The following is a 40554-nucleotide window of genomic DNA, read 5'->3' as shown; positions in this document are numbered from 1 at the left end:
GGGCCGCGGGCGGGCCGGGGGCCGGGGCGCGGGCCGGGTCAGGGACGGACGGCGGTGGTCGCGCGGTCGCGCATCGTCAGGTCGGGGTGCGTCGCCGCCGCGCGCCAGCCGTCCGCCGCGAGGATCGCCCGCACCGCCGCGCCCTGCCACTCCCCGTGCTCGACGATCAGCGCGCCGCCGGGATGGAGCAGCCGCAGGCCGACGCGCGAGAGCGTGCGTACGACATCCAGCCCGTCGACGCCCCCGTAGAGCGCGGCGGGCGGGTCCCAGTCGCGCACCTCCGGGTCGCGCGGGATCGCGTCGTCGGGCACGTACGGGGGGTTCGACACGACGACCGAGACCGTGCCGTCCAGCTCCGCGAAGGCGTCGGCGAGGTCGGCGAGGACGAGCCGGACGTCGCCGGGCGCGATCGCGGCGACGTTGCGCTGCGCCCACGCGAACGCGTCAGAGGACCGCTCGGCCGCGTGCACCCGCGCATGCGGCACCTCGGTGGCGAGAGCCAGCGCGATGGCCCCCGAGCCGGTGCCGAGGTCGACGGCGACGGGCGCGGGCGAAGCCGTCGCGCGCAGTGCGTCGATCGCGAGCTGGGCGACGAGCTCCGTCTCGGGGCGCGGCACGAACACCCCGGGGCCGACGCGCAGCTCGAGGTGGCGGAACGCGGCGGTGCCGGTGAGATGCTGCAGCGGCTCGCGCGCGGCGCGGCGGGCAACGAGACCGGCGACCTCGTCGCGCTGGGGGACGGATGCCGCGTCCCCGCGCAGGGCGGCGGCCATGAGCTCCCCGCGGCCGAGCCCCAGGACGTGTCCGACGATGAGCTCGGCGTCGACGTCGGGCGAGGGGACACCGGCATCCGCCAGCGTCGCCGTCGCGGCGCGCACGACGTCGGCGACGGCAGCGGGCGGACTCGTGGTCATGGGCGGCGTCCAGCCTAATCGTGATGGTTCGTCATATAGGCGACGACGAGGTCGCCGTCCCCGTACTGTGGGCGGAGACGATCCACCGAAAGGCGAAGCATGCCCGGCATCCACTCCGACATCACCACGGCGTTCGGCAACACGCCGCTCGTCCGACTCAACCACGTGACCGCCGGCGCCGGCGCCGAGGTGGTCGCCAAGCTGGAGTTCTTCAACCCCGGCTCCAGCGTCAAGGACCGGCTCGGGATCGCGCTGGTCAACGCGGCCGAGGCCGCGGGGCAGCTGTCGCCGGGAGGCACGATCGTCGAGGCGACCAGCGGCAACACCGGCATCGCGCTCTCGCTCGTCGGCGCCTCGCGCGGGTACGACGTCGTCCTCACGATGCCCTCGTCGATGTCGATCGAGCGTCGCATGCTCCTGAAGGCGTTCGGCGCGAAGCTGGTGCTCACCGACCCGGCGCTGGGCATGAAGGGCGCCGTGGCCGAGGCGGAGCGCATCGCGAGCGAGACGCCTGGCGCCATCCTCGCCAAGCAGTTCGAGAACGAGGCCAACCGGCAGATCCACCGCACGACCACCGCCGAGGAGATCTGGCGCGACACCGAGGGCGACATCGACGTGTTCGTCGCCGGTGTCGGCACCGGCGGCACGATCACCGGCGTCGGACAGGTGCTCAAGGAGCGCAAGCCCGGCGTGCGCGTCGTCGCCGTCGAGCCCGCCGCCTCTCCGCTCCTGTCGACCGGCACCCCGGGGCCGGCGAAGATCCAGGGCATCGGCCCGAACTTCGTGCCCCCGATCCTCGACACCACGGTCTACGACGAGGTCGTCACCGTGGAGTTCGAGGACGCACTGTCCACCGCGCGCGACCTCGCCGCCAAGGAGGGGCTGCTCGTGGGCATCTCCAGCGGCGCCGCGGTGTGGGCCGCCCTGCAATTGGCCGCCCGGCCCGAGAACGAGGGCAAGCGCATCGTCGTGGTCACCCCCGACACCGGAGAGCGCTACCTCTCGACCGCGCTGTTCGACGACCTGCGCGAAGACTGACGTGCCGCGCCCCGCGCGACGGTGCGAGGTCCTCGAGCGGATGCGCGAGGACCTCGCCGCGGCGAGGCTGCGCGACCCCGCGGCGCGGTCGAGCCTGGAGATCGCGCTGCTGTACCCGGGACTGCATGCGGTCTGGGCGCACCGGCTGTGGCACCGGTTGTGGGTGCGCGGCTTCCGCTTCGTCGCCCGCGCGGGGTCGCAGCTGACGCGCTGGCTCACCGGCATCGAGATCCATCCGGGCGCCACGATCGGCCGGCGCTTCTTCATCGACCACGGCATGGGCGTCGTGATCGGAGAGACCGCGGAGGTCGGCGACGACGTGATGCTCTACCACGCGGTCACCCTCGGCGGTCGTACGCGCGACGGCGGCAAACGGCATCCGACCCTCCAGGACGGCGTGGCGGTGGGCGCGGGTGCGAAGATCCTCGGGCCGATCACGATCGGTGCGGGCACGGTCGTCGGTGCGAACGCCGTCGTGACCAGGGATGCCGGGCCCGACTCCGTGCTCGTGGGCATTCCGGCGACCTCGCGCAAGCGCGTCGCCGGCGAGGACACGCGCGCGATCCTCACCGCCCCCGAGTACTACATCTGACCCGCTGCGGCGCCGGCTGTCACGATCTGCCGCGGCGCAGGCGCTCGGCCTCGCGCACCTCGCGACGGAGGAAGAGCACCGGCAGCAGCACCGTCGCCAGCGCGGTCACGACCCACACGACGACCGGTCCGAGGATCCACGACATCGCGTCGGTGATGCGGATGCCGTCGATCGGCAGCAGCACGACGATCAGGAGCGCGGCGAAGGTCGACACGATGCCGATGCCGCCCAGCAGCGCCGGAGCGGAGCGCTGGGCCACGGTCGTGATCCAGGGAGTGAGCACGCCCTGCAGCACCGCGAAGATCACCGCGCACAGGAGGAAGCCCCACCAGTGCGCCCACTCGATGTGGAAGCCGGAGAGCAGGAGGTCTGCCGCGACCAGCCCCAGGGCCGCGGACAGCAGGAAGACGAGGGTGCGGAAGAAGAAGAGGATCACGTCCCGACCCTATCGCCGCGGGGGCCGGTGTCTTCCCTCCTCGCCCGCTCTCTTCCCGGTGCCCGTGCCCTCTCCCCTCCCGTTCACTTGCCCTGGATGTACGCCGGATCCCCCAGGCGGCGTACATCCAGGGCAAGTGAACCAGGGGCAGGATGCCGGCGAACCGGGATCCGGCGCGGGCCGACGAGACCGGGCAAGACCCGGCGCGGGCCGACGAGCGGTCAGAGCGGTCGGAGCGGCCGGGAGCGGAGGGCGCTGCGCACTCGGGCGGTCAGCTCTCCGGGTGCGGTGAACAGCATCGCCCGGGTGACGCGGATGACGCGCCAGCCCAGTTCTGCCAACCGGTCGTACTTAGCGATGTCGCGGTTCCACTGCGCCGGATCCGTGCGGTGGTGGTCGCCCTCGTACTCGATGGCGATCCACCGCTCCGGATAGGCGAGATCCACGCACCCGACGAAGCGGCCGGTCTCGTCGTACACATCGTGGTCGAGCTCGGGCTCGGGCAGACCGGCATCCACGATCGTGAGCCGCGTCCACGTCTCAGGCGACGACGATGCTCCCTGCCTGCAGCGTGCGAGCGCCCCACGGAGCGCGTTGATTCCGATGCGGCGCCCGCGCTCCAGCTCGACCGCCAGATCCGCACGGGTCGCGAGCGCGTCACCGGGCGGGACACCCCACGGTCCCGGCATCCGCGGGATCCGGATGATCGCGTCCGCGATCGCCGTGAGGTCGTACGGATGCCGGACGAGCCCGCCCAACTGCGCCCACGTGCTCGCGGGCGTCGTGATCCGCAGTCCGCCGTCGGGCGTGACAGTGGTACCGACCTGCTTCGGAGAGAGCTGATGCCCGCGCACCCCGCGTCCGCGCGGCGCCCTCGCCGGCGCGAGCACCGAGACGTCCAGGTCATCGGGTGCCAGCCCGGGCAGGCCCCACAAGACCGCCGCCGTCTGATGCGAGAAGAACTCACCGGTGTGCATATGGGCCGCGAAGTGTCGCGCTGCCCGTCGCAGCCTGCGGCGGGCGAGGTCACGCGGATGCTCGTCATGGTCGACGCGATCTGCGACCGCACGCAACCCGGCGAATGGACGCTCCCACCCGGGATCGTCGATGCGACGGCGACTGAGCCCGTCGCGGCGCAGCTCCCCGACGCGGAAGGCCGTCGGCGGCGCCTGAGTCGTATGTACGTCCACACGCCGATCATGCCGACCAGCGTCCGGTCGCGGCAGGAGTTGTCCACAGCCCCTCCTGTTCACTTGCCCTGGATGTACGCCGTAGCGCCGTTCAGACGTACATCCAGGGCAAGTGAACGGGGAGGGGGGTCGCCAGCGAGGCTGGCGCGGCAGATCAGGCGTCGGCGCCGAGCGCGGCCAGACGCGCCTCCTCGTCGGCGGCGATGCACGACTCGATCACCGGGTCGAGCGCGCCGCCCAGCACCTGGTCGAGGTTGTACGCCTTGTACCCGGTGCGATGGTCGGCGATGCGGTTCTCCGGGAAGTTGTACGTGCGGATGCGCTCGGAGCGGTCCATGCCGCGGATCTGCGAACGGCGGGCGTCGGAGGCGGCGGCATCCCGCTCCTCCTGCTGCTTCGCGAGCAGCCGAGCACGCAGCACCCGCATGCCGGCCTCGCGGTTCTGCAGCTGCGACTTCTCGTTCTGCATCGAGACGACGATGCCGGTCGGCAGGTGCGTGATGCGCACCGCCGAATCGGTCGTGTTCACCGACTGCCCGCCCGGGCCCGACGACCGGAAGACGTCGACCTTCAGGTCGCCCGGGTCGATCTGGATCTCCTCGGGCTCATCGACCTCGGGGAAGACCAGCACGCCCGTCGTCGACGTGTGGATACGCCCCTGCGACTCGGTCGCGGGCACACGCTGCACGCGGTGCACGCCGCCCTCGTACTTCAGGTGCGCCCACACACCCTGCGACGAATCGGAGCCGGAGCCCTTGATGGCGACCTGCACCTCCTTGTAGCCGCCGAGGTCGGACTCGCTGCGCTCCAGCAGCTCGGTCCGCCACCCCTTCGACGCCGCGTACTGCAGGTACATGCGCAGAAGGTCCGCGGCGAACAGCGCGCTCTCCGCTCCGCCTTCGCCCTGCTTGATCTCCAGGATCACATCGCGCGCGTCGTCGGGATCTCGCGGGATCAGCAGGCGCCGCAGCCGCTCATACGCCCCGGCGAGCCGCGCTTCGAGCTCCGGCACCTCGGCGGCGAACGCCTCGTCCTCGCGGGCGAGCTCGCGCGCGGCATCCAGATCGGCGGATGCCGCCGCCCACGCATCGTGCGCCGCCACGACCTTCGACAACTCCGCGTACCGGCGATTCACCCGCCGGGCGCGCGCCGCGTCGGCGTGCACAGCCGCATCGGCGAGCTCGTCCTGGACGGCCTTGTGCTCCTCGATCAGCGCGCGGACCGAGTCGAACATCGCAGGCTCGCTCATGACGGAGGGCGCGCCGGCTCAGCGGATGCCGTTGTCGTGCCCGTGACCGTTGCCGTGCCCGGCCGCCGGAGCCGGGACCGACTTCTGCATCTGCACGAGGAACTCGACGTTCGACTGGGTCTCCTTGAGCTTGCCGAGCACGACCTCCAGCGCCTGCTGCGGGTCGAGGCCGGCGAGGGCGCGCCGCAGCTTCCACGTGATCTTGACCTCGTCGGGGCTCATCAGCATCTCCTCGCGGCGCGTGGACGACGCGTTCACGTCGACGGCGGGGAAGATGCGCTTGTCGGCGAGCTGGCGCGACAGGCGCAGCTCGCTGTTGCCGGTGCCCTTGAACTCCTCGAAGATGACGTCGTCCATCTTCGAGCCGGTCTCCACGAGCGCGGTGGCCAGGATCGTGAGCGATCCGCCGTTCTCGATGTTGCGCGCGGCGCCGAAGAAGCGCTTCGGCGGGTACAGCGCCGAGGCGTCCACACCACCGGTGAGCACCCGGCCCGACGTGGGCGCCGAGATGTTGTACGCGCGACCGAGGCGCGTGATCGAGTCGAGCAGCACGACCACGTCACGGCCCAGCTCCACCAGGCGCTTGGCGCGCTCGATGGCGAGCTCGGCGACCGTGGTGTGATCCTCGGCCGGGCGGTCGAAGGTGGAGGCCACGACCTCGCCCTTGACGGTGCGCTGCATGTCGGTGACCTCCTCGGGGCGCTCGTCGACGAGCACGACCATGAGGTGGACCTCGGGGTTGTTGATCGCGATCGCGTTCGCGATCTGCTGCAGCACGATCGTCTTGCCCGCCTTGGGCGGGGCGACGATGAGGCCGCGCTGCCCCTTGCCGATCGGGGCGACGAGGTCGATGATGCGCTGGGTGAGCTTCTCCGGCGCGGTCTCCAGGCGCAGACGCTCCTGCGGGTAGAGCGGGGTGAGCGCGCCGAACTCGACGCGGCCTGCGGCGTCGTCGACCGACAGCCCGTTGATCGCGTCGACCTTCACGAGCGCGTTGTACTTCTGGCGCCCGGACTGCTCGCCCTCGCGGGGCTGCTTGATCGCTCCGACGACGGCGTCGCCCTTGCGCAGGTGGTACTTCTTGACCTGACCGAGCGACACGTAGACGTCGCTGGGACCGGCGAGGTAGCCGGTCGTGCGGACGAACGCGTAGTTGTCGAGCACGTCCAGAATGCCGGCGATCGGGATGAGCACGTCGTCCTCGCCGATCTCGGTCTCGAACTCGTCGCCTTGACCCGCCTGACCACGGCGCTTGCCGCGCTGACGGCCGCGTGCGTTGCCGCCGGCCGCCTCCTCCTCGGGCTCCGCCTTCGCCGGCTCGCCACCGTTCTGGGTGGCCTCGGGCTTCTGGTTGTTGCGGTTGCGGTTGCGCGAACGGCTGCGGCTGCGGCTGCGCGCGGGCGTCTCGCCCTCGGCGGACGCCGGGCTCTCGACCGGCTCGCCGGCCGAGGCTTCGGGGGCGGGCTCCGGTGTGGTGGCGGGCTCGGAGTCGGCGGCGGCATCCGGCTGCGCGGCGGCCACGGGCTGCCCTTCAGTCTCTGCGGGCTGCTCGGGCTGCTCTGCGGCTGCCTCGCCGGCGAGGGGAGCATCGGATGCCGGGGCCTCCGGCTCGGCGACGGGAGCCTCGTCCTCGACCGTCTCGCCGATGGCGGTCGGCTCGACCGGCGCGTCGGCGATCTCGGCGGGCGGGCTCACGACCTCGGGCGCCTGCTCCGGGCCGGCCGCTCCCGAGCTCTTCGCGCGGCGCGGGGCGCGCTTGCGCGGCGTCGTGGCGGCGGGGGCGGAAGTGGCACCCTCGGCGGCGGGAGTAGCACCCTCGGCGGCGGGAGTAGCACCCTCGGCGGGGGAAGTGGCACCCTCGGCGGGGGAAGTGGCACCCTCGGCGGGGGCGGCGATGGTCTGGGTGTCGGAGATGGACTCCACGAGTCTCCCTTGCAACGTGTGGACATGACAGAACCGCAGCTGGCGCCGTCCACGACGGGCGCCGATCTCCCGCGCTCTGGCCGCGTCCAAGAAGGACGACGGGCCGAGCGAGGGGGTTATGCGGTGGTTCGCAGAATTGCGACGGAGGCCAGATTCACGTGATCACGTGGAACCCTCCGCGTACTCCCTCACTGTAGCACCCTTGAAATCAACGGCCAGCATGAGGGCGTCCCACGGTGTGTCCGTAGCCGATGCCGCGACCTCCGCCGCGCCCAGGCGCCGCCCCGGTCCATCGGCGAGCACGAGCACGCTGGGCCCCGCCCCGGAGACGACCGCCGCGTAGCCGTGCTCGCGCAGGGCCCGCACGAGCCGGTCGGTCTCGGGCATCGCCTGCGCGCGGTAGGACTGGTGGAGCTTGTCCTCGGTGGCCGCCAGCAGCAGCTCAGGGCTCTGGGTCAGCGCCGCGATCAGCAGCGCCGAGCGCGACACGTTGAAGACGGCATCCTCCCGCGGCACCTGCAGCGGCGCGAGCTCGCGCGCCGCGCTCGTGGACATCGTGAACGCCGGGACGAACACCAGCGGCGAGACGCCGCGGTGCACCAGCAGCTTCTTGTGCCGCGGGCCGTCCTCGTCCATCCAGGCGATCGTGAGCCCGCCGAACAGCGCCGGCGCGACGTTGTCGGGGTGCCCCTCCAGCTCGGTGGCCAGACGCAGCAGCGCCTCCGGGCCGAGCTCCACGTCTCCGGCGAGCAGCCCCTTGGCCGCCAGCAGCCCCGCCACCACCGCAGCGCCCGAGGATCCGAGTCCCCGCCCGTGCGGGATGACGTTGCGGGCGGCCAGGTGCACGCCCGGCATCGGACGACTGCATGCCTCGAACGCGTACGCCATCGCCCGCACGACCAGGTGCGAGTCGTCGTGGGGCACGTCGTCGGCGCCCTCCCCGGTCACCGAGATCTCCACGCGCCGCCCCGGCAGCGTCGTGACGGTGAGCTCGTCGTACACGCTCAGCGCGAGGCCGAGCGTGTCGAAGCCCGGCCCCAGGTTGGCGCTGGTGGCCGGCACCCGCACCGCGACGGTGCGACCGCCCTCGCCCCCCACTAGCCCTCCTGGACCGGCACGAGGCCCAGCAGCGACGCGACCTCGCTCGTCGAGGCGTCCACGACCGTGGGCTCCACCGTCGTGCCGTCGGCGTCGCGCAGCGCCCACTGCGGGTCCTTCAGCCCGTGGCCGGTGACCGTCAGCACCACGCGCGACCCGGCCGGCACCGCGCCGGCCTCGGCGCGCTCGAGCAGGCCCGCGACGCTGATGGCCGATGCCGGCTCGACGAACACGCCGGCGGTGGCGGCGAGCAGCTTCTGCGCGGCGAGGATGCGGGTGTCGTCGATCGCGCCGAACCAGCCGTTGGTGGCATCCCGCGCCTGAAGGGCCAGGTCCCACGAGGCCGGGTTTCCGATGCGGATCGCGGTGGCGATGGTCTCGGGAGTGCGCACGATCTCGCCGCGCACGATCGGCGCCGAGCCCTCGGCCTGGAAGCCGAACATGCGCGGCACGCGGGTGGCGGCGCCGCGCGCGGCCTCCTCGCCGTACCCGCGCGAGTACGCGGTGTAGTTGCCCGCGTTGCCCACCGGGATGAAGTGGAAGTCGGGCGCGTCGCCCAGCTGGCTGACGATCTCGTACGCCGCGGTCTTCTGCCCCTCGATGCGGTCGGGATTGACCGAGTTGACCAGGTGCACCGGATAGTGCTCGGCCAGCTCGCGGGCGATCTCGAGGCAGTCGTCGAAGTTGCCGCGCACCTGGATCAGGCGCCCGTCGTGGATGACCGCCTGACTGAGCTTGCCCATCGCGATCTTGCCCTCGGGCACCAGTACCGCCGCGGTGATGCCGGCGTTCGCAGCGTACGCGGCGGCCGAGGCCGACGTGTTCCCCGTCGAGGCGCAGATCACCGCCTTCGCACCGTGCTCGACCGCGCGCGAGAGCGCCACGGTCATGCCGCGGTCCTTGAACGACCCGGTCGGGTTCATGCCCTCGAACTTGATCCACGCGTCGGTGCCGGTCAGCTGCGAGATCGCCCGCGCCGGGATCAACGGCGTGCCGCCCTCGCCGAGAGTCACCACCGTCGAGGCGTCGGTCACGCCGAGCCGGTCGGCGAACTCCCGCATCACTCCGCGCCATACCTGTGCCATGTCAGTCTCCTTCCACCCGCAGGACCGAGACGACGCGTCGTACGACGCCGCTCGCTCCGAGCCGGTCAACCGTGTCGCTCAGATCCTGTTCCCGAGCGGTGTGCGTTCCGATGATGATGCGCGCGCGGCCCACTCGATCGTCTGCCGCCTGCGGGCGCGCGGCGTCGGCCACGAGCACCGTCTGCTCGACGGTGGCGATCGACACGCGGCCCTCGCTGAGGATGCCGGCCACCGTGGCCAGCACGCCCGGCCGGTCGTCGACGTCGAGCGAGATCTGATAGCGCGTCGTGACGTGCCCGATGGGCGCCGCCGGCAGGTTCGCCCGCGTGGACTCCCCCACACCCACGCCGCCTGCGATGTGGCGCCGAGCGGCCGATACGACGTCGCCGAGCACGGCCGAGGCGGTCTGCACGCCGCCCGCGCCCGCGCCGTAGAACATGAGGTCGCCGGCGGCCTCGGCCTGCACGAACACCGCGTTGTTGGCCCCGTGGACGCTCGCCAGCGGATGGTCGCGCGGCACGAGCGCCGGGTAGACGCGCGCCGAGATGGCCTCGCCGGTGGGCGAGACGTCGAACTCGCCGGTGAGGCGTTCGCACACCGCGAGCAGCTTGATGACGTAGCCGGCGTGGCGCGCGGCATCCATCATCACCTGGTCCACGTCGGTGATGCCCTCCCGGTGCACCGCCTCCAGCGGCACCGACGTGTGGAAGGCGAGGCTCGCGAGGATGGCCGCCTTCTGCGCAGCGTCGTAGCCCTCGACGTCGCCGCTGGGGTCGGCCTCGGCGTAGCCGAGCGCCTGCGCGTCGGCGAGCACGTCGGCGAACTCCGCGCCCTCGCGGTCCATGCGGTCGAGGATGTAGTTGGTCGTCCCGTTGACGATGCCCATGATGCGCTGCACCCGGTCGCCGGCGAGCGAGTCGCGCAGCGGCCGGATGATCGGGATCGCCCCGGCCGCGGCGGCCTCGTAGTAGACGGATGCCCCGACCTGGTCGGCCGCGTCGAACAGCTCGGCGCCGTGCGTGGCCAGCAGCGCCTTGTTGCCGGTGACCACGTCGGCGCCCGAGTTCAGCGCCTGCAGGATGAGCGTGCGGGCCGGCTCGATGCCGCCCATGAGCTCGATCACGATGTCGGCGCCGACGATGAGCGATTCGGCATCCGTCGTCAGCAGCTCCCGCGGCAGGTCGGTGTCGCGCGGCGCGTCGAGGTCGCGCACGACGATGCCGACGAGATCCAGCGCCGCGCCGGCACGGTCGGCCAGCTCGTCGCCGTGCTTGAGCAGCAGGGCGGCCACCTGGGAGCCGACGGAGCCGGCGCCCAGCAGTGCCACGCGGAGGCGGCGGTAGTCGATCATTCGGAGTCCTCGTCGGTGAGTTCGGCAGGGATGCCGGCATCGCGTGCCAGCAGGTCTGCGACGGTCTCGCCGCGCACGATCACGCGGGCGGCGCCGTCGCCGACGGCCACGACCGGCGGCCGCGGCACGTAGTTGTAGTTGCTCGCGAGCGAGAAGCAGTACGCGCCGGTCGCCGGCACGGCCACGAGATCGCCCGGGGTGACGTCGCCGGGAAGGTAGTCGGCATCCACCACGATGTCACCCGACTCGCAGTGCAGGCCCACCACACGGGTGAGCTCCGGGGCTGCGGTGCTCGTGCGCGAGACGATGCGGGCGGAGTAGTCGGCGCCGTACAGCGCGCGGCGGGCGTTGTCGCTCATGCCGCCGTCGACGCTCACGTACAGCCGCTGCAGGTCGTCGGAAACGCGCACGGGCTTGACCGTGCCGACCTCGTAGAGGGTCACTCCTGCCCGCCCGACGATCGTGCGCCCCGGTTCGAAGGCGAGGTCGGGCACCGGGATGCCGCGCACCTCGCACTCGCGCGCCACGGCGCCGACGATGCCGGCGGCGAGCCGGTCGATGGGCGTCGGGGCGTCGACCGAGGTGTAGGCGATGCCGAAACCGCCGCCGAGGTTCAGCAGTGGCACCTCTCCCCCTTCGAGGAGCTCGGCGTGCAGCTCGACGACGCGGGCCGCGGACTGCTCGAACCCGGCGGCGCCGAAGATCTGCGACCCGATGTGACAGTGCAGGCCGACGAACCGCAGCGACGGGAGCTCCCGGATGCGGGCGACCGCGGCGGGGGCGTCGGCGAGCGCGAACCCGAACTTCTGGTCCTCGTGGGCGGTGGCGAGGAAGTCGTGCGTCTCGGCGTGCACGCCGCTGGTGACCCGCACCAGCACGTCCTGCACCCGGCCGCGGCGCGCCGCGACGACCGCGAGGCGCTCCAGCTCGATCGAGCTGTCCACGACGATCGACCCGACGCCGATGTCGACGGCTCTGGCGAGCAGGGCGACGGACTTGTTGTTTCCGTGCAGGCCCAGCCGGGCGGGATCCGCGCCGGCGGCCAGCGCCACGGCGAGCTCCCCGCCGGTGGCGACGTCGACGGCGAGGCCCGCCTCGGTCACCCAGCGCACGACCTCGGTGCACAGGAACGCCTTGCCGGCGTAGTAGACGCGCGCCTGCACACCGTGCTCGGCGGCGGCGGAGCGGAACGCGTCGAGCACCTCGCGCGCGCGGGCGCGCACCGCCTGCTCGTCGAGCACGTACAACGGCGTGCCGAACCTCTCGCGCAGCGCCGTCACGGCCACCCCGCCCACCGAGACGACGCCGTGCGCGTCGCGCTGCGCCGACGGCGGCCACACCTGCTCGTCGAGCGCATTGGCGTCAGCGGGGGTCACGAGCCAATCGGGGACGAGCGGGCGGGCGGATGACACGAGCGGGACCAATCGGGGAACGTCGGGGCGTGCGGGGCGTGCGACGGCCCGGGCAGTCCTCAAAGTCTAGGACACCCGCCGCGCCGAGCCCGACGGCACGACGCCGTCAGGAACAGCTGCCCTTCTGCTGCAGCGCCGGATCGTTCACGATGCGCCCGTCGACGGCGACGGCCACCGAGAGCGCGTCGTCCGCGACGGTCACGCCGGTGAGCGTGACCCCGGCGGGGAGGGAGTCCGCGACGCACACGTGCCAGTCGCGCAGCACCGACCCGGCGACGGGACCGAACCGCTGCGTGAGCTCTTCGGCGGAGACCTTCGTCCCGCCGATCTGCAGCTCGGTGGGAGTGAGGACGAGCCGGCCGTCCTGGGCGCCCGGCGTGAGCGACACCCCGACCGGCACATCGACCCCGAGGAAGGTCAGGGGAAAGGTCAGGGCCACCTGCGACGGAGCGAGCGTGACGGTGGCCGACGGCATCCCGTCCACCGTCGCCAGGAGGGCGCGCAGCTGCTGCTGGTCGAGGGTCAGTCGGGCGTCGGCGGATGCCAGGTCGCCGCCGCCGCGGGTGGGCACCCCTTTCGCGTGCACGACCATGTCGCCGGTGATGCCGCCCAGCGACACGTCGTCGGAGGAGACGGTGAGCTCGTCCAGGCGCCCGGCGATCAGCTGCGTAAGCACGGAACCGGCGATCTCGACGTCGATCCGCTGGTCGGCGGGCAGCTCCAGCTGTTTCACGATCTGCTCGCGGACCACGCCCGCGACGATCCCCCGGGCCACCTGCTCCCCCAGGAGCCACGCGCCGACGGCGAGCAGCGCCACGACGACGGCCGCGATCGCCCACCGCACGCCGCGGCGGCCCCGCCGGGCGCGCGAACCGGGGTTCGCGGCGATCCACTGCGCCGCCGGATCGGCCGGCCGGGTCTCAGCGCCCATCTGTCACATCCGCTCCGGCGCACTCACGCCCAGCAGGCCCAGTCCGTTGCGCAGCACCTGACCGGTGGCGTCGTTGAGCCACAGCCGCGTGCGGTGCAGGTCGGTGACCTCCGCGTCGCCCAGCGGCGTGACGCGGCAGCTGTCGTACCAGCGGTGGTAGAGGCCGGCGAGCTCCTCCAGGTAGCGGGCCACGCGGTGAGGCTCGCGCACCTCGGCGGCGTGGGAGAGCACGCGCGGGAACTCCTGCAGGGCGCCCAGGAGCGCCGACTCGGTCTCGTGGTCCAGCAGCTCGGGGGCGAACGCGTCGCGCGCCACGCCGACGGCCGCGGCGTTCCGGGCCACGTTGTGCGTGCGCGCGTGCGCGTACTGCACGTAGAACACCGGGTTGTCGTTCGTGCGCCGCTGCAGGACGTCGAGGTCGATGTCGAGGTTCGAGTCGGTCGAGCTGCGCGTGAGGGCGTAGCGGGCGGCATCCGTCCCCACGATCTCGACGAGATCCTCGAGCGTGACGACGGTGCCGGCACGCTTGGACATGCGCATCGGCTGGCCGTCCTTGACCAGGTTCACCATCTGGCCGATGAGGATCTGCAGGTTCACCCCGGGCTCGTCGCCGAACGCGGCGCACATCGCCATCATCCGTTTGACGTAGCCGTGGTGGTCGGCGCCGAGCATGACGATGCAGCGGTTGAAGCCGCGCTCGCGCTTGTCGAGGTAGTAGGCGAGGTCGCCGGAGATATAGGCGGGCTGCCCGTCGCTCTTGATGACGACGCGGTCCTTGTCGTCGCCGAAGGCGGTGGTGCGCAGCCACGTGGCGCCGTCCTGCTCGAAGATGTGGCCGAGCTCGCGCAGGCGCGCGACGGCGCGCTGGACCGCGCCGGAGTCGTGCAGGTCGTTCTCGTGGAAGTACACGTCGAAGTCGACGCCGAACTCGTGCAGGCTCTGCCTGATCTCGTCGAACATGAACCCGACGCCGAGCGCGCGGAACGCCTCCTGCTTGGCTTCCGGGTCGAGAGCGTCGAGGTCGCCGTCGTAGGCGAGGGCGACGCGGCGCGCGATGTCGGCGATGTAGCCGCCGCCGTAGCCGTCCTCGGGCGTGGGCCGGCCCTCGTGCGCGGCGACGAGACTGCGCGCGAAGCGGTCGATCTGCGCGCCGTGGTCGTTGAAGTAATACTCGCGGGTCACGTGCGCGCCCTGGCTGGCGAGAATCCGCGCCAGGGCGTCGCCCACGGCCGCCCACCGCGTGCCGCCGAGGTGGATCGGCCCGGTCGGGTTGGCGCTCACGAACTCCAGGTCGATGACCTCGTCGGCGCGGCTGTCGTTGGCGCCGAAGGCGGCGCCCGCCTCGACGATGGTCTTGGCGAGCGCGCCGGCGGCCGCGGCATCCAGGCGGATGTTGATGAAGCCGGGGCCGGCGACCTCGACGGATGCCACGCCCGGCGTCTCGGCCAGGGCTGTGGCGATCTCCGTGGCGAACTCGCGGGGATTCGCGCCCACGGTCTTGGCCAGCTTGAGCGCGGCGTTGGAGGCCCAGTCGCCGTGGTCGCGGTTGCGCGGACGCTCCAGCACGAGGTCGGCGGCGGTCAGTCCGGCGCTCGATCCGGGGCGGCGCGCCTCGGCGAGCGGGGCGATGACGGCGAGCAGGGCTTCGGCGAGGGCGTCAGGTGTCATAGCCGCACCAGTCTACGTTTCGCCGCCGCGCGGTCCCCGCGTCGCGGGCTCTCGCCCGCGGCCAGCACCCGCGAGACTCCATCGGTGCACCGAGACTGCATGCCCAGCGCGCAGTCTCGGTGCACGGTTGAAGTCTCGCGGGGAGGGCGGGGGCGCGGCGCGGGGGGCGCGGCGCGGGGGCGGGGGCGGGGGCGCGGCGCGGGGATCAGGCCAGCTGGACGAGCTGGGAGTAGTCGTCGGCATCGGATGCCGTCGGGTCGGGCGAGGCGGAGGCGTGGGCCCCGGCATCCATCGCGTCGACCTCGTCGATCACCGCCGCATCTACGCGCATTGCGGCAAGGCCCACGCGGCCGCCGTGGTAGCTGACGAAGGCGCAGTCGGCGGCATCCCGGCCCGTCGCGATGCGCACGAGCGAGCGGCGGTCGGCCAGCCGCGTCGCGTCGATGACGTGCCACGTGCCGTCGAGATACGCCTCGGCCACCGCGTGGAAGTCCATCGGCTCCAGGCCCGGGGCGTAGCAGGCCGCGTACCGGGCGGGCACATCCATCGCGCGCAGCAGCGCGATCACGACATGCGCGTAGTCGCGGCACACGCCCTGCCCGGTCATGAGCGTCGTCACCGCGGAGTCGGTGCCCTGACTGAGCCCGGGCGTGTAGGTGGTGCTGGTGGCGACGAACTCGTCGACCGAGGCGATGAGTTCGGCGCCCTGCAGCCCACCGAACTGCCGTCGCGCCTGGGCGAACACCTCGTCGGACTGGCAGTAGCGGCTCGGGCGCAGGTAGGTGACGGCCTCCAGGTCGCTCGTGGGGCGGGCGGGCACCTGCGCGCCGACGACCGCCTCGTAGCGCACCTGCAGCAGGCCGCACTCGCCGGCGACGCGGTGCAGGCGCGTGCCGGACTGATCGACGATCTCGGTCGGGGTGTAGACCCGCTCGCCCTGCGCGAAGGTCAATTCCTCCCGCACGACGGGGACGCGCTGGGCCACCGCGATCTGGAAGATGAGGTCCACCGACGACCCCAGGTCCAGGTCGAGCTCGGCGGTCACGGAGCGCAGCACGCAGCTATGATCGCACGCACGCTGAGGGCTCGGACGCGGGGTGCGGGATGCCGGTGGCATCCGCTCTCCGCGCCGGGCGGACCGCATCGTGTGCGGTGGTAGTCTCGATCGGTACGCCTCCGTAGCTCAGGGGATAGAGCGCTGGTTTCCGGTACCAAAGGTCGCAGGTTCGATTCCTGTCGGGGGCACTCTCACGAAGCGCCGATCGCGCCGCCCCGGCCTCGCCCGCCCCGCCCCGGCCTCGCGCCCCCGGCTCGCGCCCCCGGCTCGCCCGCCCCGGCGTCGAGTCACTGCTCTCGCGTCGAGTCACTGCCCTGCAGCGCAGTGACTCGAAGGTAAGACAGTGACTCGCGTGGGGAGACAGTGACTCGCGCGGGGAGGCTCGCGGCAGAGACCACCACGCCGCACGCACGAAGATCGCCCCCGGGAAACGGGCCCGAAGGCCACGCCCGGGGGCGATCATCATGCGGTTTCGGTTTCCTGTGTCCGGGTCCCTCGCGGGTCCCTTCCGTCTCCTGTTTTCCTTCGCGTAACCAAAAATACTCCTCTCCGAAACACTGTCAAGAGCCCGATACGAACTCACATCAAGCTCAGCTTGAGGGTTAATGCGAACCGCTCCTCAGGGCGCGGGGACGAGGAACAGCCAGCCGAGCAGGCCAGGGTTGTGCGCGTGCACGAGCACCGCGAACACGACCGCGTCGAACAGCAGATGCACCGTGACGACGTAGCCGAGCGACCTCGTCCGCACGAAGATGAGCGCCTGCAGCAGCGCGAACGGGATCGTGAGCACCGGCCCCCAGGCCTGATAGCCCAGCTCCCACAGGAACGAGACGAACACGATCGCCTGCAGCACGCCAGCCGCGGCATCCGCGAAATGGCGCCGCAGCAGCACGAACACGGTGCAGATGAAGAACAGCTCGTCCCAGATGCCGACCGCGCCCACCCCGACGAACAGCCGCGCGATCAGATCCGGGGTGTCCACGACCGGCCAGTTCTGGTAGACGCCCGAGGTGATGAAGTAGAACGGCAGGATCAGCCAGCCGAGCACGAGCACACCGCCCAGCCACGCCCACTGCCACGGCCGCCAACGATGACCACCGCGCCACGGGAAGCCGATCGCGCGATCGCGGTACGCCCAGCGCGACACCGTGTACGGCACGACCACCGCGCCGCCGAGCGCGAGGGTGAATCGCAGCATGGCGAGGTCATCGAGCTCGGCCTTGAGGTCGATGGCGCTCACGATCACGAGGCCCACGGCGATGAGCGACAGGTCGCGTACGAGCGAGGGGCCGGATGCCGCGACCCCGGCTCCACGCCGGGCCGACCGCTCCACGAGAGCCGCGGCGACCAGCCCGGCCGCCAGCAGCGCGACACCCGCCCACGGCATCCGTGCGACGAAGAACGCCGGCGCGGCCAGGCACACCAGCACCGCGGGCACGGTCGCGGCCGAGCCGAGCGGGCGCCCGCCGCGCCGACCAGCCGCGTGGCCGGCCACGTCAGCCCTCCGCCGTCAGACGCCGCGCGCTCACGCCCGTGCCCGCCGCCGGTAGGCGAGGTCGCAGATCTCGCGTCCCGCCCGCAGTCCCTTGCGCTCGAACGCGGTCATGACCCGACCGTCGAAGCGCGGCGCCCCGTCACCGTCGAACGCGGGGGCGAAGTCCGCGGCATCCGCCATGACCGCGCGCATCTGACGGGCGTAGTCGTCCCAGTCGGTCGCGAGGCGCAGCACTCCCCCGTCGCGCAGGGCCCGCGCGGCGACCGGAGGGAACGCGGGCGCGACGAGCCGACGCTTGGTGTGCTTGGTCTTGTGCCACGGGTCGGGGAAGAAGATCCAGAGCTCGCTGGCGGATGCCTCGGGGAGGAGGTGCTCCAGCACCTCCGGCGCGTTCGCTTCGACCAGGCGCAGGTTGCGCACGCCGGCGCGGCCTGCATCGAGCATCGTGCGGGCAAGGCCGGCCCGGAACACCTCCACACCGAGGAAGTCGATCTCGGGGCACGACCGCGCGGCGTGCACGATCGCGTGGCCCTGGCCGGAGCCGACCTCGACGATGAGCGGCGCGCTCCGCCCGTACACCTCGGCGGGGTCGATCACCGCCCCGGGGCGCACGCTCGTCGCGGCGACGTCGCGCTCGACCTCGAGGAGGTAGCGCGGCGCGAGCTCGGCCCACGCGCGCTCCTGGGCATCGCTCATCCGGCCGCTGCGGCGCACGAACGACACCGGCCTGTCGCGGAAGCGCGGCGCGGTGGCGGGCTCGCGATCCGGCATCCCCCCAGGCTACCGACGCGCGGACCGGGGAGCGCGCTACGCCGTGACGAAGTCGATGAGCTCCTCGACGCGGCCGAGAAGGGCCGGGTCGAGGTCGCGGTAGGAGCGCACCGACCCGAGCACGCGCTGCCACGCTCGCGCGAGGTCGGCGGGGGTCTGCGCGGGCCAGCCGAGGGCGCGGCAGACGCCCGTCTTCCAGTCCACGCCCCGCGGCACTTCGGGCCACGCGGCGATGCCGAGCGCGCTCGGGGTGACGCACTGCCACACGTCGACGTGCGGGTGCCCGACGATGCGCACGTGCGCGCCGTGCGGGCCGCGGGCGACGGCCTGCGCGATGCGCGACTCCTTCGACCCCGGCACGAGATGGTCTACAAGCACGCCGTAGCGCCGACTCGACGACGGCGGGTCGTCGCGCAGCACCGCCTCGAGCAGGTCGACCCCCTGCAGGTACTCCACCACGACGCCCTCGGCGCGCAGGTCGTCGCCCCATACCTTCTCGACCAGCTCGGCGTCGTGACGGCCCTCGACGAGGATGCGGGAGGCCCGGGCCACCCGTGCCCTGGTGGCCTCCGGCGCGAACGAGCCCGAGGCGGTGAGTGCCCGCCCGGCGGGAGCCGCGCGCGGCGGGGCGACGAGCTCCACGGCCGCCCCCTCGACGAGGAAGCCCCGGCCGAGCGGGAACAGGCGGGTGCGCCCGTGCCGGTCCTCCAACTCGACGTGGCCGGAGTGCACCCCGACGACGGCGCCGCAGTACCCGTCGCCGGCGACCTCCACCACGAGGTCGGCGGATGCCGCGACCTGCGGCACCGGGCGTCGCCCGGCATCGCGCCACCCGGCGGCCAGCACGTCGCTGCCGTATCTGTCGTCCATGCTCACGGCGCCACACGGTACCCGCCGCACCGGGCCGGCGCGGCCCGACCCGCCGCACCGGCGGCGAGCCGCGCGGCGATCGTGCCGGCATCCGCTCCGCACCGCGGCCCGATCTGTGTAGGCTCGAACAGAACGCGCGAGCACCTCGAGGGGGAGTCATGCGTACTCGTTGGCCGGCGATGCTGACCGCGGCCCTGGTGCTGCTGCTCTCGGGCATCGCGGTGCCCGCCGCCGCGACCGATCCGGTGCCCCTCGGCGCGGAACGCGTGCTCGACGACGCGGACGTGCTGAGCGCGTCGACGCAGGCCGCCGTCGAGGATCGCCTCGACGGCCTGTCGACGGCCACCGGCGTCGACCTGTACGTGGCGATCGTGGACGACTTCACCAATCCGTCCGACCCGCAGCAGTGGGCCGACACGGTGGCCCAGGAGGGCGGGCTCGGCGTCAAGCAGTACCTCCTAGCGATCTCGACCGAGGGCCGCGAGTACTACATCTCGGCCGACACGGCCGGGCCCCTCACCGACGCGCAGCTGGCGGCGACCGAGGACGCGATCAAGCCCGAGCTGCGCTCGGGCGACTACGCGCAGGCGATCACGACGGCCGCCGACCGCTTCGAGTCGGACCTGGGCGGCGGATCGGGCGGCGGGCTGTGGGGTCCGCTCCTGGGCGTGCTGATCGCGGTCGCTCTCGTGGCCGTCGTCGTGTGGCTGATCGCCCGCTCCCGCCGGAAGGCGAAAGTGGGCACCGGGGCGGCATCCGGACCCGAGGCGGCCGCGCAGCTGCCCACCGCCGAGCTCGCCCGTCGTGCGGGGTCGGCCCTCGTGCAGACCGACGACGCGATCAGGACCAGCGAGCAGGAGCTGGGCTTCGCCGTCGCCCAGTTCGGCGACGAGGCCGCGCGCGAGTTCTCCGAGGCGCTGGCTGCCGCCAAGCGCGACCTCGACGAGGCGTTCTCGCTGAAGCAGCAGCTCGACGACTCGGTGCCCGACACCGAGGAGCAGACGCGGGCGTGGAACGCGCGCATCGTCGAGCTGTGCGCGCACGCCGGCGACCTCCTCGACGAGAAGGCGCAGGCCTTCGACGAGCTGCGCAAGCTGGAGCAGAACGCCCCCGAGGCGCTCGCCTCGGTGCAGAGCCTGCGCACCGCGGTCGCGGCCGACCTCGACGCAGCGACGGCGCGGCTGAGCGCGCTGCGCGGCGCCTACGCGCCCGACGCGCTCGCGACGGTCGCCGACAACCCCGACCAGGCCCGGCAGCGGATCGCGTTCGCCGACGAGCGCCTCGCGGCGGCCCAGGCCTCCGTCGGCGCCGGCGACGGCGCCGCGGCGGCCGTGGACATCCGCGCCGCGGAGGAGGCGGTCTCGCAGGCGCGGCTGCTCGAGCAGGCGATCGACTCGCTCGCCGCCGACCTCACCAAGAGCGAGCAGGGCGCGACGGCCATGATCGCCGAGCTGGAGAAGGACCTCGCCGTCGCCCGCTCCCTGCCCGACCCCGACGGACGCGTAGCGGCCCAGATCGCGGCGACGCAGCAGCAGGTCGACGCGGCCAGGGCGAGCCTGGGTGGCACGGCGAAGCGGCCGATCGCGACGCTCCAGGCGCTCCAGCAGGCAAACACCGAGATCGACGCGGTCGTGGCGGGGGTGCGGGATGCCGCGGCCAAGACGCAGCGCGCGAACCAGCTGCTCGGCCAGGCGATGACGCAGGCGCAGGCGCAGGTGTCGGCCGCCGAGGACTACATCACCTCGCGCCGCGGCGCCATCGGCGCCGAGGCGCGCACGCGCCTGGCCGAGGCGGGAGCCTCGCTCGTGCAGGCCCGCCAGCTGGCCGCGACCGATCCCGACCAGGCCTTGCAGTACGCCCAGCGCGCGAACCAGCTCGCCGCCCAGGCGATCCAGTACGCGCAGCAGGACGTCGGCGGCTTCCAGGGCGGAGGCATGTTCGGCGGCGGCGGAGGCGGAGGGGGCGGCAACGTGATGGGCGCCGTCCTCGGCGGCATCGTGATCAACTCCCTGCTCGGCGGAGGCGGAGGCCGAGGAGGCGGCGGGTTCGGCGGCTCCTCCCGCCGACCCTCCGGTGGAGGCTTGGGCGGGGGCATGATCCCCGGCAGCTTCGGCGGAGGCGGCACGCGCGGGCGCCGAGGAGGGGGCCGCTTCTGATCGACCGTCCCGCCCGCACCCCGCGGCATCCGCCGCGCAGTCATCGTCATCCGTGAGAAAGGAAACACCCATGGTCAAACAGTCCATATTCGGCCGCATCTCCACCCTCGTGAGGGCCAACATCAACGCGATCCTCGACTCCGCCGAGGACCCGCAGAAGATGCTCGATCAGCTCGTGCGCGACTACACGAACAACATCGCCGACGCCGAGTCGGCCATCGCCGAGACGATCGGCAACCTGCGCCTGCTCGAGCGCGACCACCAGGAGGACGTCAACGCGGCCGTCGAGTGGGGCAACAAGGCCCTCGCCGCCAGCCGCAAGGCCGACGAGCTGCGCGCGATCGGCCAGACCGCCGACGCGGACAAGTTCGACAACCTCGCCAAGGTCGCCCTGCAGCGTCAGATCACCGCCGAGAACGAGGCGAAGGCGGCGCAGCCGCAGATCGCCGCGCAGACCGAGATCGTCGACAAGCTCAAGAACGGCTTGAACGGCATGAAGCAGAAGCTCCAGGAGCTGAAGGCGAAGTCGTCCGAGCTGGTCGCGCGGCAGAAGACGGCCGAGGCGCAGACCAAGGTCGTCGACGCGGTCAAGGCGATCGACGTGCTCGACCCGACCAGCGACCTCGGCCGCTTCGAGGAGAAGGTCCGTCGCGTCGAGGCGCTCGCGCAGGGCAAGGCGGAGCTGGCCGCGTCGAGCATCGACGCGCAGTTCAACGCCCTCGACGACCTGGGCGAGCTGACCGAGGTCGACGCGCGCCTGGCCGCGCTGAAGGCCGGCGGCTCCGCCGCCCCCGCACTGGAGCAGTAGCCCCGCCCGGCACCCCCGCCGCCACCCGTGCGCGAGACCTCTCGTTTGCACCGTTTTCGGCTCGAAAACGGTGCAAACGGGAGGTCTCGCGGTGGTGAGGGGGTGCAAGCGGCGGCGGGCGGCGGCAAGCCGCGTGGAGAGGATGATGGGACCATGACCCGCTTCGTGATTGCCCCGCAGTGGCAGGGCTCGCCCGCCGCACGCGCGATGCTCCTGGTCGACGGGGCCGAGGCGATCGCCGGCGACCTCCCCCGCGCCCGCACGACGCGCGTCGAGGTGCCGCTGGAGGCCGGCGAGGCGCTGGGCACGCGCGTGCTGCGGCTGAGCGCCCTGACCCGCACGCGCGACGCGATCGCCGACGCGCTCCTCGGGCATGAGGAGCCGGTCGTGGTCGTCGGCGGCGATGGCGGGGTCGCCGTCCCCGCCATCGCCCACGCGTCGGCGCACCACCCCGAGCTGGCCGTCGTCTGGCTCGACGCCCACGGCGCCCTCAACTCCCCCGACACCTCGCCCTCCGGCGCGTACTCCGGCATGGCGCTGCGCGCGGTGCTCGGCGAGGGCGAGCTCGCCCTCGCCGACCCGATCCCGGTCGACCGGGTCGTGCTGGCCGGCGCCCGCGCGCTCGACGACGGCGAGGCGGAGTTCGCCGCGGCATCCCGCATCCGCACGCTCGCCGTGGACGACCTCGCTGCGCCCGACGCGCTGGCCGACGCGGTCGTCTCAACCGGGGCGACGGCGGTCTACGTCCACGTCGACCTCGACGTGGTCGACCCCGCCGACCTCGCCGGACTCACCGACGCGGTGCCGTTCGGCGTCGCCGCCGGCGCCCTGATCGCGACGCTCAAGAGCCTCCGCGCGCGCGTGCCGCTGGCCGGCGCCTCGATCGCGGGCTTCGCACCGGCGACCCCGGCCGCGGCGGTCGACGACCTCGCGACGATCCTGCGCATCGTGGGGGCCGTCGCGTGAGGACCCCGGCCGGATGGCGCGAGCGCGCCGCCCGCGCCGTCGCGCGCGGCGAACGACTCGACCGTCTCATCCCGCCGGTGCTGCTGGACTCCCCGATCAGCGCGGTCGGGTACGCGTGGGGCACCGCGGTGGGCTGGCTGTGGGGCTCGCTGTGGTCGACCGGCCGGGTGGAGCGCCGCGCGGGCCTGTGGGTGTTCACCGGGATGCCGTCGTGGTCGTTCCGCCGCGGCGGCGTGTGCGTCGGCGGCTGCTTCCTCACCGGCGAGGCCGCGGTGACCGATGCGCTGCTGCGGCACGAGGCGGTGCACCGCAGGCAGTGGCGGCGCTACGGGCTGCTCATGCCCGTGCTCTACCTCGCTGCGGGACGCGATCCGCTCTCCAACAGATTCGAGATCCTCGCCGGCCTCGAGGACGGCAACTACCTGTCCGCGCAGCGCTGAGCGCCGTCACTCCGGTCAGCGCGCGTCGGCGAGGTGGAACCGCTCCGGGGTGTGGATGGTCGCCGCGTCGAGGGCGCGCACGCCGGTGAGGTGGTCGAAGATGTCCGCGGTGCCGAGGTAGCCGCCCAGCAGATGCACGCGCGTGCCCTCGCCGGTCTCGTCGCACAGCATCTCGTCGGCCCACGCGATCACGGCGCGCGACAGCGCGGCGCCGGGGGCGCACGCGCGGCCCGAGCCCGGGGCGCCGGTGCGGCGGGAGCGGTCGAGCCACGTGACGATCATGCGCGGGGGCACCGCGATCTCGCCGATCCACGTGGCATCCGGCACCTCGATGAACACCCGCCCGGTCGAGCACAGCGGCAGCGTCGCGACGAGGGTCTCCAGCTCGGCGAGCGCGTGCTCGTCGGCGGTGATGAGGTGCTGCACGCGCGCATGCTTCGGCGTCCGACAGGCGGACGGGTCGTGCGCGGCGGGTGCGGTCATGGTTCCTCCACTATAGCGCGCAGGATAGGCATGCCTCACCTGGTGCAGCCCCGCAGCTCACCGACCCGGCACGACGAGCACGCGGCGCAGCTCAGCCAGCTCGTCGTCGCCGAGGCCGTTCGCGCGCAGGAACTCCACCGGGGCGCCGAAGCGCGCACGCAGATCGTCGAGGAGGCCCCGCATCACCGGAGCGGGCGAACGGGTGGCCAGCTCCTCCAGGTTCGCCGCGCCCGGGTGCTCGCGGCGCAGATACGCGACGATCTGCGCGTTGCGCTCGGCGGGCAGCAGCGTCTCGGTGCGCGCGTAGTCGGCGATCACGGCATCCTCGTCGACGCCCGCGGCGGCCAGCGCGAGCGCGATCGTGACGCCGGTACGGTCCTTGCCCGCGCTGCAGTGCACGAGCACCGGCTGGGTGCCGATGACGCCGCGGACGACCTCCACGATGCGGTCGGCGGAGTCGTCCACCATGCCGCGGTACAGACCCGCGAGCGTCAGGTCGCCCTCGAAGAGGGATGCCACCGACCCGGCGAACAGCGGCAGCCGCAGCGTCTCGTGACCCACCCCCTCCAGGCGCGTCGGATCGCGGCGCACCTCGTCGTCGTCGCGCAGGTCGATGACGCGGCGCAGGCCCAGCTCACGCAGACGCTCGCGGCCGGCGTCGTCGATCCGCGAGAGGCTCCCGGAGCGGAACAGCACGCCGTGGCGCGTGGTGCCGGTTCCGGCCGGCAGCCCGCCGGTGTCGCGGAGGTTCATCGACCCGGAGACCGCCAGTTCGCCCATGCCCTCCACCGTACGATGCGCCCGAGCCTCCGAGCGCCACGGGTGCACAATGGGGTGTGCCCGCTGAGCCCTTCGACGAGTTCTCGTTCCTGGCCGCCCAGGCGGCCGAGCTGGGCGTCGCGCACGTGCCGCCGGCGGAGCGGATCGCTCTGACCCTCCCGCAGGGCGGCACCGTGAGCGCGCTCCGCTTCGGCGAGGCGGCGCCCGTGGTCACCTTCCTCCACGGCGCGGGCCTTAACGCGCACACGTGGGACGCGACAGTGCTCGCCCTGGGGCTCCCCGCCCTCGCGGTCGACCTGCCCGGCCACGGCGACTCGTCATGGCGCGCCGACGCCCGCTACACCGCCGCCACGCTCGCCCCCGACGCCGCCGCGGCGATCGCGGCGGCGACGACCGTGCCGCAGGTGCTGGTGGGCCAGTCGCTCGGGGGCCTGGTCGCCGCCACGATCGCCGCCGACCGCCCGGCGCTCGTGCGCACCCTGGTCGTCGTCGACATCACCCCCGACGTCGACCCCGACGGCGACGCCGCGATGCTGCGGGCCTTCTTCTCCGGCCCCGCCGACTGGGCCTCGCGCGACGAGCTCGTCGAGCGCGCCCTCGCCTTCGGCCTGGGCGGATCGCGCGAGGCGGCGACCCGCGGAGTGTTCCTCAACTCCCGGGTGCGCCCCGACGGCCGGGTGGAGTGGAAGCATCACCTGGCCCGCCTGGCCGCCTCCGGCGACCCGGTGGCCTCGGCGCTGGACGGCACCGGCTGGGACGCCCTCGCCCGCGTCGCCGCGCCGATCGCCCTGATCCGCGGCGAGCGCGGGTTCGTCACGGAGGCGGATGCGGAGCTGTTCCGCGCGCGCCTTCCCGCGGCATCCGTGCACACCGTGCCGACCGGCCACAACGTGCAGGAGGAGCGGCCCGCCGAGCTCGCGGAGCTCATCGCCCGCATCGCCGGGAACGTATGACGGGTCGCGAGCGTTTGTGACAGCGGATGCCACCGGCCGGCCCCGCGGACTCTAGGCTGTAACGCGCATCGAGTTCGCAGGCGGGCGGCCCCCTCCTGTCCCCCGGAAAGGACGTCTCGACATGCTCCGACGCTCAGCCCTCGCGGCCACCGCCCTCGTCGTCACCGGCGCACTGCTGTTGACCGCCTGCTCGGGCAGCCCCGAGCCGAGCGCCTCCAGCGATGCCGCCGGCACGCCCGACCCTGACGCCTCGGTCTCGATCCGCCTGGTGCTCGAGCCGTCCAACCTCGACATCCGCGAGACCGCGGGCGCGGCGCTCGACCAGATCCTGATCGACAACGTGTACCAGGGGCTCGTGGCCCGCACGCCCGAGCAGGAGATCGTGCCCGCCCTGGCCAGCGACTACGACGTGTCCCCTGACGGGCTCACCTACACATTCACGCTGCGCGAGGGCGTGAGCTTCCACGACGGGCAGGCCCTCACCCCGCAGGATGTGATCTGGTCGCTCAGCCAGGTCAAGGACAACGCGTCGTACCGCGATTCCGCGCGCCTGGCGAAGGTCGCCTCGATCACCGCCGACGGTCAGAAGATCACGATCACGCTGTCACAGCCGGACTCCTCGTTCCTGTGGAACCTGACCGGCCGGGCCGGGCTCGTCCTCAAGGAGGGCGACACGATCGACCGCAAGACCAAGACCAACGGCACCGGTCCGTTCACGCTGGCCAGCTGGAAGCAGGGCGACAGCATCACCTTCGAGCGCAACGACGCCTACTGGGGCGAGAAGGCCAAGGTCGCCGAGGTGGTCTTCGACTACATCCCCGACACGCAGGCCGCCCTCAACGGGGCGCTCGCGCACGAGCTGGACGTGCTGACCGGGTTCGACGCGACGCTGAAGGACCAGGTCGAGGCCGACGGCGACTTCAGCCTGGAGCTGGGCGCCTCCACCGACAAGGGCACCCTGGCGATGAACGCCACCACAGGGGCCCTGGCCGACAAGCGCGTCCGCCAGGCCATCCGCCAGGCGATCGACCACGATGCGATCGTCGAGGCGCTCGGCGCCGGGGAGACCCTCTACGGCCCCATCCCCGAGCTCGACCCGGGCTACGAGGACCTCTCCGACGTCGCCCCCTACGACCCCGACGCGGCGAAGGCGCTCCTGAAGGAGGCGGGGGTCTCCGACCTGAGCCTGACCCTCACGATCTACAACGGGTACCCGACGACGATCCCGCAGATCCTCGTGTCCGACCTCGCCGAGGTCGGCATCGAGCTGACGGTGAACTCCGTGGAGTTCCCCGCCTGGATCAACGACGTGTACGTGAACAAGGACTACGAGCTCAGCTTCGTGCTGCACACCGAGGCGCGCGACTTCGAGAACTGGGCCAACCCCGCGTACTACTTCACCTACGACAACCCCGAGGTCCAGCGTCTCTACACCGAGTCGCTGGCGGCCACCGACGAGGACCAGGCCGCAGACCTGCTCGCCCAGGCGGCGCGCATCGTGTCGGAGGACATGGCGGCCGACTGGCTGTACAACGGGGCATCCGTCCTCGCGGTCTCCGATACGGTCTCGGGGATGCCGACGGTCAACGTGAACGAACGCCTCGACCTCGCCGAGTTGACCAAGAGCAAGGAGTGATCCGCTACGCGCTGACGAGGCTGTCCCTGCTCGTGCTGGGGCTGTTCGTCGCCAGCGCGCTGATCTTCTTCACCCTCCGGGTGCTGCCCGGCGATGTGGCGCAGCTGATCGCGGGGATCAACGCCGCGCCGGCCCAGGTCGCCGCGATCCGCGAACGGCTGGGGCTGAACGAGCCGCTGCCCGCGCAGTACCTCGAGTGGATCGGCGGGGTGCTGCGCGGAGACCTCGGCACCTCGATGCTGACAGGCACGCCGGTGGCGACCGAGCTGGCCGAGAAGGCGCAGGTGACCGTTCCCCTCGGCATCCTGTCCCTCACGATCGCGCTCGTGGTGGCCGTGCCCCTGGGCGTGCTCTCGGCGCTGCGGCACCGCCGCGCCTCCGGCACAGCCCTGAGCGTGGGCGCCCAGGCGATCGCCGCGGTGCCGGTGGTGTGGGCGGGCATGATGCTCGTGATCGTCTTCGCGGTGTGGCTCGGGTGGCTCCCCGCGCAGGGCTTCCCGCGCGGCGGCTGGGAACGACCCGACGCGGCGCTGCGGTCGCTCCTGCTTCCCGCCCTGACGATCGGGATCGTGGAGGGCGCGATGCTGATGCGATTCGTCCGCTCCGCGACGCTGCAGGCCGCCGGCGAGGACTTCGTCCGCACCGCCGCCGCGAAGGGTCTCACGCGCACCTCGGCGCTCGTGCGGCATGGCCTGCCCAGCGTCGGCCTGTCGATCGTCACCGTGCTCGGGCTGCAGATCGCCGGCATCGTGGTCGGCGCCGTCGTCATCGAGCAGCTGTTCACGCTGCCGGGCATAGGGCGGATGCTGGTGGCCGACGTCAGCAACCGCGACCTCCCCAAGGTGCAGGGAGAGCTCCTGGCCCTCACCGGCTTCGTGCTCGTGGTCGGGTTCGTGGTCGACCTCGCCCACCGGCTCATCGACCCGCGGCAGCGGGAGGCGGCATGAGCGCGCCCGCGCGCACCGGATGGCTCGCACGCCTGTGGGGGCTCTCCACGGGGCGCTTCGGCCTGGCGATCGTGCTCGCGGTGGGGCTCGCCGCCCTCGTGGCCAGCGCGTGGACCCCCTTCGACCCGCAGTCCGTCGACATCGCCGCCCGCTGGTCGCCACCGGGCTGGCCGCACGTGCTCGGCACCGACAACGCCGGGCGCGACATCGCGAGCCTCGTCATGGCCGGCGCCCGCACGACCGTACGGGTGGCGCTCGGGGCCGGCGTCATCGCCACCCTCGTGGGGATCGTGCTGGCCGCCCTCGGGGCACTCACCCCGCGCTGGTCGCGCGAGGCGATCGTCGTGCTCGTCGACATCCTGGTCGCGTTCCCGGTGCTCCTGATCGCGATGATGATCTCCGCGGTGTGGGGCGGGTCGCTCTGGGTCGTGATCGTGTCGGTCGGCGTCGGGTTCGGCGTGAACGTCGCGCGGGTCGCGCGGCCCGAGCTGCGACGGGTGCTGCACAGCGACTTCGTGCTGGCCGCCCGGGCCAGCGGCCTGGACACGGTGCAGATCCTGTGGCGCCATCTGCTTCCCAACATCGCGCCGGTGTTCATCGTGCAGCTGTCGTGGGCGATGGCGGTCGCCGTGCTGGCCGAGGCGGGGCTGTCCTACCTCGGATTCGGCGCTCCGGTCACCGAGCCCTCGTGGGGGCTGCTGCTGCGCGACCTGCAGTCGTTCATCTCGGCGCACCCGCTCAGCGTGGTGTGGCCGGGGCTTGCGATCACCCTCACCGTGCTGGGGCTGAACCTCCTCGGCGACGGGCTGCGTGAGGCGACCGATCCGACCCTGGCGCGCCGGTCGGCGCGCCCGCACGTCCCGGCGGTGGTCGCGTGAGCCTTGAGGTGCGCGACCTCGTCGTGGAGATCGCCGGGCGCCGGGTCGTCGACGGCGTCTCGTTCGACGTGCCCGACGGCGCCCGCGTGGGCCTGATCGGCGAGTCCGGGTCGGGGAAGTCCCTCACCGCGCTCGCCGTCCTCGGGCTGCTGCCGGGCGGCGCCGTCACGACCGGCTCGGTCCGGTGGGACGGCCGCGAGCTCATCGGCCTCCCCGACCGCGAGCTGGCGCAGCTGCGCGGCGACGACATCGGCATCGTGTTCCAGGAGCCGCGCACCGCCCTGAACCCGATCCGCACGGTCGGACGCCAGATCGCCGAGTCGATCCGCATCCACACCCGGATGCCGAGACGCGACGCCCTCGCGCGGGCGGTGGACGAGGCATCCCGCGTACACCTGCCCGACCCGGCCGAGATCGTCGGCCGCTACCCGCACCAGCTCTCCGGCGGACAGCGCCAGCGCGTCGCGATCGCGATGGCGCTCGCGAGCCGGCCGCGCCTGCTGATCGCCGACGAGCCGACCACCGCGCTGGACGTGACGATCCAGGCGGAGATCCTGCTGCTGCTGCGCGCGCTCGTGGACACCGACGGCATGTCGCTCGTGTTCATCACGCACGACCTGGCGGTGCTGTCGCAGATCGCCACGCACGGCGTCGTGCTCGAGCACGGGCGCGTGGTGGAGGCCGGCCCGGTCGCGGGACTGCTCTCCGCGCCGCGCTCGCCGGTCACGCGGGGGCTGCTTCGCGACGCCACCGCGACCCTGTGGCGACCGGGAGGCGCGGAATGAGCGATCCTCTGATCAGCGCGCGCGGCCTCACCCGGCGCCACCGCGCGCCCGCCGCCGGGCTGTTCCAGCCGAAGCGGTACACGACCGCGCTCGACGACGCCGACCTCGACGTGCGCGAGGGGAGCGCCGTCGGCATCATCGGCGAGTCCGGATCGGGCAAGTCGACCCTCGTGCGGCTGCTGCTGGGGCTGGACTCCCCCACCGCGGGCAGCGTGAGCTTCGACGGCCGGGCGGTGGAGGCCGCGGCATCCGCTCGTTCGCTGCACTGGCTGCGCCGGCAGACCGGCGTCGTGTTCCAGGATCCGTACGCCTCGCTCGACCCGCGCATGAGCGTGGGACGCATCGTCGCCGAGCCGCTGTGGGCGCTGGGCGTCGACGGCGACCGTCGCGCGCGCGTGCGCGAGGTGCTGACCCAGGTGGGGCTGGAGCCGGAGATGACCGAGCGCTTTCCGCACGAGTTCTCCGGCGGCCAGCGCCAGCGCATCGCGCTGGCCCGCGCGATCGTGCACCGCCCGCGCGTGCTCGTCGGCGACGAGCCGCTGTCCGCGCTCGACGTGACGGTGCGAGCGCAGATCCTGGACCTGCTGCGCGAGCTGCGGCGCACCGAGCGGCTGACGCTGCTGCTGGTCTCGCACGACATCGGCGTGGTGCAGAACCTGTGCGACGAGGTCGTCGTGATGAAGGACGGGCGCATCGTGGAGGAGGGCCCGACCGAGAAGGTGCTGCTGGAGCCGCAGGTCGCCTACACGCGCGCGCTCCTGGCATCCATCCCGGTCATCGGCCCCGGGGCCTGAACAGGCGTCCGCTCCTCGACCCGCCGGCTGACCGTCGCCGCGCCTCCCGCACCCCACGAAGTTCGGAGAATCGCGCGTAGTTCGGAGGATCTCGCCGAAATCCTCCGAAGTTGGTGCGACTCTCCGAGGTCGGTGCGACGCGGCGCGGAGGTCAGAGCGGGGTGAGCACGATCGGGCGGCTGATCACAAGCCGGTGCCACTGCCAGCGTCCGCCGCCGGTCTGGGTGATGTTCGCGACACCGGTCGCGCCCGGACTGAACGTCCCGAGCGACATCGAGACCCAGCCCTGCCCGTCGACGGTGGCCGAACCGGTCAGCTGGTTCGCGTCGAACCCCGCCTGCCACGAGAACGTGCAGGGCCCCTCCTCGGTGCGCACAGCGAACGCGAGGTCGTACTGCTCCGACGCGGTCAGGCCGTAGGCCGCCGGCTCGACATGCATCGCCACGGCCCCGGCGCGCTGACCCGCGACCAGCTGGAATGCCGCGAAGGGCAGAGTGGTGTCGGTCTGCACGATCGTCGGCGCGATGATCGTGACGTTGGTGCGACCCGCGCCCACCGGGTGCACCGGGGAGAGCGTGTCGACCGTGCGGCCGAAGATCGACGGATCGATGGTACGGAAGCGCTCGGCGCTCCCTGCCTCGACGGCTTCGGCGTGCGGCACTGCGGCATCGCGCACGCGACGGGACTCGGACATGGGAACCTCCTCGGGCGGCACCGGCTGACGGTGACACAACGAGAGGAGCCCGCACCGCGGTTTGTTGATACCCCGAACCGGCGCTACGAAGCGCCCCATCTGCGCCGGCGCGCCGGCTTGAGGCTCTTCTGCAGGTAGATCGTGCCGAGCCAGCGGCCGAACTTGAAGCCGACCCGGCCCATCCTGCCCACCTCGACGAAGCCGAGCTTCTCGTGCAGCGCGACGGATGCCTCGGCGCCCTTGTCGCTGATCACGGCGACCATCTCGCGGATGCCGAGCGCCTGGCACTCGTCGATGAGCGCCTCCAGGAGCGCCCGCCCGAGTCCCTTGCCGGTGGCCGCCTGCCCCAGATAGATCGAGTTCTCCACGGTGTACCGGTAGCCGGACTTGCCCGTCCAGGGCGCCACCAGGCCATAGCCGAGGATCTGGCCGGAGGGCGAGACGGCCACCAGGAACGGCAGCTTCAGCTTGTGCAGGTGGTCGAACTTGTCCAGCCACTGCCGGTTGGTCCACTTCTTCTCGTCGAAGGTGACGACCGAATTGGTCACGTAGTAGTTGTAGATCTCGCGCACATGCGGCATGTCTGTGCGTCGGGCCGGCCGGATCTCGAACGAGAAGGGCCGCTCGGGCTCGGGGCGCGGCCGCAGATGTCGCGGCAGGCGCCGGCGATCGCTGTCGAGTCCAGGCACGCGGCCAGCATACGCGCGCGGGAGCGTCACGCGGGAAGGCGCCAGTCCACGGCCCGGGCACCCTGGCGTTCGAGCAGGTCGTTCGCGCGCGAGAACGGCTTCGAGTCGAAGAACCCGCGACTCGCCGACAGCGGCGACGGATGCGGCGACCGGATCGAGGCCGTCGGGCCCAGCAGCGGCGTGAGGTTCGCGGCATCCCTCCCCCACAGGATCGCCACGAGCGGACGGTCGCGCGCCACGAGCGTGCGGATCGCGTGCTCGGTGACTTTCTCCCAGCCCCATCCGCGGTGGGATGCCGGGGCCCCCGGCCGCACGGTCAGCACCCTGTTCAGGAGCATCACGCCCTGATCGCTCCACGCCGACAGGTCGCCGTGCGCGGCCGGCGGGATGCCGAGGTCGGCCTCGAGCTCCTGGTAGATGTTCGCGAGGCTCCGCGGCAGCGGCCGCACATCTCGGTCGACCGCGAAGCTGAGCCCGATCGGATGCCCCGGCGTCGGGTACGGGTCCTGCCCGACGATCAGGACCCTGACCTCGTCGAGCGGCCGCTGGAACGCGCGCAGCACCCGGTCGCCCGCGGGCAGGTAGCGCCGCCCCGCGGCGACCTCGGCGCGCAGCCGTTCGCCGAGCGCCGCGATGTCGGAACCGACCGGCTCCAGCGCCGCGGCCCAGCCGGGGTCGATCAGCCCGGCCTCAGCCAGCTCGGGCAGCGACATCGCCACAGGTCACCCCGCTCCGACGGTCCCGGCATCCTGCTCGATGACCGAACCCTGCCACGACCAGGGGAAGTCGATCCACAGGTCGGTGGCCTTCCACCAGTAGTCCGGCTCGATGATCGTGGTCGGCTTGGTGTAGATCACCGCCGACCGCACGTCGGCGCCCCGCTCCTCCAGCAGCCGCACCGCGAGATCGAGCGTGCGCCCGCTGTCGGCGACGTCGTCCACCAGCAGCACACGCCGTCCCGCCAGCGCGCCGAGGTCGAGCGCGGGGGGAAGCACGACGGGCGAGTCGAGCACCGTGCCCACACCCGTGTAGAACTCGATGTTGATCGCCCCGCAGTTCTTCGCCCCCAGGCCGTACGCGATCGCACCGGCCGGCAGCAGCCCGCCGCGGGCGATCGCCACGACCACGTCGGGCACGAAGCCGTCCGCGACGATCGTGCGGGACAGGTCGCGGGACGCGTCGCCGAACGCCTCCCAGGTGAGCTGCTCGCGAGCGGTCATGAACGTACCTCCAGGGGTCCTCGGGCCAGCAGATACTGCGCCGACTGGGCGACCGGGCGCATCGTCACCCGGTCGAGATTGACGTGGCCCGGCGCGCCCAGCGCGTAGGCGATGACATCGGCGACATCGTCCGCCGTGAGCGGATGCTCCACACCCTCGTACAGGGCGTCGGCGCGTGCGCGATCGCCGCCCAGGCGGTTGAGGGCGAACTCCTCGGTGCGGACCATGCCCGGCGCGATCTCGGTCACCCGGATCGGCTCGCCGTTCAGCTCCAGCCGGAGGGCGCCGACGAGCATCGACTCGCCGGCCTTGGCTGCGTTGTACCCTCCGCCGCCGATGTAGGCGGCCTGAGCCGCGGTCGAGGTGACGTAGAGCGTGTCGGCGTGGCCGTCGGCCCTCGCGGCGACCCGCAGCAGCGGCAGCAGTGCCGCGGTCACCAGCTGGGCCGACAGGACATTGACCTCGAACATCCACCGCCAGTCGGCGGGGTCGCCGTCCTCGACCCGGTCGGCGCCGCGCGCTCCCCCGGCGATGTGCACGAGCGCGTGCACCGGCCCGGTCGCGGCCAGGTGCGCGGCCAGCGCGGCGACGTCCGTGCGGCTGGTGAGGTCGGCGGCGAACGATGCCGAGCCGACCTCCTCGTCGAGGGCGGCGAGCCGCTCGGCGCGGCGGGCGACGCCGACGATCTCCCAGCCGCTCGCGCGGAGCGCTCGCACCGTCGCCTCGCCGATTCCGGAACTGGCTCCCGTGACCACCGCGCGACGTGCCATGGCCTCCACGCTACCGCGCCGCGCCGCGCCCGCGAGACAGCGAGGTTACGCAACATTTCCGCCCGGTTGTGGCGACGAGGACGCGATCCTATCCTCGGGTGACGGCCACGGCATCCGCCGCAGCCCCGAACGACCTGGAGCACTCATGCCCGCACCCGAGAACTGGCGCTTCGAGACCAAGCAGATCCACTCCGGCGCGGCGCCGGATCCCACGACGAACGCTCGTGCCACGCCGATCTACCAGACGACGTCGTACGTGTTCGACAACGCCGACCACGCGGCGAACCTGTTCGCCCTCGCCGAGTTCGGCAACATCTACACGCGCATCCAGAACCCGACGCAGGACGTCGTCGAGCAGCGCGTCGCCGCGCTGGAGGGCGGCACCGCTGCGCTGCTGCTGGCCAGCGGCCAGGCGGCGTCCACGTTCGCGATCCTGAACATCGCCGAGGCCGGCGACCACTTCGTCTCGTCGAGCTCGATCTACGGCGGCACGTACAACCTGTTCAAGTACACGCTCGCCAAGCTCGGCATCGACGTCACCTTCGTCGAGAACCAGGACGACCCCGAGGAGTGGCGCCGCGCGGTGCGCCCGAACACGAAGCTGTTCTTCGCCGAGACGATCGGCAACCCGAAGATCAACGTCCTCGACATCCGCACGGTCGCCGATATCGCGCACGAGGCCGGGGTGCCGCTGATCGTCGACAACACGATCGCGACCCCGTACCTGATCCGCCCGTTCGAGCACGGCGCCGACATCGTCATCCACTCGGCGACGAAGTTCCTCGGCGGACACGGCACCACCATCGGCGGCGTCATCGTGGACGGCGGGGCCTTCCCCTGGTCGCAGCACGTCGACCGCTTCCCCGGCCTCACCGAGCCCGACCCGTCGTACCACGGCGCCTCGTACACGACCGCCGTCGGCGACGGCCTCGCCTACGTCATCAAGGCGCGCGTGCAGCTGCTGCGCGATCTGGGCGCGGCGATCTCGCCCAACAGCGCATGGCTGCTGATCCAGGGCATCGAGACGCTGTCGCTGCGCGTCGAGCGCCACGTGAGCAACGCCCAGGAGATCGCCGAGTGGCTCGACGGGCGCGACGACGTCGCCTCGGTCAACTACTCCGGCCTGCCGACCTCGCCCTGGTACGCGACCGCCAACCGGTACGCCCCGAAGGGCGTGGGGGCGGTGCTCTCGTTCGAGCTCAAGGGCGGCGTCGAGGCGGGGCGCGAGTTCGTGAACTCGCTCACCCTGTTCAGCCACCTCGCCAACATCGGCGACGTGCGCTCGCTCGTCATCCACCCGGCCTCCACGACGCACTCGCAGCTCACCCCCGAGCAGCAGCTGACCACCGGGGTCACCCCGGGCCTGGTGCGCCTGTCGGTGGGACTGGAGAACGTCGACGACCTCAAGGCCGACCTCGACCAGGCTCTCGCCGCCGCTCGCCGCGTGTCGGAGGCCGCGCGGGCCTGACCTCCCTCCCGGTCACCGAGACTCCACTGGTGCACCGAGACTGCGTGCTGAGCGCGCAGTCTCGGTGCACCGTTGCATTCTCGCGGGTGAGAGGGCGCGGATGCGGCGGGGGCGTAACACGATGGGCGGTCGGCGCGCGGTGCGGTCAGAATGGACGGATGGACTGGCAGATCTCCGAGGACACGGTGCCCAGCGCGCCGATCACGGAGGCCGACGCGCGCCTGCTGCGCGCGCGTCCCCCGGTCACGGGGGCGTGGCGGGACGGCGATCCGGTCGGCGATCGCCGGTTCGCCGCGTTCGGGGCGTTCCGCACCGAGAGCGGGCAGGAGCTGCCCGGCATCCGACTCGCGTACGAGACGTGGGGCGAGCTCTCCCCGCGACGCGACAACGCGGTCCTGGTGCTGCACGCCCTCACCGGCGACAGCCACGTCCGCGGCTCCGCCGGCCCGGGACACCCCACCGACGGCTGGTGGGGCGACGTGGTCGGTCCGGACGCCGCCATCGACACCGATCGCTGGTTCGTCGTCGCCCCCAACATGCTGGGCGGATGCCAGGGATCCACCGGCCCCGCGAGCATCGCCCCGGACGGCCGGGAGTGGGGATCGCGGTTCCCCTATCTGACCGTGCGCGACCAGGTCGCCGCCCAGGTGCGACTGGCCGACGCCCTCGGCATCGACCGCTGGGCGGCGGTCGTGGGAGGCTCCATGGGCGGCATGCACGCGCTGGAATGGGCCGTCGGCCACCCCGACCGCGTGGCACGGCTCGCGGTGCTGTCGGCCCCGCCCACCACCACCGCCGACCAGATCGCCCTGAACTCGGTGCAGCTGGAGGCCGTGCAGATCGACCCCCGGTTCGCCGGCGGCGAGTACTACGACGCGGCCGACGGCGACGGACCGCACCGCGGGCTGGCGCTGGCCCGCCGCATGGCCTTGCTCAACTACCGCAGCCCCACCGAGCTCAACCAGCGCTTCCAGCGCACCTGGCAGTCCGGCAAGAACCCGCTCGGTCACGGCGGGCGCTTCGCCGTGGAGAGCTACCTCGACTTCCACGGCAACAAGTTCACCCGGCGCTTCGACGCGAACAGCTACCTCACCCTCGTCGAGGCGATGAACTCGCACGACATCGGCCGCGGCCGCGGCGGCGTCGACGACGCCCTGGCGCGGGTGAGCGCGACCACGCTCGTGGTCGGCATCGACACCGACCGGCTGTTCCCTGTGGAAGGGCAGGAGCGCATCGCCCGCGGCATCCGCTCGACGCTCGACGACACCGCCACGCTCGTACCCAGCGACTTCGGCCACGACGGGTTCCTGATCGAGACCCACCTCGTCGGCCGCCACCTGCGGCGCCTGCTGAAGACCTGAGCCGCGCTCAAACGACCTCGGCCAGGCGCTGCGTGCCGCGCCGCTGCCCGGCGACGCTCACGACCGCCAGCACGAGCCCGGCGACGGCGAGGGCCACCCCCACCCACACCGGCGCGACGTAGCCGAAGCCGCCCGCGATCACCGCGCCACCCAGGAACGCGCCGAGCGCGTTGCCGGTGTTCAGCGCCGAGTGGTTCAGCGCCGCCGCGATCGACTGGTTGTCGCCGGCGACGTCCATGAGCCGGACCTGGATCGTCGGGACGATCGCGGAGGAGATCGCGCCGAAGAGGAACACCGTCGCGGCGAACGCGAAGATCCACGGAGCGCTCAACGCCATCAGCACCTGCATCGCGATGAGCGCCACAAGGCCCCCCACGAGCGTCCGCTCGATGTGGAGGTCGGCGAGGTGGCCGCCGACGACGTTCCCCAGGGTCATCCCGACACCCATCACCACCATGACGACCGGCACGGCCGCCGCGGGCGAGCCCGCGACCTCGGTCACGAGCGGCGCGATGTAGCTGTACACGGCGAAGAACCCGCCGAAGCCGATCGCCCCGGTCGCCAGGGTCATCCACACCTGCCCGATGCGGAACACCTTCAGCTCGGCGCGCAGCGTGCGCCCCGCATCTCCCGGGCGCGCCGGGACGAACATCGCGATCATTCCCGTCGCGAGCGCGAAGACACCCGCGACCACGAGGAAGGCGGCGCGCCAGCCCAGCTGCTGCCCCAGGAACGTGCCGGCCGGGACGCCCACGACGTTGGCGACCGTGAGCCCGGTCAGCACGAACGCCGCGCCCTTCGCGCGGTTGCCCGGGCCCATGGCATCCGCCGCGACGAGCGCGCCGATCCCGAAGAACGCGCCGTGCGGCAGCCCCGCGAGCAGCCGTGAGAGCGCGACGAGCTCGAAACTCGGCAGCAGGAACGTGAGCGCGTTGAAGACGGTGAGAGCCAGCGCGAGCACGACCATGACGCGGTGGCGCGGGTACTTCGCGACCGAGCCGGCGATCGTCGGCGCCCCGATCACGACGCCGAAGGCGTACAGCGTGATGAGCCAGCCGGACTGCGAGATCGCACGCTCCGGACTCGCGGCCCACACGTGCGGGAGCAGGTCGCGGGCGATGTCGGGCAGCAGGCCCATAACGACGAACTCGGTCATGCCGATGCCGAAGCTGCCGATGGCGAGGGAGAGGAGCGTCCACGTCGCCGCCCCCCTCGAGCGAGTCGAGGAGGTCACCAGACCACGCTAGGCGCGGATGCCGCTCCCCGTCCAATCCGCGCGCACAGAATCCTCCGGTGCGGTATCAGGGAAGCCGCAGCGCGCTCCTTCCTGCAACCGGCACCCCCGGGTACCGGCGAGCCCGCACACGGATGGAGCCATCATGACCGCTGACGAGAACCCCGCCGAACCCGACGCACCCTTCGCGGCGCAGCCGTTCCTGCGCGAGCAGCTCCACCTCGCCGAGCCCGGCGCCGCGGAGCGCGTCGCACCCGGCGTGCGCCCCCTCCGCCGGCGCGATGCCGTCCCCGAGGGCGTGCGCCGTGACCTCGTCCCGGATGCCGGCCGCCTGCGCGTGGCGCGACGATTCGGCACGCAGGACGTGATCCAGGCGCTGCCCCGGCTCAGTGAGAACGCCGTCTCGGTGCAGGATCTGCCCCTCGACATCCGGGAGTCGCTCAAGGCGGTGCGGCCCGAGATCGGGCGCTTCCACGGCGCCAAGTTCTCGCTCGGGTACTTCCCGTCGCACGACGTCTTCTCCCGCTGCGCCGACCGCTTCGGGTACCTCACCTCCAGCGCGGTGCGCACCGCGAGCAAGCTGCCGATCGACACCGCGACGCGCGCGCTGCTGGCCGAGCTCGGTCACCTCATGGGCAACAGCGGGCGCGAGACCGCACCCGATTCGGCCACGCCGGCCGGCTACACGTACGTGGGCCAGTTCGTCGACCACGACATCACCCTCGACGTGTCCTCTGCCCTCGACTCCGCCGTCGAGATCGACGCCCAGGTCATCAACAATATGCGCTCGCCGTCGCTCGACCTCGACAGCGTGTACGGCAAGGGTCCCGCCCTCGACGCCTTCCTCTACGCCTCCCCGGAGCCGGGAGAGCCCGACACCGCGTTCCGACTGCTGCTGGGCACGAACACCCCCGCCGGCCCGGGCGGCCCAGGGGGCGCCGCGGGGTTCGCGGGCATGGTCGCGCAGACCGATTTCGACGTCCCCCGCACCTCCGCGCAGACGGCGATCATCGGCGACCCGCGCAACAACGAGAACCTCATCGTGTCGCAGCTGCACCACGCGATGCTGCGGTTCCACAACGCGATCGTCGACCTGCTGGTGCTCGGCGGGTTCACCGGAGACGTCTTCGTCGAGGCGAAGCGGCAGACCACGCTGCACTATCAGTGGGCCGTGCTGCACGACTACCTGCCCCGCGTATGCGGCCAGGCCGCGGTCGACGCGGCGGTGGCGGGAGTCTCGGCGGCCGTGGGGAGCGCATTCCGGATGCCGGTCGAGTTCTCCGTCGGCGCCTACCGCTTCGGACACAGCATGGTCCGCGACGCGTACTGGCTGAACTTCAACTTCCCGAACCAGCCCATGTCCGACGTCTTCGCGTTCGTGCGGCCCCCGCGGCTGCCGGTCCTGTCCAACTGGGTGGTCGACTTCAACGCGTTCTTCGACACCGGCATCCCGGTTCCCGTCCACAACAAGGCCCGCAAGATCGACAGTGTCCTGGCCACCGCGCTGGAGGACCTCGACGGCAACGGCCTCGGCGCACTCATGAGCGTCCTGGCCACGCGCAACCTCCTGCGCGGCCTCGTGCTGGGCCTGCCCAGCGGGCAGGCGGCCGCGCAGGCGCTGGGAGTGCCGGTGCTCACCGCCGCCGAGCTGACCGCGGGCCTTCCCGCCGACGAGGTCGCCGTGCTGAACAAGCAGGGCGGGCTGCTGCTGTCGAGAACGCCGCTGTGGTACTACGTGCTCCGAGAGGCGATGGTGACCGCGAACGGCGAGCACCTGGGCCCCCTCGGCGGCAAGATCGTCGCCGACACGTTCCTGCGCATGCTGCGGCGCGACGGCGAGTCGATCCTGAACGTCGCGTTCGCCCCGTCGCTGCCGCGAGCGGACGCCGCGACGTTCACCTTCGCCGACATCGTCGACGTCGCCGGGGTCACTGTTCCCTGAGCGAATCCGCGTCGCGCTTGAGCGCGGCCTCCAGCCGGTCGAGCTTGGCGTCGAGCTCGCCGACGTAGCCGGGCCGGATGTCGGCCTTGAGCACGAGCGAGACGCGGGAGCCGAAGGGCATCACGGCATCCGTCGCCCGTCTGACGACGTCCATGACCTCGTCCCACTCGCCCTCCACCTCGGTGAACATCGACGTGGTGCGGTGCGGCAGCCCCGAGGCGCGTACGACCGCCACGGCCGCGGCGACCGCGTCGTGGACCGAGCCGTCGGCGCGACCGGTGCCGCTGGGGGCGACGGAGAAGGCGATGAGCATGAGAACCTCCCGGTTCGTCTCAGGCCGGCGGCGGCAGAGTCACGGGCATGCCGATCAGCCTACCGACGCGGTGCGGGCCCGCGCCGCGCGCCCGGCGCGCGCCGGGCGCGCGCCGCCGCGGTCCCGCTTACAGGGCCCAAGCGCCGCGGGCGAGCCC

General features: G+C 72.5%; 39 protein-coding genes and 1 tRNA gene. 16 read left to right on the top strand and 24 right to left on the bottom strand.

Annotated elements, in window-relative coordinates; all coding sequences use genetic code 11:
- Window positions 1–38 precede the first annotated feature (38 nt).
- On the bottom strand, window positions 39–914 hold the full coding sequence (gene prmC, locus QM641_RS07120) for a peptide chain release factor N(5)-glutamine methyltransferase (protein ID WP_415114886.1): 876 nt from the start codon (window positions 912–914) through the stop codon (window positions 39–41).
- Window positions 915–1013: 99 nt separating this feature from the next.
- On the opposite strand from prmC, the gene cysK reads away from it, so the two are divergent.
- Window positions 1014–1952, top strand: coding sequence for a cysteine synthase A (gene cysK, locus QM641_RS07115; RefSeq protein WP_415114884.1), 939 nt, complete (start codon window positions 1014–1016; stop codon window positions 1950–1952).
- A gap of 40 nt (window positions 1953–1992) precedes the next feature.
- Complete coding sequence (gene epsC, locus QM641_RS07110; protein ID WP_415114892.1) at window positions 1993–2544, top strand: serine O-acetyltransferase EpsC; 552 nt, start codon at window positions 1993–1995, stop codon at window positions 2542–2544.
- A gap of 19 nt (window positions 2545–2563) precedes the next feature.
- Here epsC and QM641_RS07105 read toward each other — a convergent pair whose 3' ends face one another.
- The 11 genes from QM641_RS07105 to QM641_RS07055 all read right to left on the bottom strand — a co-directional run bounded on the left by QM641_RS07105 (window position 2564) and on the right by QM641_RS07055 (window position 15944).
- Window positions 2564–2980 carry a hypothetical protein gene (locus QM641_RS07105; protein ID WP_415114882.1) on the bottom strand — a complete coding sequence of 139 codons (417 nt, stop codon included), beginning with the start codon at window positions 2978–2980 and terminating at the stop codon, window positions 2564–2566.
- Between the two features lie 221 nt (window positions 2981–3201).
- Window positions 3202–4170 (bottom strand): endonuclease domain-containing protein, encoded by a 969-nt coding sequence (locus QM641_RS07100; protein ID WP_415114880.1) that lies wholly within the window; start codon window positions 4168–4170, stop codon window positions 3202–3204.
- Window positions 4171–4324: 154 nt separating this feature from the next.
- Window positions 4325–5404 carry a peptide chain release factor 1 gene (gene prfA / locus QM641_RS07095; RefSeq protein ID WP_415114890.1) on the bottom strand — a complete coding sequence of 360 codons (1080 nt, stop codon included), beginning with the start codon at window positions 5402–5404 and terminating at the stop codon, window positions 4325–4327.
- Between the two features lie 33 nt (window positions 5405–5437).
- Complete coding sequence (rho, locus tag QM641_RS07090) at window positions 5438–7381, bottom strand: transcription termination factor Rho (RefSeq protein ID WP_415114888.1); 1944 nt, start codon at window positions 7379–7381, stop codon at window positions 5438–5440.
- Between the two features lie 123 nt (window positions 7382–7504).
- Window positions 7505–8440, bottom strand: a complete 936-nt coding sequence (thrB, locus tag QM641_RS07085; protein WP_415114878.1) for a homoserine kinase — start codon at window positions 8438–8440, stop codon at window positions 7505–7507.
- Window positions 8440–9525: a threonine synthase gene (gene thrC / locus QM641_RS07080; protein ID WP_415114876.1), complete on the bottom strand. Its 1086-nt coding sequence runs from the start codon at window positions 9523–9525 to the stop codon at window positions 8440–8442. The genes thrB and thrC overlap by 1 nt, the downstream gene beginning before the upstream one ends.
- Window position 9526: 1 nt before the next feature.
- A complete protein-coding gene (locus QM641_RS07075) occupies window positions 9527–10876 on the bottom strand; it encodes a homoserine dehydrogenase (protein ID WP_415114874.1) in 1350 nt (449 codons plus the stop codon).
- The gene (lysA, locus tag QM641_RS07070) at window positions 10873–12300 is read right to left on the bottom strand and encodes a diaminopimelate decarboxylase (protein ID WP_415114872.1); all 1428 of its coding nucleotides are present in this window, start codon (window positions 12298–12300) and stop codon (window positions 10873–10875) included. The genes QM641_RS07075 and lysA overlap by 4 nt, the downstream gene beginning before the upstream one ends.
- A gap of 94 nt (window positions 12301–12394) precedes the next feature.
- Complete coding sequence (locus QM641_RS07065; RefSeq protein ID WP_415114870.1) at window positions 12395–13219, bottom strand: DUF2993 domain-containing protein; 825 nt, start codon at window positions 13217–13219, stop codon at window positions 12395–12397.
- A 3-nt stretch (window positions 13220–13222) separates the two neighbouring features.
- The gene (argS, locus tag QM641_RS07060) at window positions 13223–14887 is read right to left on the bottom strand and encodes an arginine--tRNA ligase (RefSeq protein ID WP_415114868.1); all 1665 of its coding nucleotides are present in this window, start codon (window positions 14885–14887) and stop codon (window positions 13223–13225) included.
- Window positions 14888–15092: 205 nt separating this feature from the next.
- On the bottom strand, window positions 15093–15944 hold the full coding sequence (locus tag QM641_RS07055) for a transglutaminase-like domain-containing protein (protein WP_415114866.1): 852 nt from the start codon (window positions 15942–15944) through the stop codon (window positions 15093–15095).
- Window positions 15945–16059: 115 nt separating this feature from the next.
- On the opposite strand from QM641_RS07055, the gene QM641_RS07050 reads away from it, so the two are divergent.
- Window positions 16060–16132 (top strand) — tRNA-Arg (locus QM641_RS07050).
- A gap of 431 nt (window positions 16133–16563) precedes the next feature.
- On the opposite strand, the gene QM641_RS07045 is transcribed toward QM641_RS07050, so the two are convergent.
- Genes QM641_RS07045 through QM641_RS07035 form a run of 3 tightly spaced genes read right to left on the bottom strand, consistent with a single transcriptional unit; the run spans window position 16564 to window position 19080 of the window.
- The gene (locus QM641_RS07045) at window positions 16564–17439 is read right to left on the bottom strand and encodes a CPBP family intramembrane glutamic endopeptidase (RefSeq protein WP_415114864.1); all 876 of its coding nucleotides are present in this window, start codon (window positions 17437–17439) and stop codon (window positions 16564–16566) included.
- A 30-nt stretch (window positions 17440–17469) separates the two neighbouring features.
- Window positions 17470–18210 (bottom strand): tRNA (guanosine(46)-N7)-methyltransferase TrmB, encoded by a 741-nt coding sequence (gene trmB, locus QM641_RS07040; protein WP_415114862.1) that lies wholly within the window; start codon window positions 18208–18210, stop codon window positions 17470–17472.
- Window positions 18211–18246: 36 nt separating this feature from the next.
- Window positions 18247–19080: a DUF3097 domain-containing protein gene (locus tag QM641_RS07035; protein WP_415114860.1), complete on the bottom strand. Its 834-nt coding sequence runs from the start codon at window positions 19078–19080 to the stop codon at window positions 18247–18249.
- 158 nt (window positions 19081–19238) lie between these two features.
- Between QM641_RS07035 and QM641_RS07030 the strand changes: the two genes are divergently transcribed.
- The 4 genes from QM641_RS07030 (at window position 19239) to QM641_RS07015 (ending at window position 23450) form a co-directional block, all read left to right on the top strand.
- Window positions 19239–21236 (top strand): TPM domain-containing protein, encoded by a 1998-nt coding sequence (locus tag QM641_RS07030; protein WP_415114858.1) that lies wholly within the window; start codon window positions 19239–19241, stop codon window positions 21234–21236.
- 70 nt (window positions 21237–21306) lie between these two features.
- Window positions 21307–22044 (top strand): PspA/IM30 family protein, encoded by a 738-nt coding sequence (locus tag QM641_RS07025; protein WP_415114856.1) that lies wholly within the window; start codon window positions 21307–21309, stop codon window positions 22042–22044.
- A gap of 153 nt (window positions 22045–22197) precedes the next feature.
- Window positions 22198–23010: an arginase family protein gene (locus QM641_RS07020; RefSeq protein ID WP_415114854.1), complete on the top strand. Its 813-nt coding sequence runs from the start codon at window positions 22198–22200 to the stop codon at window positions 23008–23010.
- Window positions 23007–23450, top strand: a complete 444-nt coding sequence (locus QM641_RS07015) for a Fe-S oxidoreductase (RefSeq protein ID WP_415114852.1) — start codon at window positions 23007–23009, stop codon at window positions 23448–23450. Before QM641_RS07020 ends, QM641_RS07015 begins: the two co-directional genes overlap by 4 nt.
- A 15-nt stretch (window positions 23451–23465) precedes the next feature.
- Here the strand turns inward: QM641_RS07015 and QM641_RS07010 are convergent, their stop codons facing one another.
- Both QM641_RS07010 and QM641_RS07005 read right to left on the bottom strand, forming a co-directional pair.
- Window positions 23466–23933: an SIP domain-containing protein gene (locus QM641_RS07010; protein ID WP_415114850.1), complete on the bottom strand. Its 468-nt coding sequence runs from the start codon at window positions 23931–23933 to the stop codon at window positions 23466–23468.
- A gap of 57 nt (window positions 23934–23990) precedes the next feature.
- Entirely contained in the window at window positions 23991–24713 is a 723-nt protein-coding gene (locus QM641_RS07005) for a tyrosine-protein phosphatase (RefSeq protein WP_415114848.1), read from the bottom strand.
- A 56-nt stretch (window positions 24714–24769) separates the two neighbouring features.
- On the opposite strand from QM641_RS07005, the gene QM641_RS07000 reads away from it, so the two are divergent.
- The 6 genes from QM641_RS07000 to QM641_RS06975 all read left to right on the top strand — a co-directional run bounded on the left by QM641_RS07000 (window position 24770) and on the right by QM641_RS06975 (window position 30706).
- Window positions 24770–25666 carry an alpha/beta fold hydrolase gene (locus QM641_RS07000; protein WP_415114846.1) on the top strand — a complete coding sequence of 299 codons (897 nt, stop codon included), beginning with the start codon at window positions 24770–24772 and terminating at the stop codon, window positions 25664–25666.
- 121 nt (window positions 25667–25787) lie between these two features.
- Window positions 25788–27302, top strand: coding sequence for an ABC transporter substrate-binding protein (locus QM641_RS06995; protein WP_415114844.1), 1515 nt, complete (start codon window positions 25788–25790; stop codon window positions 27300–27302).
- Window positions 27299–28249 (top strand): ABC transporter permease, encoded by a 951-nt coding sequence (locus QM641_RS06990; RefSeq protein WP_415114842.1) that lies wholly within the window; start codon window positions 27299–27301, stop codon window positions 28247–28249. The genes QM641_RS06995 and QM641_RS06990 overlap by 4 nt, the downstream gene beginning before the upstream one ends.
- Complete coding sequence (locus QM641_RS06985; protein WP_415114840.1) at window positions 28246–29127, top strand: ABC transporter permease; 882 nt, start codon at window positions 28246–28248, stop codon at window positions 29125–29127. The genes QM641_RS06990 and QM641_RS06985 overlap by 4 nt, the downstream gene beginning before the upstream one ends.
- A complete protein-coding gene (locus QM641_RS06980) occupies window positions 29124–29912 on the top strand; it encodes an ABC transporter ATP-binding protein (protein ID WP_415114838.1) in 789 nt (262 codons plus the stop codon). Before QM641_RS06985 ends, QM641_RS06980 begins: the two co-directional genes overlap by 4 nt.
- Window positions 29909–30706, top strand: a complete 798-nt coding sequence (locus tag QM641_RS06975) for an ABC transporter ATP-binding protein (RefSeq protein WP_415114836.1) — start codon at window positions 29909–29911, stop codon at window positions 30704–30706. The genes QM641_RS06980 and QM641_RS06975 overlap by 4 nt, the downstream gene beginning before the upstream one ends.
- 151 nt (window positions 30707–30857) lie before the next feature.
- Here QM641_RS06975 and QM641_RS06970 read toward each other — a convergent pair whose 3' ends face one another.
- From QM641_RS06970 to QM641_RS06950, 5 genes are all read right to left on the bottom strand, one after another.
- Window positions 30858–31400 carry a hypothetical protein gene (locus QM641_RS06970; protein ID WP_415114834.1) on the bottom strand — a complete coding sequence of 181 codons (543 nt, stop codon included), beginning with the start codon at window positions 31398–31400 and terminating at the stop codon, window positions 30858–30860.
- An 83-nt stretch (window positions 31401–31483) separates the two neighbouring features.
- Window positions 31484–32089, bottom strand: a complete 606-nt coding sequence (locus QM641_RS06965; RefSeq protein ID WP_415114832.1) for a GNAT family N-acetyltransferase — start codon at window positions 32087–32089, stop codon at window positions 31484–31486.
- A 26-nt stretch (window positions 32090–32115) separates the two neighbouring features.
- Window positions 32116–32808, bottom strand: coding sequence for a uracil-DNA glycosylase (locus QM641_RS06960; RefSeq protein WP_415114830.1), 693 nt, complete (start codon window positions 32806–32808; stop codon window positions 32116–32118).
- A 3-nt stretch (window positions 32809–32811) separates the two neighbouring features.
- Window positions 32812–33309 (bottom strand): phosphoribosyltransferase, encoded by a 498-nt coding sequence (locus QM641_RS06955; protein WP_415114828.1) that lies wholly within the window; start codon window positions 33307–33309, stop codon window positions 32812–32814.
- Window positions 33306–34079, bottom strand: a complete 774-nt coding sequence (locus QM641_RS06950; protein WP_415114826.1) for an SDR family oxidoreductase — start codon at window positions 34077–34079, stop codon at window positions 33306–33308. Before QM641_RS06950 ends, QM641_RS06955 begins: the two co-directional genes overlap by 4 nt.
- Window positions 34080–34224: 145 nt before the next feature.
- Here QM641_RS06950 and QM641_RS06945 point away from each other — a divergent pair, with 145 nt between their 5' ends.
- Together QM641_RS06945 and metX are read left to right on the top strand one after the other, a co-directional pair.
- Window positions 34225–35547 (top strand): bifunctional o-acetylhomoserine/o-acetylserine sulfhydrylase, encoded by a 1323-nt coding sequence (locus QM641_RS06945; protein ID WP_415114824.1) that lies wholly within the window; start codon window positions 34225–34227, stop codon window positions 35545–35547.
- A 158-nt stretch (window positions 35548–35705) separates the two neighbouring features.
- Window positions 35706–36908: a homoserine O-acetyltransferase MetX gene (gene metX / locus QM641_RS06940; protein WP_415114822.1), complete on the top strand. Its 1203-nt coding sequence runs from the start codon at window positions 35706–35708 to the stop codon at window positions 36906–36908.
- Between the two features lie 7 nt (window positions 36909–36915).
- Here the strand turns inward: metX and QM641_RS06935 are convergent, their stop codons facing one another.
- On the bottom strand, window positions 36916–38142 hold the full coding sequence (locus QM641_RS06935) for an MFS transporter (protein ID WP_415114820.1): 1227 nt from the start codon (window positions 38140–38142) through the stop codon (window positions 36916–36918).
- Window positions 38143–38287: 145 nt separating this feature from the next.
- On the opposite strand from QM641_RS06935, the gene QM641_RS06930 reads away from it, so the two are divergent.
- Window positions 38288–40084, top strand: a complete 1797-nt coding sequence (locus QM641_RS06930; RefSeq protein ID WP_415114818.1) for a peroxidase family protein — start codon at window positions 38288–38290, stop codon at window positions 40082–40084.
- Here QM641_RS06930 and QM641_RS06925 read toward each other — a convergent pair.
- A complete protein-coding gene (locus QM641_RS06925; protein ID WP_415114816.1) occupies window positions 40071–40397 on the bottom strand; it encodes a thiamine-binding protein in 327 nt (108 codons plus the stop codon). The genes QM641_RS06930 and QM641_RS06925 overlap by 14 nt on opposite strands.
- Between the last annotated feature and the right edge of the window lie 157 nt (window positions 40398–40554).

The sequence above is a fragment of the Microbacterium sp. genome, assembly GCF_047605725.1.
Lineage (GTDB): Bacteria > Actinomycetota > Actinomycetes > Actinomycetales > Microbacteriaceae > Microbacterium.
Note: the sequence above shows the minus strand (reverse complement) of the source record. Positions and strands in the feature narration are given on the sequence as shown.

Bases quoted from the DNA above. Each gene is read 5' to 3' on its own strand.
- QM641_RS07075 (WP_415114874.1), bottom strand. From the start codon at position 10,876: ATGATCGACTACCGCCGCCTCCGCGTGGCACTGCTGGGCGCCGGCTCC.
- trmB (WP_415114862.1), bottom strand. From the start codon at position 18,210: ATGCCGGATCGCGAGCCCGCCACCGCGCCGCGCTTCCGCGACAGGCCG.
- QM641_RS06975 (WP_415114836.1), top strand. From the start codon at position 29,909: ATGAGCGATCCTCTGATCAGCGCGCGCGGCCTCACCCGGCGCCACCGC.
- prfA (WP_415114890.1), bottom strand. From the start codon at position 5,404: ATGTTCGACTCGGTCCGCGCGCTGATCGAGGAGCACAAGGCCGTCCAG.
- QM641_RS07005 (WP_415114848.1), bottom strand. From the start codon at position 24,713: ATGGGCGAACTGGCGGTCTCCGGGTCGATGAACCTCCGCGACACCGGC.
- prmC (WP_415114886.1), bottom strand. From the start codon at position 914: ATGACCACGAGTCCGCCCGCTGCCGTCGCCGACGTCGTGCGCGCCGCG.
- QM641_RS06985 (WP_415114840.1), top strand. From the start codon at position 28,246: ATGAGCGCGCCCGCGCGCACCGGATGGCTCGCACGCCTGTGGGGGCTC.
- QM641_RS07020 (WP_415114854.1), top strand. From the start codon at position 22,198: ATGACCCGCTTCGTGATTGCCCCGCAGTGGCAGGGCTCGCCCGCCGCA.
- argS (WP_415114868.1), bottom strand. From the start codon at position 14,887: ATGACACCTGACGCCCTCGCCGAAGCCCTGCTCGCCGTCATCGCCCCG.
- QM641_RS07025 (WP_415114856.1), top strand. From the start codon at position 21,307: ATGGTCAAACAGTCCATATTCGGCCGCATCTCCACCCTCGTGAGGGCC.
- metX (WP_415114822.1), top strand. From the start codon at position 35,706: ATGGACTGGCAGATCTCCGAGGACACGGTGCCCAGCGCGCCGATCACG.
- QM641_RS07030 (WP_415114858.1), top strand. From the start codon at position 19,239: ATGCGTACTCGTTGGCCGGCGATGCTGACCGCGGCCCTGGTGCTGCTG.
- QM641_RS06955 (WP_415114828.1), bottom strand. From the start codon at position 33,309: ATGACCGCTCGCGAGCAGCTCACCTGGGAGGCGTTCGGCGACGCGTCC.
- QM641_RS07065 (WP_415114870.1), bottom strand. From the start codon at position 13,219: ATGGGCGCTGAGACCCGGCCGGCCGATCCGGCGGCGCAGTGGATCGCC.
- epsC (WP_415114892.1), top strand. From the start codon at position 1,993: ATGCGCGAGGACCTCGCCGCGGCGAGGCTGCGCGACCCCGCGGCGCGG.
- QM641_RS06925 (WP_415114816.1), bottom strand. From the start codon at position 40,397: ATGCTCATCGCCTTCTCCGTCGCCCCCAGCGGCACCGGTCGCGCCGAC.
- QM641_RS07010 (WP_415114850.1), bottom strand. From the start codon at position 23,933: ATGACCGCACCCGCCGCGCACGACCCGTCCGCCTGTCGGACGCCGAAG.
- cysK (WP_415114884.1), top strand. From the start codon at position 1,014: ATGCCCGGCATCCACTCCGACATCACCACGGCGTTCGGCAACACGCCG.
- thrC (WP_415114876.1), bottom strand. From the start codon at position 9,525: ATGGCACAGGTATGGCGCGGAGTGATGCGGGAGTTCGCCGACCGGCTC.
- QM641_RS06995 (WP_415114844.1), top strand. From the start codon at position 25,788: ATGCTCCGACGCTCAGCCCTCGCGGCCACCGCCCTCGTCGTCACCGGC.
- QM641_RS06945 (WP_415114824.1), top strand. From the start codon at position 34,225: ATGCCCGCACCCGAGAACTGGCGCTTCGAGACCAAGCAGATCCACTCC.
- QM641_RS06930 (WP_415114818.1), top strand. From the start codon at position 38,288: ATGACCGCTGACGAGAACCCCGCCGAACCCGACGCACCCTTCGCGGCG.
- QM641_RS06950 (WP_415114826.1), bottom strand. From the start codon at position 34,079: ATGGCACGTCGCGCGGTGGTCACGGGAGCCAGTTCCGGAATCGGCGAG.
- QM641_RS06970 (WP_415114834.1), bottom strand. From the start codon at position 31,400: ATGTCCGAGTCCCGTCGCGTGCGCGATGCCGCAGTGCCGCACGCCGAA.
- QM641_RS07035 (WP_415114860.1), bottom strand. From the start codon at position 19,080: ATGGACGACAGATACGGCAGCGACGTGCTGGCCGCCGGGTGGCGCGAT.